General features: G+C 45.8%; 55 protein-coding genes, 1 tRNA gene, 1 pseudogene and 1 riboswitch (2 of these 58 cut by a window edge). Of the genes and pseudogenes, 38 read left to right on the forward strand and 19 right to left on the reverse strand.

Features of this window, described 5'->3' with window-relative positions; all coding sequences use genetic code 11:
* From rnpA to trpC, 12 genes are all read left to right on the forward strand, one after another.
* A protein-coding gene (gene rnpA, locus BRW83_RS01475) for a ribonuclease P protein component (RefSeq protein ID WP_005882217.1) crosses the window boundary here: on the forward strand, positions 1-82 show its final stretch. 296 nt of this gene lie to the left of the window's left edge; the window shows 82 of its 378 coding nt (coding positions 297-378); its start codon lies beyond the left edge, outside the window; the stop codon is at positions 80-82.
* Positions 82-360 carry a membrane protein insertion efficiency factor YidD gene (gene yidD / locus BRW83_RS01480; RefSeq protein ID WP_005882215.1) on the forward strand — a complete coding sequence of 93 codons (279 nt, stop codon included), beginning with the start codon at positions 82-84 and terminating at the stop codon, positions 358-360. Before rnpA ends, yidD begins: the two co-directional genes overlap by 1 nt.
* Before the next feature lie 10 nt (positions 361-370).
* Positions 371-2,050, forward strand: a complete 1,680-nt coding sequence (gene yidC / locus BRW83_RS01485; protein ID WP_005882213.1) for a membrane protein insertase YidC — start codon at positions 371-373, stop codon at positions 2,048-2,050.
* Between the two features lie 71 nt (positions 2,051-2,121).
* Entirely contained in the window at positions 2,122-2,838 is a 717-nt protein-coding gene (locus BRW83_RS01490) for a pyrimidine 5'-nucleotidase (RefSeq protein ID WP_036603276.1), read from the forward strand.
* A gap of 24 nt (positions 2,839-2,862) precedes the next feature.
* Complete coding sequence (gene slmA, locus BRW83_RS01495; RefSeq protein WP_005882209.1) at positions 2,863-3,438, forward strand: nucleoid occlusion factor SlmA; 576 nt, start codon at positions 2,863-2,865, stop codon at positions 3,436-3,438.
* A 147-nt stretch (positions 3,439-3,585) separates the two neighbouring features.
* Positions 3,586-4,380 (forward strand): prepilin peptidase, encoded by a 795-nt coding sequence (locus BRW83_RS01500; RefSeq protein WP_050757750.1) that lies wholly within the window; start codon positions 3,586-3,588, stop codon positions 4,378-4,380.
* Positions 4,381-4,405: 25 nt separating this feature from the next.
* Positions 4,406-5,026, forward strand: a complete 621-nt coding sequence (gene coaE / locus BRW83_RS01505) for a dephospho-CoA kinase (RefSeq protein WP_086131818.1) — start codon at positions 4,406-4,408, stop codon at positions 5,024-5,026.
* Positions 5,027-5,106: 80 nt separating this feature from the next.
* On the forward strand, positions 5,107-5,856 hold the full coding sequence (gene zapD / locus BRW83_RS01510) for a cell division protein ZapD (protein WP_005882203.1): 750 nt from the start codon (positions 5,107-5,109) through the stop codon (positions 5,854-5,856).
* 1 nt (position 5,857) lies between these two features.
* A complete protein-coding gene (gene yacG, locus BRW83_RS01515; RefSeq protein WP_005882200.1) occupies positions 5,858-6,037 on the forward strand; it encodes a DNA gyrase inhibitor YacG in 180 nt (59 codons plus the stop codon).
* Positions 6,038-6,298: 261 nt separating this feature from the next.
* The gene (locus BRW83_RS01520; protein WP_005882199.1) at positions 6,299-6,862 is read left to right on the forward strand and encodes an anthranilate synthase component II; all 564 of its coding nucleotides are present in this window, start codon (positions 6,299-6,301) and stop codon (positions 6,860-6,862) included.
* A gap of 2 nt (positions 6,863-6,864) precedes the next feature.
* Positions 6,865-7,905: an anthranilate phosphoribosyltransferase gene (gene trpD / locus BRW83_RS01525; protein WP_005882198.1), complete on the forward strand. Its 1,041-nt coding sequence runs from the start codon at positions 6,865-6,867 to the stop codon at positions 7,903-7,905.
* Positions 7,906-7,916: 11 nt separating this feature from the next.
* Positions 7,917-8,717, forward strand: a complete 801-nt coding sequence (trpC, locus tag BRW83_RS01530) for an indole-3-glycerol phosphate synthase TrpC (RefSeq protein WP_005882196.1) — start codon at positions 7,917-7,919, stop codon at positions 8,715-8,717.
* A gap of 40 nt (positions 8,718-8,757) precedes the next feature.
* Here the strand turns inward: trpC and BRW83_RS01535 are convergent, their stop codons facing one another.
* Both BRW83_RS01535 and metH read right to left on the reverse strand, forming a co-directional pair.
* Positions 8,758-10,581, reverse strand: a complete 1,824-nt coding sequence (locus tag BRW83_RS01535) for a M61 family metallopeptidase (protein WP_005882194.1) — start codon at positions 10,579-10,581, stop codon at positions 8,758-8,760.
* 30 nt (positions 10,582-10,611) lie between these two features.
* A complete protein-coding gene (gene metH / locus BRW83_RS01540) occupies positions 10,612-14,373 on the reverse strand; it encodes a methionine synthase (RefSeq protein ID WP_005882192.1) in 3,762 nt (1,253 codons plus the stop codon).
* Positions 14,374-14,673: 300 nt separating this feature from the next.
* Between metH and BRW83_RS01545 the strand changes: the two genes are divergently transcribed.
* Positions 14,674-15,594, forward strand: coding sequence for a DMT family transporter (locus BRW83_RS01545; protein ID WP_005882190.1), 921 nt, complete (start codon positions 14,674-14,676; stop codon positions 15,592-15,594).
* Positions 15,595-15,643: 49 nt separating this feature from the next.
* Here the strand turns inward: BRW83_RS01545 and BRW83_RS01550 are convergent, their stop codons facing one another.
* A complete protein-coding gene (locus BRW83_RS01550) occupies positions 15,644-16,378 on the reverse strand; it encodes a DsbC family protein (RefSeq protein ID WP_005882189.1) in 735 nt (244 codons plus the stop codon).
* Positions 16,379-16,847: 469 nt separating this feature from the next.
* Here BRW83_RS01550 and BRW83_RS01555 point away from each other — a divergent pair, with 469 nt between their 5' ends.
* The 3 genes from BRW83_RS01555 to BRW83_RS01565 all read left to right on the forward strand — a co-directional run bounded on the left by BRW83_RS01555 (position 16,848) and on the right by BRW83_RS01565 (position 19,992).
* Positions 16,848-18,299 carry an LTA synthase family protein gene (locus BRW83_RS01555; RefSeq protein WP_005882187.1) on the forward strand — a complete coding sequence of 484 codons (1,452 nt, stop codon included), beginning with the start codon at positions 16,848-16,850 and terminating at the stop codon, positions 18,297-18,299.
* A 149-nt stretch (positions 18,300-18,448) separates the two neighbouring features.
* Positions 18,449-18,524: transfer RNA gene (locus tag BRW83_RS01560), tRNA-Thr, on the forward strand.
* Between the two features lie 184 nt (positions 18,525-18,708).
* Positions 18,709-19,992: a tyrosine-type recombinase/integrase gene (locus tag BRW83_RS01565; protein WP_005882185.1), complete on the forward strand. Its 1,284-nt coding sequence runs from the start codon at positions 18,709-18,711 to the stop codon at positions 19,990-19,992.
* Between the two features lie 9 nt (positions 19,993-20,001).
* On the opposite strand, the gene BRW83_RS01570 is transcribed toward BRW83_RS01565, so the two are convergent.
* Positions 20,002-20,592: a hypothetical protein gene (locus BRW83_RS01570; RefSeq protein WP_005882183.1), complete on the reverse strand. Its 591-nt coding sequence runs from the start codon at positions 20,590-20,592 to the stop codon at positions 20,002-20,004.
* A 252-nt stretch (positions 20,593-20,844) separates the two neighbouring features.
* On the opposite strand from BRW83_RS01570, the gene BRW83_RS12105 reads away from it, so the two are divergent.
* Together BRW83_RS12105 and BRW83_RS01580 are read left to right on the forward strand one after the other, a co-directional pair.
* Complete coding sequence (locus tag BRW83_RS12105; protein ID WP_231284519.1) at positions 20,845-20,997, forward strand: helix-turn-helix transcriptional regulator; 153 nt, start codon at positions 20,845-20,847, stop codon at positions 20,995-20,997.
* Complete coding sequence (locus tag BRW83_RS01580; protein WP_157661007.1) at positions 20,964-21,542, forward strand: rolling circle replication-associated protein; 579 nt, start codon at positions 20,964-20,966, stop codon at positions 21,540-21,542. Before BRW83_RS12105 ends, BRW83_RS01580 begins: the two co-directional genes overlap by 34 nt.
* A 224-nt stretch (positions 21,543-21,766) precedes the next feature.
* On the opposite strand, the gene BRW83_RS01585 is transcribed toward BRW83_RS01580, so the two are convergent.
* From BRW83_RS01585 to BRW83_RS01595, 3 genes are all read right to left on the reverse strand, one after another.
* Positions 21,767-22,240 (reverse strand): HD domain-containing protein, encoded by a 474-nt coding sequence (locus BRW83_RS01585; RefSeq protein ID WP_005882180.1) that lies wholly within the window; start codon positions 22,238-22,240, stop codon positions 21,767-21,769.
* A gap of 94 nt (positions 22,241-22,334) precedes the next feature.
* Positions 22,335-22,763 carry a DUF4878 domain-containing protein gene (locus BRW83_RS01590; RefSeq protein WP_081442207.1) on the reverse strand — a complete coding sequence of 143 codons (429 nt, stop codon included), beginning with the start codon at positions 22,761-22,763 and terminating at the stop codon, positions 22,335-22,337.
* 120 nt (positions 22,764-22,883) lie between these two features.
* Positions 22,884-23,345: a TM2 domain-containing protein gene (locus tag BRW83_RS01595; protein WP_005882177.1), complete on the reverse strand. Its 462-nt coding sequence runs from the start codon at positions 23,343-23,345 to the stop codon at positions 22,884-22,886.
* A 127-nt stretch (positions 23,346-23,472) separates the two neighbouring features.
* Here BRW83_RS01595 and BRW83_RS01600 point away from each other — a divergent pair, with 127 nt between their 5' ends.
* Complete coding sequence (locus BRW83_RS01600; RefSeq protein WP_036604065.1) at positions 23,473-23,835, forward strand: helix-turn-helix domain-containing protein; 363 nt, start codon at positions 23,473-23,475, stop codon at positions 23,833-23,835.
* A gap of 213 nt (positions 23,836-24,048) precedes the next feature.
* Here the strand turns inward: BRW83_RS01600 and BRW83_RS01605 are convergent, their stop codons facing one another.
* From BRW83_RS01605 to hcp, 6 genes are all read right to left on the reverse strand, one after another.
* Positions 24,049-24,924 (reverse strand): tetratricopeptide repeat protein, encoded by an 876-nt coding sequence (locus BRW83_RS01605; protein WP_005882173.1) that lies wholly within the window; start codon positions 24,922-24,924, stop codon positions 24,049-24,051.
* 451 nt (positions 24,925-25,375) lie between these two features.
* Entirely contained in the window at positions 25,376-26,239 is an 864-nt protein-coding gene (locus tag BRW83_RS01610; RefSeq protein WP_005882171.1) for a DNA adenine methylase, read from the reverse strand.
* A gap of 80 nt (positions 26,240-26,319) precedes the next feature.
* On the reverse strand, positions 26,320-27,897 hold the full coding sequence (locus tag BRW83_RS01615) for an AAA family ATPase (RefSeq protein ID WP_086131733.1): 1,578 nt from the start codon (positions 27,895-27,897) through the stop codon (positions 26,320-26,322).
* Positions 27,898-28,451: 554 nt separating this feature from the next.
* Positions 28,452-28,871 (reverse strand): Rrf2 family transcriptional regulator, encoded by a 420-nt coding sequence (locus tag BRW83_RS01620; RefSeq protein WP_005882166.1) that lies wholly within the window; start codon positions 28,869-28,871, stop codon positions 28,452-28,454.
* A 105-nt stretch (positions 28,872-28,976) separates the two neighbouring features.
* Entirely contained in the window at positions 28,977-30,032 is a 1,056-nt protein-coding gene (locus BRW83_RS01625) for a flavin reductase family protein (protein WP_005882164.1), read from the reverse strand.
* 73 nt (positions 30,033-30,105) lie between these two features.
* Complete coding sequence (gene hcp / locus BRW83_RS01630) at positions 30,106-31,764, reverse strand: hydroxylamine reductase (RefSeq protein WP_005882162.1); 1,659 nt, start codon at positions 31,762-31,764, stop codon at positions 30,106-30,108.
* A gap of 397 nt (positions 31,765-32,161) precedes the next feature.
* Between hcp and BRW83_RS11635 the strand changes: the two genes are divergently transcribed.
* The 5 genes from BRW83_RS11635 to BRW83_RS01660 all read left to right on the forward strand — a co-directional run bounded on the left by BRW83_RS11635 (position 32,162) and on the right by BRW83_RS01660 (position 36,290).
* A complete protein-coding gene (locus BRW83_RS11635) occupies positions 32,162-32,659 on the forward strand; it encodes a hypothetical protein (RefSeq protein ID WP_145815012.1) in 498 nt (165 codons plus the stop codon).
* A gap of 147 nt (positions 32,660-32,806) precedes the next feature.
* Positions 32,807-33,598, forward strand: coding sequence for a phosphonate ABC transporter ATP-binding protein (phnC, locus tag BRW83_RS01645; RefSeq protein ID WP_005882160.1), 792 nt, complete (start codon positions 32,807-32,809; stop codon positions 33,596-33,598).
* A gap of 9 nt (positions 33,599-33,607) precedes the next feature.
* Positions 33,608-34,465 carry a phosphate/phosphite/phosphonate ABC transporter substrate-binding protein gene (gene phnD / locus BRW83_RS01650; RefSeq protein WP_005882158.1) on the forward strand — a complete coding sequence of 286 codons (858 nt, stop codon included), beginning with the start codon at positions 33,608-33,610 and terminating at the stop codon, positions 34,463-34,465.
* 12 nt (positions 34,466-34,477) lie between these two features.
* On the forward strand, positions 34,478-35,281 hold the full coding sequence (phnE, locus tag BRW83_RS01655; protein ID WP_005882156.1) for a phosphonate ABC transporter, permease protein PhnE: 804 nt from the start codon (positions 34,478-34,480) through the stop codon (positions 35,279-35,281).
* Positions 35,282-35,294: 13 nt separating this feature from the next.
* Entirely contained in the window at positions 35,295-36,290 is a 996-nt protein-coding gene (locus BRW83_RS01660) for a phosphonate dehydrogenase (protein WP_005882154.1), read from the forward strand.
* A 41-nt stretch (positions 36,291-36,331) separates the two neighbouring features.
* On the opposite strand, the gene BRW83_RS01665 is transcribed toward BRW83_RS01660, so the two are convergent.
* Positions 36,332-36,994, reverse strand: coding sequence for a UPF0149 family protein (locus BRW83_RS01665; RefSeq protein ID WP_005882151.1), 663 nt, complete (start codon positions 36,992-36,994; stop codon positions 36,332-36,334).
* Between the two features lie 223 nt (positions 36,995-37,217).
* Between BRW83_RS01665 and BRW83_RS01670 the strand changes: the two genes are divergently transcribed.
* Complete coding sequence (locus tag BRW83_RS01670; RefSeq protein ID WP_005882149.1) at positions 37,218-37,643, forward strand: OsmC family protein; 426 nt, start codon at positions 37,218-37,220, stop codon at positions 37,641-37,643.
* Between the two features lie 60 nt (positions 37,644-37,703).
* Here the strand turns inward: BRW83_RS01670 and BRW83_RS01675 are convergent, their stop codons facing one another.
* Positions 37,704-38,285 carry a glycine zipper family protein gene (locus tag BRW83_RS01675; RefSeq protein WP_005882147.1) on the reverse strand — a complete coding sequence of 194 codons (582 nt, stop codon included), beginning with the start codon at positions 38,283-38,285 and terminating at the stop codon, positions 37,704-37,706.
* Positions 38,282-38,656 carry a hypothetical protein gene (locus tag BRW83_RS01680; RefSeq protein ID WP_036604057.1) on the reverse strand — a complete coding sequence of 125 codons (375 nt, stop codon included), beginning with the start codon at positions 38,654-38,656 and terminating at the stop codon, positions 38,282-38,284. Before BRW83_RS01680 ends, BRW83_RS01675 begins: the two co-directional genes overlap by 4 nt.
* Before the next feature lie 213 nt (positions 38,657-38,869).
* Between BRW83_RS01680 and BRW83_RS01685 the strand changes: the two genes are divergently transcribed.
* Positions 38,870-40,132, forward strand: a complete 1,263-nt coding sequence (locus BRW83_RS01685) for a cation:proton antiporter (RefSeq protein ID WP_005882145.1) — start codon at positions 38,870-38,872, stop codon at positions 40,130-40,132.
* A 51-nt stretch (positions 40,133-40,183) separates the two neighbouring features.
* On the opposite strand, the gene BRW83_RS01690 is transcribed toward BRW83_RS01685, so the two are convergent.
* A complete protein-coding gene (locus BRW83_RS01690; protein WP_005882143.1) occupies positions 40,184-40,366 on the reverse strand; it encodes a 4-oxalocrotonate tautomerase in 183 nt (60 codons plus the stop codon).
* Positions 40,367-40,670: 304 nt separating this feature from the next.
* Between BRW83_RS01690 and glyA the strand changes: the two genes are divergently transcribed.
* From glyA to BRW83_RS01705, 3 genes are all read left to right on the forward strand, one after another.
* Positions 40,671-41,918, forward strand: a complete 1,248-nt coding sequence (gene glyA / locus BRW83_RS01695) for a serine hydroxymethyltransferase (protein ID WP_005882141.1) — start codon at positions 40,671-40,673, stop codon at positions 41,916-41,918.
* A gap of 98 nt (positions 41,919-42,016) precedes the next feature.
* A complete protein-coding gene (ribD, locus tag BRW83_RS01700) occupies positions 42,017-43,138 on the forward strand; it encodes a bifunctional diaminohydroxyphosphoribosylaminopyrimidine deaminase/5-amino-6-(5-phosphoribosylamino)uracil reductase RibD (RefSeq protein ID WP_050757748.1) in 1,122 nt (373 codons plus the stop codon).
* Between the two features lie 12 nt (positions 43,139-43,150).
* A complete protein-coding gene (locus BRW83_RS01705; protein WP_005882137.1) occupies positions 43,151-43,765 on the forward strand; it encodes a riboflavin synthase in 615 nt (204 codons plus the stop codon).
* A 47-nt stretch (positions 43,766-43,812) separates the two neighbouring features.
* Here the strand turns inward: BRW83_RS01705 and BRW83_RS01710 are convergent, their stop codons facing one another.
* A complete protein-coding gene (locus BRW83_RS01710) occupies positions 43,813-45,348 on the reverse strand; it encodes an SEL1-like repeat protein (protein WP_036603257.1) in 1,536 nt (511 codons plus the stop codon).
* A 613-nt stretch (positions 45,349-45,961) separates the two neighbouring features.
* On the opposite strand from BRW83_RS01710, the gene BRW83_RS01720 reads away from it, so the two are divergent.
* The 5 genes from BRW83_RS01720 (at position 45,962) to BRW83_RS01740 (ending at position 51,691) form a co-directional block, all read left to right on the forward strand.
* Positions 45,962-47,056: a porin gene (locus BRW83_RS01720; RefSeq protein WP_086131734.1), complete on the forward strand. Its 1,095-nt coding sequence runs from the start codon at positions 45,962-45,964 to the stop codon at positions 47,054-47,056.
* A 399-nt stretch (positions 47,057-47,455) separates the two neighbouring features.
* The gene (locus BRW83_RS01725) at positions 47,456-48,550 is read left to right on the forward strand and encodes a porin (RefSeq protein WP_086131734.1); all 1,095 of its coding nucleotides are present in this window, start codon (positions 47,456-47,458) and stop codon (positions 48,548-48,550) included.
* 294 nt (positions 48,551-48,844) lie between these two features.
* Entirely contained in the window at positions 48,845-50,662 is a 1,818-nt protein-coding gene (gene glmS / locus BRW83_RS01730) for a glutamine--fructose-6-phosphate transaminase (isomerizing) (protein ID WP_036603254.1), read from the forward strand.
* Positions 50,663-50,727: 65 nt separating this feature from the next.
* Positions 50,728-50,997, forward strand: coding sequence for a hypothetical protein (locus BRW83_RS01735; RefSeq protein ID WP_005882129.1), 270 nt, complete (start codon positions 50,728-50,730; stop codon positions 50,995-50,997).
* Between the two features lie 70 nt (positions 50,998-51,067).
* On the forward strand, positions 51,068-51,691 hold the full coding sequence (locus tag BRW83_RS01740) for a TatD family nuclease-associated radical SAM protein (RefSeq protein WP_005882127.1): 624 nt from the start codon (positions 51,068-51,070) through the stop codon (positions 51,689-51,691).
* Positions 51,692-51,708: 17 nt separating this feature from the next.
* Here BRW83_RS01740 and BRW83_RS01745 read toward each other — a convergent pair whose 3' ends face one another.
* A complete protein-coding gene (locus tag BRW83_RS01745) occupies positions 51,709-52,524 on the reverse strand; it encodes a glycosyltransferase (protein WP_005882125.1) in 816 nt (271 codons plus the stop codon).
* A gap of 238 nt (positions 52,525-52,762) precedes the next feature.
* Positions 52,763-52,956: riboswitch (cobalamin riboswitch) on the forward strand.
* A 134-nt stretch (positions 52,957-53,090) separates the two neighbouring features.
* Between BRW83_RS01745 and BRW83_RS01750 the strand changes: the two are divergent.
* The 4 genes and pseudogenes from BRW83_RS01750 to BRW83_RS01770 form a co-directional block, all read left to right on the forward strand.
* Positions 53,091-55,334 (forward strand): annotated as a pseudogene (locus BRW83_RS01750) (ribonucleoside triphosphate reductase); the annotation flags it as partial.
* 7 nt (positions 55,335-55,341) lie between these two features.
* Positions 55,342-56,025: an anaerobic ribonucleoside-triphosphate reductase activating protein gene (locus BRW83_RS01760; RefSeq protein WP_005882118.1), complete on the forward strand. Its 684-nt coding sequence runs from the start codon at positions 55,342-55,344 to the stop codon at positions 56,023-56,025.
* Positions 56,026-56,133: 108 nt separating this feature from the next.
* Positions 56,134-57,477, forward strand: a complete 1,344-nt coding sequence (locus tag BRW83_RS01765; RefSeq protein ID WP_036603247.1) for a hemolysin family protein — start codon at positions 56,134-56,136, stop codon at positions 57,475-57,477.
* Positions 57,478-57,589: 112 nt separating this feature from the next.
* A protein-coding gene (locus BRW83_RS01770) for a polyprenyl synthetase family protein (protein WP_005882115.1) crosses the window boundary here: on the forward strand, positions 57,590-57,671 show its 5' end (the start). The gene runs 908 nt beyond the window's last position; the window shows 82 of its 990 coding nt (coding positions 1-82); it begins with the start codon at positions 57,590-57,592; its stop codon lies off the right edge, out of view.

Consider the following 57,671-nt stretch of genomic DNA (forward strand, 5'->3'; position numbering starts at 1 on the left):
CCGGCAGGTAAAACGCATTCTCAGGGCGGAACTGGACCAGTTGATCGCCTCTTCGGGAATGAACCAGAAAAGCAGGCAATGATGCAATCACCATTAAAATGGTTGCTTATCGTTTTAATTCGGGGATATCAGTTGTGCATTAGCCCATTCATAGGGCAAAATTGTCGTTTTTACCCGAGTTGTTCTCAATATGCAATCGAAGCCATTTCGGTTCATGGCTGTTTGAAAGGGTGTTATCTCACTTTTATACGGCTGTGCAAATGTCATCCCTTGCATCCGGGAGGAGTCGATCCCGTCCCCGCGAGAAAATCCGGTTGTGCCTGTAGTTCATCATTGAAAAATGATGACAAAGATATTTGAAAAGTAGATTATGGAAGCCAAAAAACGTACTACGTTGTTGCTGATTCTGGCGGTTTCGCTTTTTTTCCTTTGGGATAACTGGCAGGTGTACAGAGGCGGCAAGTCCCTTATTTTTACACAGGAAAAAGCGAAAAAATCCGAAACCCAGACCGGACTGCCTGAAGTACCTGTCCAGACTGCTTCTGTTACTGCAGAAGAAAATCCTGCCGCAGATGCATCAAATGCAGTTGCCAAAAAAGAAGAACCCAAAAAACAGCCTGTCGAACTGGTATCGATAACGACCGACGTTTTCAAGGTCCAGATCAATCCGGACGGTGGCGTTTTCCAGAATCTGGAATTGCTCAAGTATCCGGATAATGTCGATTCCACCAAGGATATGGTTCTTTTTGAATCGGCGCCCCCAAGAATATATCTGGCACAAACCGGCCTGACCGGTGGTTTGTATCCGAATCATGCGACCCGTTTCCATATCCGTCCCGGTGAAAGAACGCTTGGTGAGAATAGCGATGAAGTCAAACTCGTTATGGATGCCGAACAGGATGGCGTTCGCCTGACCAAGACATATACTTTCAAACGCGGCAGTTATGTCATCGATGTCGACCAGAAAGTCACGAATCTGAGTCATGAGCCGATCAATGCGTCCCTGTATCTGCAATTGCTCCGGGACAGCGAAAGACCGGAAGGCCAGTCGAGATTCATCAGTACCTTTACGGGGCCGGCGGTTTATTCTGAAGAGGACAAATTCCAGAAGATCAAATTCGACAATATCGGCGAAGGAAAAATGGATCATGCGATCAAGACCGACAATGGTTGGGTCGGTATGGTTCAGCATTATTTCGTTTCCGCTTTCATTCCGCAGGATAAAGTTGCCCGCGAAAACTATACGAAAAAAGTGGGTGAGAACCTGTATGCCATCGGTACGGTCATTCCACTGGGTACGATCGCCCCGAATGCCAGCGCTTCCAATGACACGAGACTGTATGTCGGTCCCCAGGAATCCAAACTGCTGGAAAAAACGGCTCCGGGTCTTGAACTGGTCAAGGATTATGGCTGGCTGACGATCATTGCCAAGCCGATTTTCTGGCTGATGACTCACATTCACAATGAAGTGGGCAACTGGGGCTGGACCATTATTCTCCTGACCTGTCTGATCAAGCTGATTTTCGCCCCGCTGTCTGCGGCCAGCTATCGCAGCATGGCGAAAATGAAGCAGTTCACCCCGAGAATCACGGAACTCCGTGAAAGATACAAAGACGACAAACAACGCATGAACAAGGAATTGATGGGCTTGTACAAGGCCGAAAAAATCAATCCTCTGGGCGGGTGTCTGCCGGTTGTGATCCAGATTCCGGTCTTCATTTCCCTGTACTGGGTACTTCTCGCCAGCGTTGAGATCAGAAACGCTCCCTGGCTGGGCTGGATTCAGAATCTGGCAGCGCCTGATCCTTATTACATTTTGCCGATTATCATGGCCGGTTCGATGTTCATCCAGCAAAAGATGAGCCCGCCACCGCCTGATCCGATGCAGGCCAAAATGATGATGTTTTTGCCGATCGCCTTTTCGATTACGTTCTTCTTCTTCCCGTCCGGTCTGGTTCTGTACTGGGTCGTCAACAATCTGTTGTCGATTGCACAGCAGTACTGGATTACGAAGAAATATGACAATACGAAAACGAAGAAACCGGCCTGAAATCTGGTTTCTGACAGTGAAAAAGCCCGTGCATGCATGGGCTTTTTTATGAGCGAACTGCGGATTCATCAATGATTTGGTTATTTGATCTGGACAATACCCTGCATAATGCATCTCTGGCGATTTTTCCAAGAATCAGTCAGAACATGAATGGCTATATTGCAGAGAAATACAGCTCTGTTGGGAAGAAACTGACCCCGGAACAGGCGGATCAGTTACGTATCGCTTTCTGGAAGCGCTTTGGTGCGACATTGCTGGGAATCAGCCGGATTTATAACAGCAAAGCGAGGGATTTTCTGAAAAGTGCGCATCAGTTCGACAATCTGGATTCACTGATTCATGCAGAAAGAGGTTTGTCCGTACTGTTGAAAAATCTGCCGGGCAAAAAAATCCTATTGACGAATTCGGCTTACAGCTATTCGAAAAACGTGCTGGAAATACTCGGGCTGTCATCTGTTTTCGATGAGCATATATCAATTGAATCGATGCGAGTGCATGGAATACTGGAACCCAAGCCATCGAAGAAATTCTTTCGCAAGTTCCTGATGAAGAAAAAAGTGAAGCCAGGTGATTGCATACTGGTTGAAGATAACATCCATATTTTGAAAACAGCCAAATCTTTGGGAATAAAAACCGTTCTGGTGACCCGGTACCTGAATGAGAGCCGACATTCAAATCATGCCTATCCTGTCGTGTACCGGAAACAGCCATTTTCCAGACCGCCTTATGTCGATCTGAAAGTTTCATCCGTTCGTCAGCTGTCCCGACGTTTAAACCGAATTCATTAATTCTTTTCATATATTTTATCCATCATGGGAAATACCAAAACCGGAGAAAGAAAGTTACAAATCCTGCAGGCGCTGGCGCAAATGCTCGAACAACCACGGAGTGAAAAGATAACGACTGCAGCACTTGCAAAGCATCTCTCGCTATCTGAAGCGGCCCTTTACAGGCACTTTGCAAGCAAGGCCCAGATGTTTGAAGGACTGATTGAATTCATTGAATCGAGCATATTCGGGCTGATCAACCAGATCGATGAAAAGGAAGAAAATGGCTTGTTACAGGCCCAGTCTGTAGCCATGCTGATTCTCAATTTTGCCGAAAAAAATCCCGGTATGACCCGGGTCATGATCGGTGATGCGCTGATCAATGAAGATGCACGCCTGCAGTTGAGAATGAACCAGTTTTTTGACCGTATCGAACTGGCGTTGAAACAAAGCATGAAAATTGCGGTGACACAGGGACAATTCAGCGAAGAAAACATCAATTCGAGAAGCAATTTGATGATGAGCTATCTGATCGGCCGTTTGTACCGTTTTGTCAAAACCCAGTTCAAACAGAATCCGACTGAAGACATGATTCCCCAGATCAATTTCATTTTAAGCTGATACCTGTGATATCTGATTGCTGAAACAGACGGCTTCTTGTTATTGTTGTCAAAACAGGACTTTTGCCGTTTTTTTCGCCGTTGTTCTTCTGTCAGGCCTTTTTTCGGGAGTATCTCACGCAGTTTCGATTCAAATGGAGTTGACGGTATGCTGCTAATCCTTATCGCTCTGGTTGCCGGTTTTTTCATTGGTTGCTTACTGGATCGTCTGGTGTCGAGTATCGTCAATTTTATTCATGAAAAAGAAAAAGGTACCGAGATTGGTGCAATCTCCTGTGCTCCTGCAAGGCAGACTTTTTTTGCCAGAGAATTTCCGTTAAAGGGTATTTCCGCTTTACTGGCAGGATATATCCACCCCATCTTTAAAAACGGTCGCAATCTTGAATTTCTGACAGTAAAGACAAGCCTTCTCGTTCTGATATCGTCGGTTTTTTCCGGAATCGTTGCGTGGCACTTCGGGGCGACGTTAAACGGAATGGCGGCATTATTATGTCTTTATTTTCTGATTTCGCTCGGATTCATCGATTCGGGTACAGGGTATCTTCCGGATTGTCTGACTTATCCTTTTTTGTGGGCCGGGCTTCTTGTCAATATAAAGGCTGCGTTCGTCCCGCTTCACATAGCTGTCATAAGTGCCTTGTCCGCTTATCTGATCTGTCGTACGGCCAATGCGGTTTTCAGATTTGTCACAGGAAACGATGGAATGGGTTATGGCGATTTCAAGATGATTGCGGCACTCGGAGCATGGTTCGGCTGGATATGCCTGGTCTTTATCGTTATCATGGCTTCGCTTTTGGCGATCGTTATCGGATTGGTCGGAATATTCTCCGGTCGGACCCGTTTTGAGAAATTTTTTCCATTTGGCCCCTATCTGTCGATAGCCACACTGCCGATTCTTTTATATGGAAGAATACTAATGCAGACCCTGAATGATTTTTCTTAAATTTTTGATGAAGAATTTGCCTAAAATGAGCTATAAGGATTTCTCAATCGGTTTGACCGGCGGAATCGGCAGTGGAAAAACCATGGTTGCCAATTTGTTTGCAGAGCAGGGCGCTACTATCGTGGATACGGATGACGTGGCACGGAATTTGACACTCCCGGGCGGAGAGGCAATCGAGCCGATCCGGAAAGAGTTTGGTGAGGAATTCATACAACCGGACGGGGCGATGAACCGTTCACTGATGCGTGAGCTGGTATTTTCCAGGGCGGATGAACGCCTGAAACTGGAAGCGATATTGCATCCGCTGATCAGGAAAGTATCGATTGAACAGGCAGAGGCGGCTACAGGGACTTACGTCATATTTGTCATTCCGCTATTGGTCGAGTTGCCGATATGGCATGGAATGGGGACGAGGATTCTGGCAGTCGACTGTCCGGAAGAGTTACAGATAGAACGTGTCATGAAACGAAATAACATGAGCCGTGAACAGGTTACCGCCATCATGGCGGCACAGGCGACTCGCCAGCAGCGGCTGGCAATTGCGGACGATGTCATCGTAAATGACAAAAGTGTTGGAGAAGTTTTGAAAGAAGTGGTTATTTTGCATGCAAAATATACTGAAATGGCGCAAAAAACCGGTTTGTGAGCTCGCTTTGTTTGTATTTTTTCAATGCTTCGTTCAGAATCTTATTTAAATGAAACATCGGAATTGAAAGAGGAATCATTTTGATAACTTACGAATACCCTTTCAACGAACGTATCCGCACCCTGTTGCGGCTTGAGGATTTGCATGAAAGATTCAACTTTTTCCTGCATCAGAATCATGCCTTGCAACATCATGTTGCGTTAACTCTCGTCTTCGAAATGCTTGAAGTCGCTTCCCGTTCCGATTTGAAATCGGATCTGCTTCAGGAGCTCGAACGTCAGAAACAGATTCTGGCGGGATACCGGGAACATCCGAATATTCAAAAAGAAGTCCTTGACGATGTATTGAAAGAAATCGATCAGGTCAGTGCCGCGCTCGTCAATACTCTCGGAAAAACGGGGCAGAGCATTCGTGAAAACGAATGGCTGATGAGTGTCCGCGGAAGAACCATGATTCCAGGTGGCGCCTGTGAATTCGACTTGCCGTCCTATTATGCCTGGCAGCACCGGAGTACGGAAGAACGCTACAAGGACATCCAGAACTGGTTTTCTCCGATGGCGTCATTACTGGATGCGGTCGGGCTGGTCTTGCGACTGTTGAGGGCTTCCGGTGTACAATTCAAGGTCATTGCAGAATCGGGAAGCTACCAGCAGATGCTGCAGGGCAAGGTCCATCAGATGCTGCGTATCAAGGTGGAAGAAAAGAGTGGCGCGATTCCCGAAGCGTCGGCAAACAAATACATGTTATGGATACGGTTCACGAAGCAGGATGGCGATCTGAAGCCGAAACTGCTGGAAGAAGACGTATCGTGTGAATTGACTTTGTGCTGATATGGTTACAGTTGTTAAATGTCCCGTTTGCGGTAAAGATGTCGAATGGAAAGAGGCGAATGCCTATCGTCCATTCTGTTCCGAACGTTGCAAGCAAATCGATCTGGGTGCATGGGCGGATGAACAATACAAGGTTCCGGGTGCGGCAGAAGATGAAAATGACCGGGAAGAGCCTGTTTAGGCTTGACCGATATCCGTTATTGTTTTTAAATAAGCACGTTCACTTGATAAGTTAAACAAGTTAAGTAATAATCTGCACCATGTGCAAAAAAGTTCAATCAGCAGTTATCCTCCTTACCTTGCGCTGGCGTAAGCCTGTCGCCTGATATCCTCTTGCGCCTTTCGTGCGCGCAGCAATCCTTTATTTTTGACGGCCATTGTTTTTTGCCATCACTATTGCACGAATCATTTTTCCTTTTTACACAATTGCAAGGTGACGATCATGTTACTGATGATTGATAATTACGATTCGTTTACATATAACCTCGTTCAGTATTTCGGTGAACTGGGGGTCGATGTCCGGACTTTCCGGAACGATGAAATTACGCTCGATCAAATCGAGAAACTCAAACCTGACCATATCTGCATATCTCCGGGACCGAAAACCCCTTATGAAGCCGGCATCTCCCTTGAAGTCCTGACACATTTCGCCGGAAAAATCCCTCTTTTCGGAGTATGTCTGGGTCATCAGTCCATCGGTGCGGCGTTCGGTGGAAAAATCATCCGTGCCAGGCAGGTCATGCATGGAAAAACCTCTCCCGTATTTCATAAAAATGAAGGCGTTTTCCGTGGCTTGCCGAATCCGGTAACGATAACCCGGTACCATTCTCTGGCAATCGAGAGAGAAAGCCTGCCGGATTGCCTCGAAATCACGGCATGGACGGAAGATGGCGAAATCATGGGCGTGCGCCACAAACAATACGCCATTGAAGGGGTGCAATTCCATCCTGAATCCATTTTGTCCGAAGAGGGACATGCCCTGCTCAAAAACTTTATAGCGGAATAATCATGACAGCCAGTATCAAACCTCAGGAAGCGCTTCTAAGATGCATTGAACATCGTGAAATTTTTCATGATGAAATGTTGTCCCTGTTCCGCAGTATCATGAGCGGTGAAATGACCCCGGTCATGATCGCGGCCTTGACTGTCGGTTTTCGTGTAAAGAAAGAAACCGTCGGTGAAATCGCTGCCGCAGCCGAAGTGATGCGAGAGTTTTCCCTCAAGGTCAAAGTCGACGATACGGCAAACCTGCTCGATATTGTCGGAACCGGCGGTGATGGAGCGCATACCTTCAATATCTCGACCGCATCCATGTTTGTTGCAGCAGCCTGTGGCGCCAAGGTTGCAAAACATGGCAGCCGTAGCGTTTCTTCTTCTTCAGGAAGCGCCGATCTGCTGGAAGCCTTAAACGTCAATATCAACCTGTCTCCGGAACAGATAGCCCAGTCTATCGATAATGTCGGTATCGGCTTCATGTATGCGCCTAATCACCATTCGGCGATGAAACATGCCAAGGCTGTGCGTGAAGAGCTTGGCGTCAGGACGATTTTCAATATCCTCGGCCCTTTGACCAATCCGGCTTATGCCGACAATATGATGATGGGGGTATTCCATCCCGATCTGGTCGGCATTCAGGTTCGTGTTTTGCAGAAAATGGGCGTCAAGAGAGCGCTGGTTGTCTGGGGCCGGGACAATCTTGATGAGGTCTCGCTTGGAGCCAGTACGCTGGTCGGCGAGTTGTCCGACGGCAAGGTTCGCGAATACGACATTCATCCGGAAGATTTCGGGCTCAGAATGTATGCCAGCCGCAATTTTCAGGTTGAAAATGCACAGGAATCGAAAAAAATCGTTCTGGATGCACTGAACAATAAAGCGACACCCGCAACCGATATCATCGCATTGAATGCAGGAGCGGCTCTGTACGCGGCAGGTAATGCCACTTCGATTGCCGATGGCCTTGCACAGGCGCAGGCGGCCATCAAATCGGGAGCAGCGAGAATGAAGCTCGACCAGTTCGTCGGGTTTACCCAATCGATCAACGACAAATAACGGGCGGCAACATGTCTGACATACTGAAAAAAATCCTTTCCGTCAAAGAGGTTGAAATCGAATCCGCCAAAAGCCGGGAGTCGTTTTCCGCTTTGCGAAATAGGGTCGATAACGATATTGACCTGGAAGGGATACGCCGGAATTTCGAAGGAGCGCTTCGCCGGAAAATCGCAGCAGGTCATGCCGGAGTCATTGCTGAAGTGAAGAAAGCGTCGCCATCAAAAGGGGTAATTCGTGAAGCCTTTTATCCTGATGAAATCGCAAGAAGCTATGAAAAACATGGCGCGGCGTGTTTGTCAGTACTCACTGACAAGGATTTTTTCCAGGGATCTCCCGATTATCTGCGTCAAGCGAAAGCGGCCTGTTCGCTGCCTGTTTTACGCAAGGATTTCATGATCGATCCCTATCAGGTTTATGAAGCCGGAGCATGGGGTGCCGATTGTATTCTTCTGATCGTCGCCGCTTTGTCTGACAGCCAGATGGCGGAACTCGAAGCCTGCGCGTTCGAATTGGGGATGAATGTGCTGGTCGAGGTTCACAATGCCGAAGAACTGGAAAGGGCGCTTGCCTTGAAAACAAGCCTTTTGGGAATCAACAATCGCGATCTCCGGACGTTCAAGACATCCATACAAAACACGATCGACCTGTTGCCCGGCTTGCCGAAAGACAAACTGGTTGTCACGGAATCGGGCATTTTGCAAAAGGAAGACGTTCAGAAAATGCGTCAGGCCGGTGTCAATGCATTTCTGATTGGCGAAGCGTTCATGCGTGCGAAAGAGCCGGGGGAAGAGCTGGCGAAACTGTTCGCCTGACGAATTTGCCATCAGGCGAACGGGGTGTTGCAAATTCCGGTTATTCTGTTTTCTGAAGCCAGAGTTGTCTGGATTCCTTCATTGAAGGCGTTTCGTCTTTAGACAAGGTCAGAATGAATTTCGGGATGTGTTCATCGGCAAGAATAACGTCAAACTTCATCAACTCATCCCGGCGAAAAACGAAAGCCTCTACCTTTTCGCCGACTGAATAGCGTGAAAGCTGTTTTTCCAGATTCACCGCAGGGTTTTCCGAAGAGACCCTCAAACCATCGATGGCAAGCAGGACATCGCCAGCCGAGATACCTGCACGGTGGGCCGCTCCGCCTTCAAATACGTGAGTCACGACGCAATCGCTTCCGGAACGCTTGACGCGAATATCGAGACCCGGTTTTACATCGATATTGGCATCGTTCATGGAAATGCCGAAAGGAGAAAACAGCTCTGCCAACGGAATTTCAACTGTTCCGTAAATGTATTTCCTGAAGAACTCCTGTAATTCCAGTCCGCTGATTTCTTCAATAATCGCTTCCGCTTCCGTATCGGTAATGCCGCTGTCTTTACCATCGTAAAAATCGCGGCCATACCGGTGCCACAATGCCTGCATGACATCATCAAGCGATTTGTTATTGCCGGTACCGAGCCGGATCGTCAAATCAAGCGCAAGCGCAACAAGCGAACCCTTGGTGTAATAGCTGACCAGCGCATTGGGTGTATTTTCATCCTGTCGGTAATACTTGATCCAGGCATCGAAACTCGCTTCGGCAATGCTCTGTTTGAATCGGCCGCGTCCACGTGACACATTATTGATAGTCTGCGCAATCTGGTGCAAGTAAGTGCTTACATCCGTTATGCCGCTCCGGACAATAGTCAAGTCATCGTAATAACTCGTGAAACCTTCGAACATCCACAAAAGGCGTGTATAGGTTTCCTGTCGCAGATCGTAAGGGGCGAATACGGCCGGCTTGATCCGTTTGACATTCCATGTGTGGAAATACTCGTGACTGCACAGTCCGAGAAATTGCAGATAATCCTCGTCGATTTTCTGTTGTGGATTTTCCGCCCTGTTTTTCGATGGCAACGACGACCTTGAACAGAGCAGGGCGGTAGATGCACGATGTTCAAGACCCCCGTAGCCATTCTTGACGACCATGACAAAAAATACGTATCGTGAAACAGGTGCCTTTCGGGTTTCAGGCTCAAAAAGTGTGATTTCGGTTTCGCAGATTTTCCTGAGATCGTCTTCAATGCGTTTTAGATCCAGATTGGGAACTTTCCCTGTAATGGCGATTTCATGGGGCACGCCGCAAGCCTCGAACTGGCCCAAAATGAAGTTACCCATTTCGACAGGCGAATCGATCAATTCATCGTAATCCTTCGCCATGTACGTTCCGAAACCATAACGGGAAGCCTTGTGTTCCGGAAGTGCCGTTATAACCCGCCATGTATGCGCATCAGGTGAATCCGGTTTTTTGATATCGACGATGTGTGGCCGGTTTTCCAGTCCAACTGCTTCCAGGAAAACACTTGAACCATTGAAAAAAGCATGAGTCTGATCCACATGCGCTGATCGCACAGACAAATCCCAGGCATACACTTCATAGCTGACTGTAACCGGTCCGTCACAAGCTTCGGCCTGCCATGTATGTTTGTCGATTTTGTCCAGTTGAACGGTTTTGTTCTGGCAGGTCGCACGGATCTGGACGATATTTTTGGCAAATTCCCGGATCATATAGCTACCCGGTATCCATGCAGGCAACCTGAACAGTTGGCCGTTTTTGTCAGGATCGCTTACCGTCATCGATACCCTGAACAAATGACCGTTCAGATCGAAAGGTTCAATACAATATTGAATAGCTTGTGTCATGGCAATTCACTTGATAATCAGTCAGTCCATTCAGAGAATCGGAGCCAGCCATTTTGCAAGCTGTTCTTCCGACACGTTCCTTCTTTTAGCCATATCGCTTACCTGATCTTTCCCGATTTTCCCGATGGTGAAGTAATGGGCATCAGGATGGGCGAAATAAAAGCCGGTAATGGATGCCGTCGGCAACATGGCGTATGACTCCGTCAGCTTCATGCCGATTTCCTCACATCTCAATATCCGGAAGAGATCATCTTTCACCGTGTGTTCAGGACAGGAAGGATAACCCGGAGCAGGCCGGATGCCCCTGTATTGTTCCTTGATGAGCTGTTCATTCGTGAAAGTTTCATTGGAAGAATATCCCCACAAATCCTTTCTGACCAGTTCGTGCAGGTACTCGGCCAATGCCTCGACGAGACGGTCGGCAAGCGCCTTGAGCATGATAGCGTCATAGTCATCCAGTTCAGTTTCGAATTGCTCAAGATGTTTTTCGATTCCCAGACCGGCCGTGACGCCGAACATGCCGATGTAGTCCTTTATTCCTGAAGATTTCGGCGCAATGAAATCGGACATGCACTGATTCGGACGTGCAACGCCGTCGACAACCGGTTTTTCGTTTTGTTGACGGACACCGTAATAAGTGAAGGCGACCTTGGAACGCGATTCATCGGTATAGATTTCAATATCGTCATCGTTGACGGAGTTGGCCGGCATCAGCGCCAGCGTGGCGTTTGCCGTCAGCCATTTACCTTTGATCAGCTTCTCCAGCATCTTCTGTCCGTCTGCAAAAACCTTTCTGGCCATTTCACCGTGAACGGCATCGTTCAGGATGGTCGGATAAGAACCGGACAAATCCCATACCCTGAAAAACGGCGACCAGTCGATGTAATCGACCAGCGTGGCCAGATCGATGTTTTTCAGGAAACGCTGGCCGAGATAGGTCGGTCGTTTCGGTGCGTCTTTCCCTTCAAACGACAACTGAGCCTTGTTCTTGCGTGCATCTTCGATAGATAGCAGTTTCTGGGGTTTTTTCTGGGCATGCAATTCCCGGATATGCTCGTAATCGTCCGACAGAACCTTGAGATATTTCTCGCGGATACTGTCCGAAAGGAGCGCCTGAATGACAGTCACTGTTCGGGAGGCATCGGTGACATGGACAACCGGGCCTTCGTAATTCGGCGCAATCTTGACGGCTGTATGGGTTTTGCTGGTGGTAGCACCACCAATGAACAGCGGAATGTTGCGTGAGCGGAAATATTCGTCACGCTGCATTTCCCCGGCAACGTACATCATCTCTTCCAGAGACGGCGTGATCAGGCCGGACAGGCCAATGGCATCGGCGTTGACTTCCTTGGCCTTGGCAAGGATTTCCTCACATGGAACCATGACACCCAGATTGATGACTTCAAAGTTGTTACACTGCAAAACGACAGCGACGATGTTTTTGCCGATATCGTGAACATCGCCCTTGACCGTGGCAATAACGATCTTTCCGTTCGACTGGCTGCTTCCGCTCTGGCGCTTTTCTTCCTCGATGTAAGGGATCAGATGCGCGACGGCCTGTTTCATGACGCGTGCGGACTTGACAACCTGAGGGAGGAACATTTTGCCCTGTCCGAAGAGGTCGCCAACAGCATTCATCCCGTCCATCAAAGGGCCTTCGATGACTTCAATCGGTTTGCCGCCATTTTTGAGCGTATCCTGCAGCGCTTCTTCCGTGTCCTCAATGATGAAATCGGTTACGCCATGTACGAAGGCGTAAGACAGGCGTTTATTGACCGAGTCCTCCCTCCATTGAAGGTTTTCGCCTTCTTTTTTGGCTCCGGACTGGAATTCTCCGGCCACGTCGATCAGGCGTTCAGTCGCATCTTCCCGGCGGTTCAGGACGGCGTCTTCAACCCGTTCACGCAAGGCTTCCGGAATTTCGTCATAAACACCCATCATGCCAGCGTTGACGATACCCATCGTCATTCCGGCTGAAATGGCGTGATAGAGGAAAACGGTATGGATGGCTTCACGGGCAGGATTGTTGCCGCGTAAACTGAAACTGACGTTGGAAACACCACCGCTGATTCTTGCATTCGGCAGGTTATCCCTGATCCAGCGGGTCGCTTCGATAAAATCGACTGCATAATTGTTATGCTCTTCGATACCGGTCGCAATAGCAAAAATATTCGGATCGAAAATAATGTCTTCGGAAGGAAAACCGATCTGGTTGACCAGCAGGTCGTAAGCCCGTTTGCAGATATCGATTTTACGCTGGTACGTGTCGGCCTGCCCCTTTTCATCGAATGCCATCACGATAATGGCTGCACCATAACGGCGGCACAGTTTGGCGTGATGAATGAATTCTTCTTCACCGTTTTTCAGTGAAATGGAATTGACGATCGATTTGCCTTGCAGGCATTTCAACCCGGCTTCGATCACTTCCCATTTGGACGAGTCCAGCATCACCGGAACACGCGAGATTTCCGGTTCGGACGCAATCAGATTCAAAAAACGATGCATGGCGCTGACAGAATCCAGCATCGCCTCATCCATATTGATATCGATGATCTGGGCGCCGTTTTCAACCTGCTGACGGGCGACTGCGAGCGCGTTGTCGTATTCCTCGTTCAAAATCATCCGTGCGAATGCTTTGGAGCCTGTTACGTTAGTCCGTTCGCCGACATTGACGAATAATGAACTGTCGTCGATAGTAAATGGTTCCAGTCCGGACAGGCGCATGGCAGGTGGAATGGTCGGGACTTTTCTAGGAGGCAAAGGTGTGACCGCTTTTGCGATAGCGCGAATATGATCGGGCGTCGTACCGCAACATCCGCCGACAACATTGATAAATCCGCTTTCGGCGAATTCCTTCAGGAAGGCCGACGTATCTTCAGGCAGCTCGTCAAAGCCTGTTTCACTCATCGGGTTGGGTAAGCCTGCATTTGGATAAATACAGATATGTGTATCGGCAATCCGGGAGATTTCCTCAACATAAGGTCTCATCAGCGCAGCCCCCAGCGCGCAGTTCAGCCCGACCGTCAGGGGACGGGCATGGCGGATGGAATACCAGAAAGCCGTCACTGTCTGTCCCGACAGGATACGTCCGGACGCGTCTGTCACAGTACCGGAAATCATGATGGGCAATTTTTTGCCGGACTCTTCGAAGAACGTATCGATTGCGAAAAGAGCTGCTTTGCAGTTCAAGGTATCGAAAACCGTTTCGACCAGCAGCAGATCGGCGCCTCCTTCAACCAGTCCCCTTATCTGTTCCAGATAGGCCTCGACCAGTTGGTCGAAAGTCACATTGCGGGCACCCGGGTCGCTCACGTCTGGAGAGATCGAAGCGGTTCGGGGAGTCGGCCCGATAGAACCTGCCACGAAACGGGGGTGATCAGGCGTTGAATACTTGTCGCAAATTTCCCGGGCGATTTTCGCCGATTGCACATTCATCTCATAAACGAGATGTGACATGTGATAATCGCTCTGGGCAATCGATGTCGCGCCAAACGTATTCGTCTCGATCACGTCGGCACCAGCTTTCAGGTATTCTTCATGAATGGCTGAAATGATATGCGGCTGGGTCAGTGACAACAGTTCATTGTTGCCCTTGACGAACAGTTCCCGTTCGCTTTCGGACGCAGGAGGGGCGAAATTCGCAAACCGGCCTTCCGGGCCGCCCCGATAATCCTCTTCGGTCAGTCCGTAGCGCTGGATCATTGTACCCATTGCACCGTCCAGAACCAGAATGCGTTTGGACATGATTTCGCGAAGACGGGCTTCAGTAGAGGTTTTTTCTGTCGAGGTCATTTTTATTGATGAAAACTGTTTAATTATTTCCGGATTCCGATTGTGTCAAAAAGGGAGCAACAAGGTGAAAATTATACTGTAATCAAGCAGACCAGACGAACGGCCCGGTTGATATGGATTGTCCAAACCCAACATCGTCTCATTTGTCATATATAAAATGGAAAAACGGATTTACTTTTATATTTGATAAACGATATAAAGATTGATGAACGAAGAATGAAAAAATAGATGTTTCCATGTAGGAACTCGGTATGATGAGGCTTTTTTACAGTCTTTTTCCGCAATACAGTCAGAAATACTATGAATAAAGTCAAAGGTTACCTTTATGGCTGTATTTCTTCCGCGACTTACGGGCTGGTTCCCTTGTTTACTCTGCCTCTGATGTCCCGTGGAATGCACTACGATAGCATCCTTTTCTATCGTTATTTTTTTGCGACCCTGTTTTTGGGGGGCGTTCTGAAATTGACCGGCAAATCATTCAGGCTCGAGCGTGCCGATATCCTGCCTCTAATGGGACTGGGAAGTCTTTTCGCGCTGTCGTCGCTGTTTCTTTTCATGAGCTATCTCTACATGGAATCGGGTATTGCCTCGACCATCCTATTTTTCTATCCGATTCTGGTGACGCTGATCATGGCGATTTTTTTCAAGGAGAAAATTACCTGGGCGACGATCACCTCCATCATGCTCGCATTCGTCGGTATTGGCCTGCTCTACAAAGGAGACAAGGGAATGCCTTTAAGTATGTTCGGCATTTTCATCGTTTTCCTGTCGGCACTGGCTTATGCGCTTTATATCGTCGGCGTCAATAAAACACGCGTCAATACTATGGATGGGGACAAACTGACTTTTTATGCACTGCTCGTCGGAAGCGGCATTTTCTTCATCAAACTCAAATTCGGAACGAATCTGGAAATGATCTCGGGTTTCGATTCATGGTTTGATGTCGTCATGCTGGCGCTGGTTCCAACCGTCGTATCGTGTGTTGCAATGGTGTGGGCTGTTCACAATGTCGGATCGACCGTCACCGCCATTCTCGGAGCACTCGAACCTTTAACTGCTGTTTTTGTAGGTATTGTCGTGTTTCACGAACCGCTGACCGTCAATATGGCCGTCGGCATATTCATGATCATATTGGCGGTGATCGTCATTATTCTGGGCAAGTCTCTCAATATGTCTCTGGCCGCCATCAAGGCGTTTGCCCATAAAATCACGCAAAAATAAATCCTGTCCGTTTTGCTGATGGACAGGATTATTTATTATCCGGGTCAAATCACTTCAGCGATTTCAATTTTTTCTCGAGCGATTCCGCATCGATAGCACCCGCTACACGAGTATTGTCAGTAAAGAAAATAGTCGGAGTTCCACTGACTTTGAGTTTTTGTCCCAGCTCGCGAATTTTTTCGTTAGGGAAGTTGCAATCGGATTTTGCCTTTTCCGGTACATTTCCATTCAGCATCCAGTCCTCCCATGCTTTTGCCGGATTGGAGGAGCACCAGGCATTTTTTGAAATCTCAACCGAACTTGCCGAAAGGATATTGTAGGGATAAAGATAAATCGTCACATTGTCGATTTGTTTCAGGTTGTTTTCAAACCTTTTGCAATAGCCACAATTCGGATCGGAAAAAACGGTAATTTCCCGTTTCCCGTTTCCTTTCACGATTTTGATAGCCAGATCTTTTGGCAGATCGGCAAATCGGGTAACCATCTTTTTAAGCTTTTCCTCAGTGTAATTCTCTCTCGTTTCCAGATTCATGATTTCGCCGAGAAACAGATATTGCGCCTGTTTATCCGTGTAAACGAGATTATTTCCAAGCCTGACTTCATACAAACCCAGATAAGGTGTTTTGACAATGGCACTCTTCTGGACATCCACGCCAAGATAATTTTGCAGGCGTTGCTGTATACGGGTTTCCGGTGAAGTGGCCGCCGCATGCGCAAAACATCCTGTCAGCAGCAGGGCAGCGAGTGAAAAACGTCTCAGAAAAGTTGCGAGGAAATATTTCATTATTGATCCTTAAAAAAACATGGCGAATTGTTCAGACAGTTTACCGAAAATTTTGCATTTGGATTTATGTTCTAATTTTGGGTTCTAAAATTTATTACAAGCTACTGATTATAAAGATAATTATTTAAAAAATTCGTTAGCATGCCTGATTGTAATCAAAAGTGCCTGTCCTGTTTAAAACACGGGCGGCAAACAGATCATGTCAATAAAAAAGGCAAGAAGTTCATTCAACGGTATTTTTGATTTTCCCGATCATTCCTTTTCCTTCCAGTCCAGAGCCAGGACAACAGTATTTTCATTTTTTACGATTTTTGCCTTCCTTCTATTATTCCTTGTCATAGTAAGGTGGTGCCAGCAAAGCATCTTCATCAATAATGTCATTGCGCCTGATCTGATTCAGCACGATGATTTGCAGAGAATGTGGATAATGTGACTTCGTTTTGATGGACGGACCATTTCAATATGCCTGTTGCCTGCATTCCTTATCTCCATCCTTGCCATCATCCTGATCTATACCCTGATCAGGGGAAGTATGACTTCACGCTATCCGCTCAGAAGAAACAATGCACAGGTATCTGTTATCGAGATGCTTAACAAGACAGTTCCGAATGGGTCTATCGCATTTGCATGGGCTTTAAGCGATTTCCATAAAAACAAGGAATTGGAAAAGGTTCCAGGCAATGAGTTACATGAGCTTTTAAAACAGGCGAACCTGGATTCACTTTACGGTAAAACACCCAAAAACGACTGGCTAGCTGAAAATAAACCCAATGTCATTTTCTGTCTCATGGAAAGTATGGGTCAAAACATGCTGACCTACGATCATTTACCGGAAACGGATTTGTTGGGAAGCTTGCGAAAACATTTTCAAAAAGACTTTGTTTTTCGCCGGTTCATATCCGAAGATATTCACACGATTCAATCTTTCTCGGCACTCTTCTTTATCAGTCCCATACCAAACCTCAGTACGTCGATGTTGAGCCATGAAAAATTGCCCGATACGCCATTTGAAAATTACAAAAAGGCTGGTTATAAAACCATATTTGTCACTCCGGGTACCAAAACATGGGAAAAAATGGGGGATTATCTTAAGGTTCAGGGGATTGACGAGATATACGACCAGACTGACTTGATGGATCGTTATAAGCTGACGGACGTATCGGAATGGGGTGTTCCTGATGAGTATGCCTTCAGGTTTGCGAATGAATGGCTCGAAAAGAAAAGTGAACAACCCCTTTTTATCGTGATTCTGTCCGTCACCAATCATCCACCTTTTGCCGTTCCGGATGGATACAAACCTCTTCCAGTCAAGCCGACACCCGCTTTGAAAGCGAGAGGAGACTTTGGAGCCCAGGGTGAAACGATTGTGATGCAGACCTATCAATATGCCACCAACGCGTTAGGCAATTTCATCGACAGAGTTATATCTTCAAAAGAAGGGGACAAAACGATCATTGCCGCTACCGGTGATCACAAAATGCAGAGGATGAAGGAATTCTTGCTGCGTGAGCAGTTCAATGAATATGCGGTGCCTTTCTATCTGCACATTCCTGAAACGGTAAAAGACAATGTACGATTCAAATATGATCCGAGGCGCATTGGATCTCATAAAGATATCATGCCCACCCTTTATCACTTCAGCCTTTCCGATAAAGAATATCTTGCCGTCGGTGGCCGTAACATCATGGCGACCGTTGACGATCAGACGCGTGCTTTCGGGTATAACGTTGAATTATGGGCAGATGAAAAATGCGTTTATTCCATGCGCAATCTGCAAGCATGTTTCGAGTTCGATCCTGACGATCCCTACATGACACTGGAGACACATAAAAAAGTGAAGTCAGGCCATGAGCAGAAAATGGAAGCATATCGGAAACTCCTGCAGTGGCAGATACGTGCCAGAGTAAAAGGAGTCTATTGAATATGGAGGATTTTCCTGGAGATTTTCGGTTGAATTAGCCGTAAAGGCAGAGCTAAAAATGAATAATTGTGTTGCTGGTTTGAATAACATCATTCTTATATAATGAATAGCGACAAGATGTGCATTTTTTTTGCTACAATGCACGCTTCGCTGATGTAGCTCAGTTGGTAGAGCAACTGATTCGTAATCAGTAGGTCGGAGGTTCGACTCCTCTCATCAGCACCACAGAATTATTTCAAGCCGTCCCAAGAAGTATATTAACCCGCATAAATTCAACAAGTTATGCGGGTTTTTTTGTATGTATTGTCAATTAAATTCCAATTTTCTCCTTTTGACATTGACAATTTTAGGGGCAAGAATAGGGGCAAGTTTATTGCGAATACCCTTAAAAATTTAACTTGCCCCAAAAATGGCGAAGATCATTAAACCTTTATCCCCGATTCAAATTAAAAATACCAAACCTAAAGAAAAAGCTTACAAATTATTTGATGGAGGTGGTTTGTATCTGGAGGTACTCCCATCGGGTTCTAAACTCTGGCGTTTAAAGTTTCAGAAACCAAGTGGTAAGGAAAGCCGACTTTCTTTAGGTGCTTATCCTGATGTCTCATTAGAGCAGGTAAGAAAAAAACGCGAAGAAGCACGTCGTTTGCTGGCTCAAGGTATAGATCCATCAGAGGATCGTAAAGAGCAAAAAGAAGCGAAACAGGAACAAGACGTAATCAGAGCATTCAAAGATGACAGAATGTTCGAACGAATTGCCATGCGTTTATATGCCAGCAAGAAGGGGAGGACAACAGACGACTATCGAAATACGATGCTCCGTCAGTTTGAATTACATCTTTTTCCGGCTATAGGAAAGAAGAATATTGCTGAAATTGAAGGACGGGAACTCTTTACGTTGTTCAAAGCCGTATCAGAAAAATTGAACAGTAAAGGCAAGCCAATGACATACATGGCAAGAAAACTATGTCAGTGGGCAGCGGAAGTTTACGACTTAGCGAATGTCGAGAATAGCAGTTTTGCCCTGAATAATCCTTGTCGCTCTGTCATCAAGTTTTTGCCTAAACATCAAACTGAGCATATGGCACGAATTGGATTTACTGAATTACCTCAGTTCATACAAGCGCTGGAAGCATATGGTGGACATATTCTGACCAAATCAGCCATTTGGATGTTGCTCTATACCGGAATGCGGCAAACCAGTATCCGGCGAGCGCAGTGGAGTGACTTTGACTTAAACAAAGGTATCTGGAATCGGAAACCTGAAAAAGTTGATAAAAATATTCATATCATTCCTTTGCCAGAACAGGCAATTAGCTTACTGAAAGACATTCAATTATTAGCAACGGGTAACTCTGAAAATCTCGTTTTTCCAAGTGTTTTTGCTGGGCAGTTAAAGATGAGCGAAGCAGCAATAGGGCAGGCTATTGAAAGAATGGGTTTTCAAATGACAGGACATGGATTGCGTAGTGTCGTCAGCACGGGATTAAATGAACTGGGGTTCACGCCACGTTTGGTAGAGGTACAATTAGGTCATAAAAAAGGTGATGCCATTGAGGCTGCTTATAATAACGCACAGCACCTTGAAGAGCGTAAGAAGATGATGCAGAGATGGGCAAATTATTTGAATTCTTTTAAAGAACCAAAAAATGAAAAATTGACCTATCTGGTAAAAAAGAAAGTAGTTTTGTAAGTGTCACTTTTATTTTGATGTTTTCATAATCGTATCAAACAAAACCTGGTATTCCTCCCTAACCTCAGCAGGCGTCTTTTCATACTTCGGACAGGCATCTCTGTCTCTTACTGAACGCAGCCCTGCCCGATATGAAGCATATATCTGATTTCGCGTTTCCGTATCAAAAAATGCGGCTCTTAATTTTGTCACCAGATCCTGAATGATCGGTTTGCATCGTTGATGGTCATATTCATCTATGGCTGGATTCCAGAAGTAATAATGAAACAACGGGCTGATTGTTCTGGTGTCAGGGAGTCGCCCTTTCAGGGCACGTCTGGTTATCCAGTCTGCCAGTGTGTCATATTCATCTTCCATGTCTTCAACTGAATTGCAATATGTCTGGTGGGGATCGAACCACCAGAGGAGTTCTGCGATTCTGTTTTTGAACGCGACAGGCATGACGCCGAATTTCATGTCGTCTGTCAGGCGTGTCACTATCATTTCATCTGTAACATCCACCATCGGCTGTGCATCAGGCTCTCTGTTTTTCTGGGCAAGCCGGTTTCTGACACGGGCATCTGTTCTGCATTGGAGGTGTGGAATGGTTCTCTTTTTCATGAGGGGGTTCTTTTTTGAACTAATGACAGCACAAAATAAATGGTTTTTTCGTTCAAGCAGAATGTTTCTAGAGGTGGTTATTAGGATAGGTATTTTTAGACAATCAAGAAATTCTTTTAAAAAAATTATCTGTTTTTATAAATACATATGAAACCCAAAGGATCTTATTGGGTTTTCTAAAACAAAATCGCACTTTAAAAATTTATAGAACAGATAACAATGATAAAAAAACTATTAAAAATCAGAGATGTAATGGAAAGAACAGCATGCTCCCGAAGCGCCATTTACGAAAAGATGAAACACGGGGCATTTCCAAAACAGTTCAAGTTAGGAGAACGAGCCGTCGCTTGGCTGGAGAGTGACATCGATGCATGGATAGAACAGCAACAAAGGGCATCGGTATGAACTGGTATAACGAAGCGTACGAAATTGAAGGTAGCCTTTATGAAGTTTGGGTTGAGCATATTCATGACACTCTACATTCTTACAAAAATACGGACTGGTGCGATGTGACTTTATCGTTGAAACCCTATATTTTCCAAGAATGGGGTGACTATGAAAGATTGAGTCACGATGAAGCAAGCAAATTTATCAAAGAACTGCTCAAACGACTCAACATAAAAGTTTACGGAAAAGCATATAGACGGCATGGTAAGAAATTGCTTTGTATTCCTGTGATTGAAGCGAACAAAATGGGAAGGCTTCATATACACATGTTCTTGAGTATTCCCGACTATATGCAATACGATCTCGATGAATTTTGTGTTCTGGTTCTTGATACCGCTAAAGAGTTGAGATGGTGTGAAAGCGACAAACATGCTCAAAACTTGGTGAGGCATCATAAAGGGATACAAGACGTTGATGGATGGATCAGTTACATCCTCAAGGATATCGAAAGAAAACCAGACATTCTGGACGTAACGAATATGCACTTGCCTGCATTGGCATAAACGTTTAAAAACGCGATCAAACCTTCAAAAGGTTCATGTTATGACAAGCACTAGGTACGAAAAAAGTCTTACCGGCACATGTCAGTTGTCTTTGACTTGGTGGGATGGAACATCAGAAACAAGCTGTTTCACCCCACATTTCTTCTCAAATCGGCATTTGAATATGCCTTTAATGGATTAGTATTACCTAAATATATTAAATGGATTAGTATTACCTAAATATATTAATAAATCTTCCTACTCAATTTATAAGCATCATCAATCATTCTGGAAGCAATATCAGAAAGAAATTGAGCTGACGGTCTCGTTCCCACTCTTCCCAAATCTAATCTGTCAGCATCCCAACAAGTTTGAATCGTCGGATTGGTAGAAATTTCACCACCTGGATGGTGACGAATAGCAAAACACAAATCATCCAGTTGGGAATCATCTAGACAGAATAATTTGCCATTCAAGCCATAAGCAAATTCAGCCCCTCTTTCCCCATGCCTTGAGTCGTAACCATCACTCCACCGGCAACTATCATGCAAGAGAGCAAACAAGGTCACGACATCAAGATCAGCATTTCTTTTCTTGGCAATTCTGATGCCATGACCTAGAACCCTGTTCCAGTGATGAATCCCATGCAATCCATTCCAGTCTGTTTTGAACTCATTTTGGATGGTTGTGAGGAGGGGTTCTAGGCTGATTTCGATCATTTCATCAATTTATAAATGAAACTGTAATACGGTAATTAAACTTTTTAATGGTTCGTATGGCAAGAAACAGAACTCACTCGAAAAATATCGTCAATTAAGATTTGGCTGTTAGAACTTTCCATTGACCTGTTTTTTTAGTTTTTATTAGTATCAAATGATGCTCTTTCATACTACCGGAACCAAATATGGCGCGGACATTTACCGATGCTTCCGTACTGTTTCGCTCATTAGTTGAGTCATACTTTATAGATGTGGCAGTAACTGTTCTGACGCCGCCAAGCATGTCAGCTTTTTGTTTGCTTGAAATTGCTGTTGTGCTGAGTATTTGTATCATCATTGCTTTGGTCGCTTGGTCATAATTCTCCATATTAAATAGTTGTATCACACCAGCTGCATCTCCAGAATACATTTTTTTAGTAAGGTCGATAGCGACAGATTCTGGTGTACTAGCTGCTATAGCTTGGTTAGAAAAGCACAAACATAAAGACAAAAGACAGAATATGGTTGTTAGATATTTTTTCATTTTTGATCTCTTATAAAATAAGTTAGGTCTAAGAAGTCCAAATAACGAATTTAGAACGATTAGGTACAGCCAATTCGTTGTTAGTAGGAAGTGCAAAAATTTGATTGCACGATAAATGGTTTAAATAACGATATTGCCCTCAGCGTCACTTGATTTAAACAGAGCGAATAGGAACTCAAAAAAAGCTATAAGGGCAGGAATACATGTCCAGCAAAATATGAGATAAACAAATCCTGCTCCTGCTTGACCTGAGTAGAATTTATGGGCTCCAAACCAACCAAAGAAAAAAGCAAGGAGGCAGTAGACCACTTTATTGACGACTCTCCCTCTATGTATGGGGGCGGAATTGTCTTCATTTTTGTTTTCATTCACGATATTGATGTGAATTTTGTCATCTATCGACTCAACAGGTTTAGCTGATTCAATTTTGGTAACAATCACCTTAGAACCATTGGTGAACACATTGACACAGTCTCCAGCATTTGGCGTGAAGTTGCAGTCAGTTAGTCGCACCTCTTGAAAACTGCCATCTTCATTTCCTATGTAAACAACCTCATTGCTTATATCTATTATTTTTTTCATACACTTATCCTTGCGTAGTTGATGTTTTTAAAAGACGCAGTTTTTGCAAGAAATATTATAACTAAATGGTTGTAGATATCAACCGTACGGTTATAAAATGGATAAAGCAAGATCGGATAATGTGTTCATGCATACAGAGTCCGACAAAGTCGAGTTTAGTAAGAGGCTAAATTTGGCATTGAAATCATTGCCAAATCAACCGCTAAACGCGGCACAAATTGCCACACAATTTAATTTGCGTTACAGCAAAGAGCCCATCTCGCCTCAAGCTGTCCACAAGTGGTTAACAGGACAGTCATTTCCGACTGTTGACAAGGTTCGTACCTTATCCGAATGGTTAAATGTATCTTACGAATGGCTAAGATATGGTGTGAAGCAAGAACTTCGGATGAGCGATATTGATAAGCTCATGCTGGAGTATTTTCAGAAACTGAATCCGACTCAAAAACAAGCTTTTTTGAATTTGATAATCGAAGTCACAAAAAAATGATTATTTAAAAGGATCAGACAGAGTACGCTCGCTTGAGCCAGTCTCAGCAATTTCTTAGAAATCTAGGTGGAAGTGTTCATAATATATTCTGCCCTGATATGTTCAATTGTTTTTGACTCGGGCTTCAAAGGCACTTTTCCTTCGCAAACAATCACACAATATTCAGGACAGATGCATTCTGAAAGTTGAATCTTACTTAACTGAATGCCAATACTATTTCAGGTAATCCTGTTCTTCGTTGCCGGGAGGAGCAGATTTCATCTTTGCAGAATTCTGCTTCAGTTTGTCAAAGATATTTTTTAAAGGTGATAAATTTCTTTCATTTGAAGGTGATGCTTTGGGAAGTGGCTGATGAGATGATGCCTGGGGAGGTGATTGTTGTACCGTATTTAAATTATAGTTACTCATTTCTTTACTTTTTTCTTGAATCATCTTTAAACTTTTTTGCGCTTGTATGTCACCTTGATTTGCCGCTTTTTGATACCAATAAGTTGCTGTAGCGTCATCTTGCGGAACACCCTTTCCATTGAGATACATAAACGCTAAATTCCTCTGCCCTCCTGCGAATCCCTGCTCAGCGGCTTTTTGATACCAAGAAGCTGCTTTGGCGTCATCTTGCTGTACACCTTCTCCGATCATATACATAAACCCTAGAATATTCTGTCCTCTAGGATTTCCATGTTCAGCAGCCTTCTGAGCCCAGTAAATAACCTTCGCATTATCACGTGGGACAACTAATGAATTTCTATATAGGGCGGCTAGGTTAGCCTGTGCTTCAGCGTTTTCTAATTCAGCTGCTTTTTGGAACCTGTCAGCAGCCAAGTTCTCGTTTCTCGGGATGCCTTTGCCATCGGCATATATAACCCCAAGTCTATTCTGGGCATTCGCATCATTTTGCTCGGCTGCTTCTTGCAATCGTTTTAAAGCATCGAGATCGCCTTGCCTTGCTTTGAAAGCTAATTCATTGATAGAGAGTTCAGGTTGCTTCTTAAAGAAATTAAGTTTTTCCAAAAAGGCTGGCTTTTTACATGCAGTAAGCGTAATGCACAGTAGTAAACATACAGAGGTAGTGGCTATTGTTTTAAGCACAATTGCTCCTTTGGCAAATATTTTTAATCATATAGCCCATTGTTTTTTATGGATAAATATAGGATTGCCAAGGTTTTAATGTTATCAACAATGGACTGAGCGCAATTTCTTAAGCTTTAGAGAAGTAAGATGCTTCAATGTTAAACCAATTGGTTTGCGATATCAATTATTCAGTTGATATCGCAAAGGAAGTCTTGACCCTAATCTATGTATGCGGAAGCAGAAGAAATGAAGGTGGCGGGAAGAATGACACTGAAATTGCTAAATAATCTGTGTTGAAAAGGAAATAGTTGGCGTGATAGTAAGATTTATTCAGGTAAGCCACCCCATCGTAATTGCTGACAGGGAGAAAAGTAAAAAGTTTTAAAGATTGTAAAGAAATAAATTTAGATCAGCAAAGAGTTTGCGACAACAAATTAAATGTTATGAATAATAATTGGCAGTAAAATTATTAAGAGGCAGCCGGAAATATTGATACTTCATTAGACGGAGGTATTATATTATTTGAGAAAAACATGACTTCAGAACCAATATAACTTTTCTGTGCTGTGTAATTGAGTTTATAACTAAGTTGCTTAGTTAATCCATATATTTCTTGAATTTCAGAAACATTGTCATATGAAACAACCCAAGAAATATCAAAAGTAATATGAAAAAGTTGTTGAGCTATTTGTTTATGGTCATCATGTTCATAGAAGTTGCGATATAGTCCTTTACCTTTAATATAATAAGGCGGATCTAAATAAATAAGCGACTTCTCTTTTAAAAATGTTGGGCAATTTTTTAATAGTTGAAGAGCATCTTCGTTATATACAGAAATTTTGTGAGAGAGTTTTGCAATTTCTTCGATTCGCTTTTTTAGAACGTCTTTTTTATATCGTGCATCAATCGCGTAATTTCCGTTTTGCTTTTGACCACCGATAACACCACCTTTGAGAATACCTGAGCGATTTGTTCGGTTCATAAAAAGTGTTGCAAAACCTCTTTCAACTTGAGATGTTTTGATTTCTCCTCTAAGAATATTACGCCAGTAGTACCATTGCTCCATGTTTACAGGAGTGTCGTGTATTAGTCTCAGAAGCTCATCTGGATACTGTGTTACACACATCCAAAAGTCATAGATGGCAGGATCGAAGTCATTAATGTGTATGTGGGGAACGATATCGTTGAAGAGAAGATAAAGGGCTACGCCTGCACCGCCTGCATAAGGTTCCAAATAGTCTCCAGATAACTCATTACTCTCCATTATGGAAGCAATGAAGGGCGCGAATTTTGCTTTACCACCAGGGTATCTGAGAGGAGTGTAGAATTTCATAGAAAAATTTTAACATCTATTTAGCTGATCTGTCAGCTGTGGCAATCAATGTATGAAATATCTATTTTATAAATACAAGATTATAGAGTATCTATGCCTAGTTCAAATGCAAATTTATTATACATTTCTGTAAATTCAGATATAAAATTACGAAATTCATCCGGGTATTCTTTTTTCCAGCGTTTAATTGTCTTCGTGCACCACCTATCCTTCAGTTGACTTTTTTGTTGTATAAACCATTTTTTTGCATCGTATCGGTCTCTACAAATTCTTTCATATTTATATTCTGAGAAGCATAATTGTTTTGAATAGTCTCGATGTATATCTTTCCATAGTTCATCAGCTTCACTAAGATTATATAATAATTCGGCAATAGCTCTTTCTGGCGATTTGATGCCGGGTAATAATAAAATGTTTTTTGTTTTTTTTATTTTATTTTTATTTTGATTATCGTTACGTACATCTCCATCAATAATAATAAGAGATTCTGGAAATGAAAAAGATGGGACTTTTCTATAGGAAAGATCTATTAAAGAGGAACAAGGCATTGTTATGTTTATAAATTTCAGTTTATTCGATTTTGTGCCTAGTAATTTTTTTGTAAAGAGAATGGCTTCTTTGTCTTCAGTAAACACATTCAATTTAATATTTCTCTCTTCTCGTAAAGAAACATTAAGCCGATTTTTGATTGTTTCGTATGATGTATTGCTATTAATTATAATATTCTTGTCTATTTTCTCTAAAAAAAGAACATTGACTTGATTTTTTGTGGCTTCATTTATTGATAGCTCTTTTTGTAAATTACAAGCTTTTTCAAGTAGAGAAAGAGAGTGTGTTGTAAAAACTATTTGTATAGATAATCTTGACGCATATTTTCTCAAAACTACTAGAAGTTTGTTTTGAGAAGCCGGATACATAGTAGCATCAATTTCATCTATTACAAGTAATCCACCTTTATAATAATCTTTATATTCTTCTTTAAGTCGTTTAAAAGAAAGAAGAGCAAGGATAATTTTGCCAGCATTATCTTGACCTGCAGAGTTCTGCATCCAGTCATAATAATCTGTATTAACACCTAAAGTAGCTTTATCTGGACTTTCAAGATAATCAGCATGATCAATTTTGTCTAATGAAATTAGGATTTCGTTATGTAATTCTTGATATAATTTTTTCTCGTCAAGAGTTAATTGTACATTTTCACTTTCTTGAAGTTTGGTATCTTCTCCAATAGGTACAAGTCTTTTTAGACTAAGATAAATTACGGGTAAATGTATATACCCTGAACCCTGCCTTCTATCTCCCTTTTTCCAAAATCTTATTTGTCCTGTCGATCTATCTCTTGCAATACTTTCGAGAACGAAAGGTTCTGACTCATCGTGTAAGTAAAGAGACCATTCGTGGCTGTTAGGTGTATCATAATTCGTTGAAAGTTTAAATTTCTCGGCAAAACTTGATCTGTAATTACCACCACATAAAGGTTTTGCATCCTTCATTTTTTCATGATTTGTCAAACTAAAGGGCTGGCTCAGTAAACCAAGTAGAGTTGTTTTTTGAGTTCCATTTTGCCCAGCTATTACTGTTATTTGATTTCCCATCTCAAATTCAGCATTTGAGAACCCCCGAAATTTTGAAATAACAACTTTTTGTATTATTGCCATGATCTTTTTCGTAAGAAAATATTATTAAGTGGAATGCGATACAAAAAACAGTAAAAAGCACATCAAGAGTGTTACTTAGCTTACAATTTTGATTCAACTGAGAGCTTGCTCCCATGAGAATTTCATAAGGATTCGTTGCTGAGTTGTCCTTTTTTCAATATTTTGGCAATATTGCTAAAAGTTATTAGAACATTGTAACAATATTTTTTTCTGTAATTAAGAACACACTCATAAAATTGTTAACTAAAAAAATTTGAGGCTCATCTATCTTTTGAAAAAATATATCCATTCTTATTCTTGTGTGCTATAGAGATTTTTAGGGGCAAGAATAGGGGCAAGTTTATTGCGAAGTCATTTAAACTGTTGTTTTATTTGCACAATTCGACTCCTCTCATCAGCACCAAAAGATTATTTCAAGCCGTCCCAAGAAGTACATTAACCCGCATAAATTCAATGAGTTATGCGGGTTTTTTGTATCTATCGTCCGGGTAAGTCCGAGTCCGTCCGTTGATGTCAGATGTCGAAATGTTGTCTGACAGGAAATTAATTAGCTGTTAAGGATTCAGCTGCCGGATGAGCGTAGGGTTGAGCATGTCGGCGAGGGTATATTGATCGAAGGTTTTCAGGAAGGCGTCGGTTGCTTCGAAGAAAACGTGTTTCAGTTTGCAGTTGGGGGTAATGACGCAGCTTCTGGTTTTTGACATGCAATCGACTATGGCCAATGGTTCGAAACGGCGGATGATTTCTCCAATGTTGATTTCGCTGGCTGGTTTGTTGAGCCGGATTCCGCCTTTGTTACCGCGGATGCTTTCAAGGTATTGGCTACTGGCGAGGTTGGCGACGATTTTTGTCAGATGGCTTCTGGAAATGCCATACAACTCGGCTATTTCGGTGATGTTGACCAGCCGCTCAGGGTGTGCCGCCGCATACATTAAGATGCGTAACGCGTAATCGGTTTGTTGGGTTAATTGCATATGTCGATCGGATAGCGTGCACTTTTGGAATTTTGTTCGATTATACCGTTATTGGTGCCCTCCATAATATTGCTTAAGTTTGCCGGAATTTTTTCAGGCAAGACATCATTTGAGTGTGACAGTGATGTCGTCGATAATCCTGCTCGAACACGCCAATGTGTAACCTTCTTCAATTTCTTCCAAGGTAAGTGTGCCGTTGGCAATGGCATCGACTGTCAGTTCTATTTTTCCGGTTTCGACCTTGCATTTGCATGAGCTGCAAATGCCGGCGCGGCATGCAGCGACAACAGGGATGCTGTTTTCCTGCAATATATCCAGCAGAATAGTTCCGTCAGGTACTTCTTTTTCAAAAGCGAAATCAAGTACGGATACCTTGTGGTTTTTCCCTTCATGACCGGAAGCATTATATGTTTCAGGGATTTCACACGAAATGGCGAAGCTTTCCATGTGGAAGTGATTCATCTCGAAACTGGACGCTTCGAGTTCCGTTTTGACCATGTCCATAAATTCGTCTGGGCCGCACAGGTAAATCGAGCTGTCGTTGAAGCAGTCCTTCATGTGTATCATGAGCGAATCCATATTCAATCTGTCTTTGTGGATCAGGCTGTCAGATTTTTTTGTGGAGCGGCTGCAATAAAAGGCAAGCTTGAATTTATTGTATTCATTGCTTAATTTGCAGAGTTCCTTGAAATAGATAATGTTGTCTTCGTCTCGGGCGCAGTGAATGAACTGAATGGATTTGATGCGCTCGTCAGAGAGTGAAAGAAGATGGCGCGCCATGGACATGACGGGTGTGATGCCACATCCGGCGCTGATCAGAACGATATTTTCCCTGTAAGGAGAATCGATGATATTGAACGTGCCGGCAATACCATGCAGCCTGAGCTGCTCGCCGATGTTCAGGTGATCAATCATCCAGTTCGATACGGTTCCTCCCGGTACGCGCTTGATTGTCAGCTGGATCAGCTTATCAGATGGGAGAGAGCTGATGGAATAAGCGCGATAGTACGTTGTGCCATCGATTGTCACGCCGATATTGATGAATTGTCCGGGTTTGAAATCCGGTGTTCCGGTTGGGTGGTGGAGAAAAAAGCTTTTCGTGTCGGTCGTTTCAAATGCCGATTCAACCAGAGTCAATAAGCCGTTTTCGTTATTAGTCATATGATTGTTCCCCGATTTTTGAACGTCCCGTAGCGTTCACGGAACGTTTTGATGAGCCGGATTGATGAATCCTTCAGGCGTTCAGCATGTTTTTCAAGTCCGTATCGGGATCTGAAATCGGGTGGATATCAAAGCTATCAACCAGCACCTTGACCAGATTCGGTGTCAGAAAAACCGGTATTGATGGGCCGAGATAGATTCCCTTGACCCCCAGTGAGAGCAAAGTCAGGAGAACGGCAATGGCTTTTTGTTCAAACCAGGATACAACCAGCGTGAGGGGCAAATCGTTGACGCCGCAATTGAATTCTTTTGCCAGTGATAATGCCAGCTGGATGGCAGAGTAGGAATCATTGCATTGACCGACGTCGAGCAAGCGGGGAATGCCATTGATGTCGCCGAAATCAAGACTGTTGAAACGGTATTTACCGCATGCCAGTGTCAGCATCAGGGTATCTGCCGGTGTTTTCTGTGCAAATTCGGTGAAGTAGTTTCTTTCTTTTTTGTCACCATCGCATCCGCCTACCAGAAAGACATGTTTGATGTTGCCTGACTTGATTTCCTGTATGACAGCGGGTGCAGCATTTGCCAGAGCGGCCCTGCCGAATCCAACGGTAATATTATGCGGCTCATCTGTTTCAGTAAATCCAGCTTGTGACAGGGCGCAATTAACGACTTCGCTGAAGTCATTCCCGATAATGTGTTTTGCACCGGGCCAGCCGACAATACTGCGTGTGAAGATGCGGTCTTTATATCGGCCGATGTCGGGATTGATGATGCAGTTTGAGGTCATCACGATGGCACCCGGAAATTGGGCAAATTCTTTCTGCTGGTTTTGCCATGCTGTACCGTAGTTGCCGATCAGATGGCTGAACGCTTTCAGTTTGGGATATCCATGCGCAGGCAACATCTCGCCATGGGTATAGACATTGATTCCCTTGCCTTCCGTTTGTACGAGAATATCGTACAGGTCTTCCAGGTCATGACCGGAAACCAGAATGCATTTTCCTTTGGTTTTGGCAATATTGACCGTTGTCGGTACAGGATCTCCGAACCGGCTTGTTTCACCATGATCGAGCATGGTCATGACGCGGTAGTTCAATTCGCCGATTTTGAGGGCAGTGCCAAGAAGTTCTTCCAAATCGTCCGGCTTGTCGCCCAGAAAACTCATGATTTCGTGAAAGGTTTTATAGACGACATCGTCTGTCTGTCCCAGCACGGCGGCGTGTTCCATATAGGCAGCCACACCTTTCAATCCGTAGAGGCAAAGCAAATAAGCGCCCAGAACGTCGTCGACTTTTTCCTTATTGTGATTCAATGCAATGCTTGGCGCGAACTGAATGACCGCTTCGGTACCGGTCGGGATGGCAAGGGAAGCCGCTACAGTTAATGGGGGTATGGCTCCCTGCTTTTGGGCCACAATGTCCCTGACTTGTTTTTCAAGCGAGTCCTTGTTCCTTTTTGCCTCGTTGATGAATTCATAAATCCGTGCAGGGTCGAAATTCACATTGGTTAATGTTGAAAAGAAGGCCTGTGCACACCAGCGGTTGATTTCATTATCGTTATAGCCGTAATCTGCGCCAAGTTTTGCCCAGAATGAAACACCTTGAAGATATCTGACAAGGATGTCCTGCAAGTCTGAGACTTCTGCCGTTTTTCCGCACATTCCCTGTGCAAAGACGCAGCCCTTGACAGCAGGGGTAGATATGGTTTGTTCACATTGCATGCAAAACATAATGTATTCCTCAACGAGTATTAATCACAATCATAAACATTCATTTGATATGAATGTTTATGATTGTGATTAATCTCCAGTTTGTTGTCAAGCAGTACCCGAGCGAATTTTTAAAAGATCAGCTTGAGCCGGATAAAGGGCACTTTGGCAGGATTGTCGGGATATTCAGGAAGAGTTCTCCGGTAAAAACAGATTCTCGAAAAATCTTTTGCCGGGAAAGATGCATGAAATTATTTTTGCGTTTATGGCGATTATTTTTGAAAACAGATGCCCGAATCTCCTGTTTGCCATTTGGTTGCCGCATTTCAAAGTATAATTTGTACTTTGGCCGTTCTATTTCCTCTTTATTGTCAGAAGTAGTTGCTGCCGATCTTAACTATCAATTATCGAGTTTCGTATGGCGAAAGAGTCACAAGAAAAAGTATGCCTTGATTGTGGAGATGCCTTTACTGGGAATCCGCGAGCACGGTATTGTCCAAGATGTCGCGAACTGAGAAAGGCGGGAACGACTTTTCATGAGGCGAAGACTACAAGACCTGGCCCATTCAAGCGTCTGGGCGCCAAAATCGAACCGATTAAAAAATATCTCTCGTTCTGGCGTCTTGTCACGATTAATATCATTCTTCTGGTAGTCGGTTTCATATGCGTATGGTATTTGAAAAACGAGCCTTACAGTTATGAAACACAGCAAAGGCTGGAAGCATTTGCACCATCCAATCTGGCCTTGACGGTTATGTTGGTTTGGGGAACGCTGATGCGTGTCTTTTACTGGTGGAGAGAGAACAAGTCGGATAATTCGACTTTCTGGAAAGAAGGTTACTGGAAACAACTGGCAGCGTGGCTTTTCGGCATTATTTTCACTGAATTCTGGGGTTTGTTCTTTTTATTGACCTGATCACGTATTCAACAAAAAAATGGCTGACAAATACTGTCAGCCATTTTTTTATTCTTTTCGTCACGGAAACGTCATACAGTTTTTCTAACATGGTTTTATCGACTGGATTCGCTTATATAGCGAATCGGAAAAAGGAGAGGTCAAACCATGATTCAATTGGAAAATATTTCAGTCAAGTATGGAAAAACAGTTGCGCTGCATCCGGTTTCACTTGATATCAAGGATAGCCAGTTCACTGTTTTACTGGGCTCGTCCGGTGCAGGAAAATCCACTTTTTTAAGATGCCTTAATCTGATGAATCCGCTTGAAAGCGGAAATATCCGTGTAAGTGGATTCGAGGGAAGCTGGGAGAAAAGAGCCTTGCAAATACTTCGGCGTGAAACGGGCATGATTTTTCAGCAGCATCAGCTTATTGAGCGGCAAACAGCACTTCAGAATGTCTTGATGGGTAGGCTCGGATATCACTCGTTTTTCCGGACGCTTTTTCCATTGTCCAAAGCTGAGCAGGAATTGGGGCTTCAATGTCTGAAGCGGGTTGGTCTGCTCGACAAGGCTTTGTGCCGGGTCGATGAATTAAGCGGTGGACAGCAACAACGTGTCGGGATTGCCCGGGTATTGGCACAGAAGCCCAAAACGATTCTGGCGGATGAACCAGTAGCCAGCCTTGATCCGGCAACGGCAGACAAAGTCCTGAATCTGATTCATACCATTTGCAAGGAAGATGGCATTTCTGCCGTCGTCAGTCTTCATCAGGTCGATTTGGCCAAGAAATATGGTGATCGCATTATCGGTCTTGCTGCTGGGCGCGTTGTTTTCGATGGCCAACCGGATGAGTTGAGCGAAAGACAGGTCGAGGCGCTCTATCAGAACCGTCTTGTTGATTCCGAATTTGCAAGGTCTGGTCAATTAATGAATATTCCCGTTCCATTTGTCAGTTAAGGAGTTGTTGTGAAAAAATTGTTTTCGATATGCTGTATAGCTGTTATCGCCTTGTTGTCTGCATTTGCAAATGCTGCTAATCCCGATCCTTCAACATTGAAAGTCGCTTTGCTGCCTGATGAAAATGCGGCAACGATCATCAAGAAAAACAAAGCGCTTCAGGACTATCTTGAAAAGAAACTGGGCAAGAAAGTCCAGTTGATCGTCACGACGGATTACTCATCCATGATTGAAGCGATGCGTCATGGCCGTCTCGATCTGGCTTATTTCGGGCCTCTTTCTTATGTATTGGCCAGGCAAAAAAGTGATATTGAACCTTTTGCTGCGGTAAAACAGAAGGGAAAAACGACGTATCAGGCCGTCCTGATCGCCAATACGTCTTCCGGTATCAACAAGATTGGCGATATTGCCGGAAAGAACGTCGCTTTTGGTGACAAGGCATCCACTTCCAGTCACCTGATTCCAAAGTCGATGCTGGCTGAAAAGAATTTGTATGCCGGTAAAAATTACAAGGAACATTTCGTTGGCGCGCACGATGCTGTTGCGATGTCTGTCCAGAATGGCCATGCACAAGCCGGTGGCCTCTCCAAGCCTATTTATGAAACGCTTGTTCAGCGTGGGATGATCAAACCTCAAAAGGTCAAGGTAATCGCCACTTCTAAGCCATTTCCACAATATCCGTGGACGATGCGATCTGATTTGAATCCGCAGCTGAAACAGAAAATCAGAACAGCTTTTCTTGAAATCAACGATCCTGCCGTGCTGAAACCATTCAAGGCGGAAGGTTTTGGTGCCGTAACAGACAAGGACTATAACGTCGTCCGGAATCTGGGCAGTTTGCTGAAACTGGATCTGTCGAAATTCTGATCGGGTACCGTCATGTCTTTATCTGCTGAATTTTCTCCCTTTTTACGTGCACGTCGGCTCGCATGGAACAAGGCCTTGGTAACGATTGTAATCCTTGCGGTCGTTGTTGCCGGATGCTGTTATTACGCAGGATTGTTCGATGTGGAACGTTTGACCGAAGGGTTCCCGAGTCTGGTCAGCCTGATCGGGGAAATGTTCCCGCCGGATTTTGAACAATGGAAATCCTGGGTCAAACCGCTTGTCGATACACTGGCGATGAGTGTGGGCGGAACAGCCATTGCCGTCATCGTCTCCATTCCACTGGCTGTTCTGGCAGCAAGGAACACCAGCCCGCACCCACTGGTTTTTTATGTTTTCAGAGGTTTGCTGAATGGCCTGCGTTCCATTCCCGAGCTGATTATGGGCATTGTATTTGTGGCAGCAGTCGGTTTCGGCGCATTGCCGGGGGTTCTTGCTCTGGCTTTCCATTCGATCGGCATGGTCGCCAAGTTTTTTGCCGAGTCCATTGAACATGTCGATCCTGCGCCGGTTGAAGCGGCGCGGGCCTCGGGCTGTAGTTCATTACAGGTTATTGTTCACGGAATTTTCCCGCAGGTTTTTTCGCAAATGGCCGATACCGCTATTTATCGCTGGGAATATAACTTCCGCGCTTCAACCGTTATGGGAATGGTCGGTGCCGGTGGCATCGGATTTGAATTGATCGGTTCGTTACGGATCATGCAGTATCAGGAAGTGTCTGCCATTCTGATCGTGATTCTGGCGATGGTGACGCTGGTCGATGCCTTCAGTTCGTATTTGCGTAAAAAAACACAATAGTATTGAGTTCGAAATGAATAAACAGAAAGTCGTGCTGACCCATTGGGTTCATCCTGAGATTGTTGAAATGCTTCAGGAAAAAACGGATGTTGTCGCCAATTTATCCAGAAAAACCTTTACAAGGGATGAGCTGCTCGAACGAGCAGCTGCTGCGGATGCATTGATGGCGTTTATGCCGGATTGTATCGATGAGGATTTTCTAAAGGCTTGCCCGAAGCTGAAAGTGATCGGAGCTGCGTTGAAAGGCTACGACAATTTCGATGTGAAAGCCTGTACCGAACGTGGCGTATGGCTGACAATAGCGCCGGATCTGTTGACGATCCCGACAGCTGAACTGACAGTAGGTCTTGTTCTGGCAATAACGCGCAATATGCTTGAAGGGGATCGCCATATCCGCAGTGGGCAGTTCAATGGATGGCGGCCTGAACTTTATGGCTTGGGGCTTCACAAACGAACTGCGGGTATTATCGGAATGGGTTTTGTCGGGAAAGCCGTTGCCGAGCGGTTAAAAGGTTTCGGTATGGATATCCTTTATGCGGATCAATCCCCTTTATCGCAGGAAGAAGAGAGGGAACTGGGCCTGACCCGAACAGGTTTGCCGCAGCTGATGCACTCGAGCGACGTTGTCATTCCTTTATTGCCGCTGACTGAACAGACCTTTCATTTGTTCGATAAGGATATTCTGGGGCAAATGAAACAGGGCAGTTATCTGGTCAACGCCTGCAGGGGGTCGGTTGTTGACGAGAAAGCAGTTGTACATTCTCTTAAAACAGGCCAACTGGCAGGATATGCCGCCGATGTTTTTGAAATGGAAGACTGGATACGCTCCGATCGTCCGAGGGAAATCCCACAAGAATTGCTGGATAATACGGCGCAAACTTTCTTTACTCCTCATCTCGGTTCCGCTGTTGATGAAATCAGGATCGAAATCGAACGATATTGTGCCACAAGCATTTTGCAGGCACTTGCCGGAGACATTCCGGATGGGCGGGTGAACGATATTCGTTGAAACAGAAATAAAAAAGGACAGCTTTGCTGTCCTTTTTTTGATTAATGCAGAGGAGAGGATTTCCTGTTTTTTTCGCGCTGTTCCTCAAAGTGGTCATAAATTTTGGGAAGGTTCGAAACGATCGTTGTAACGATTTCTTCCCGCTCTTCTGCCGGGATTTGCTGGCATCCGGACACTTCGGGAATGTATTCGGAATACAGTTTCAGAATCGGGGTCAATAACCCTTCTTGTTTGCTTGTTTCGACCATTTCCTTCCAGGCATCCCGACGCAGATCCATACCCAGAATGAAGCCGTATGCCCATTCATTGGCGCTGCATTTTCCATCAGGATCGGCATAAAGGAACGGGTAATATTCATTATTGCGTTTCAGAACAGATTCAATGTATTCCCAATGCTGTTTTAACGCCCCCATGATCTCATCAGCCTCTTCCTGATTTTTGAATTCCGGCATTTTGCCGCCGAAGATATATGGCAGATATTCTTCAGGAGAGACAGGGGATGGGCTTGTGATCAACGCGCAGAGAAAACCATCCAGCACTTCCAGATGCATGGCATTTTGAGCGGCATGGGCATCAAGATAGCGTTCCAGTGCATCCATCTGTTTGTCTGTCAGTTTGGCAGACTGGTCGTTGAAATTCAAAAAATCGTCGAGATCGCTCAGGATCGACTCATTATCTTTTTCGTTTTGATTGTTTTCAGACATAAGCAGGCCGTGGTGGTGGGATTAAAGGAAAAGAGTTCAGGAAATAGTATAACAATAGTTTTTGGACACTTGAACAATTCCACATGACGATTGTTATCTGTTTTAATTAAATAGCCGTCCTCTGCTATAAATCAAAAAGATTTCGGTAGCTGCCCATATTATTTTCCTTAATGAAACGATTTTTCATTTGTATTACCTAAATTGAATATTACCGGGAGAAATTATGAATCGCACAGGAACAGCCCGCTGGTATGGCGGTATCAAAGATGGCAAAGGCACACTCACGACGGAGAGCAATACGCTGTCAAATACACCTTATTCCTTTTCGGCACGTTTTAAAGATGGAAGCGGAACCAATCCGGAAGAACTGATTGCAGCCGCTCATGCAGGATGTTTTACCATGGATCTTTCCGGAAGGTTAGGTGCGGCCAATATGGTGGCAGATGAAATCGACACAACGGCAACGCTGACGATGGAAAAAACGGACAAGGGCTTTACCATTACGAAAATCCATCTGGACGTTAAAGCGAAAATTCCTGGAGGGGATGTCTACGAATTCCAGACTGCTGTGGGAAGGGCAAAGGAAGGATGCCCGGTGTCAAGATTGCTGAATGCCGAGATAACGGTTGATGCACAGCTGGTCAGCTGAACAGGTCAGACTGAAAGCAAATAAAAAGACGGCTGAAAAACAGCCGTCTTTTTTGTCGTATTATTGGCCCGGAACGATATATCGGGCTGGGGGTGGTGTCTGCGTATTGGGAGGTGGTCCATAATCCGGCTGTCGCTGGGGAGCATTCTGTGTATTTCCGCTTGAGTAATTCGTCGTAACGGGAATGCTGTTGCCCCTTGAATACATACATTGCTGGTAGGCATTGTCGTAGCGTAGCTGTGCCTGATAACTGCTGGTCGTACCGGAACCGGCGCCCGTCAATCCCCCGAATACCAGACCCACTCCGGCTCCGACTGCCGCGCCATGACCACCGTCGATCAGTGCGCCTCCTGCAGCGCCCAGAGCCGTTCCTACCGCCGCGCTTTTGACACCGCTGTTGATGGCCGCGTCATTTGAATTGGTGCCTGTCTGGGATGCTGCGTATTGGCGGCACAATAAATCATCAGCACGGAACTGTTCGAAACTGACCCCTTTCCCCGGAAGTACCATAACGTTCGGGCCGGAAGGCATTGACGAACAGGCTGCCAGTGCAAGCGGGAGGAGAAACAGAAAATATCGGGATTGACGTGGCTTTTTCAACTCTCCCGGATTGCAGAGTTTGGATTTTGTCGGTGTCATCATTGGGTTCCTTCTGGGAATGGAATGACTCGTTGCCAATTGGCGTTGCATTTCAGGACATACGGATAATATCCCTTCGGGTCAGAACAGTAGTACCAGTAATGTTGGGTATTGTTTTCAGGCGCTTTTTCGATGTAAGTGGTGGGCGTCGACTGGATAACGACCGTTTGCGGATAAGGGTAATAGGGCGCATAAGGATAGTACGGATAATAGGGAGCATATGCCGGAGAAGGCCAGATCGGGCCGCCGAACATGATTCCGATGGACGTCCTTGAACGTCCATGATAATGGCCGTGATACCTGTCTGCGAATGCGTTACTGGAAACGAGACTCCCGGAAAGAATAAAAACCAGAAAAAACAGGGTACGTTTCATCTTTGTGCCTTTGTACAAAAAAATAAAACGGTTGTTCGTCAATTTGAAACAGGACTAGAATTCACATCATTATCCATGTCTGGACCGAGTTTTTTTATAACTGAAAAACTTTGTAACAATAAGAGATGAATATTTGATCGCAAATCATGTTCTCAAGTTCCTTCCTCTTTTACAATTGATCTGTGCAATATCTTTTATTAAATTCATCCAACCATGGATAACGCTCACTGGTTTGTCCTGACAGGTGGTCTTTTACTGTTTATCGGTGTCACCTCATCGGTACTGCGTCGCTTGCCTGTCACGACAGCCATTCTCTATCTGGCTATCGGTATTCTTGTCGGACCGACCGGCCTGAATCTGTTTCATTTCAATCCATTGAAACAATCCCAGTTTCTGGAGGCGCTGACGGAAGTGGCTGTGCTGATTTCCCTGTTTTCGGCGGGGGTCAAAATGCCTGTTCCGGTCAAAATCTGGCGATGGCGTGCACCGATTCTGCTGGCTTCCGGTTCCATGGTGGTAAGCGTCGGCCTGATGACAGCGTTTGGCTGGTTTGTGCTTGGCTTGCCGATAGGCGCAGCCATTCTGCTTGCCGCGCTTCTCGCTCCGACCGATCCGGTTCTGGCGACAGATGTCCAGAGCCGTCATCCCGGAGATTCCGATAAATTGCGGTTTACCCTGACATGCGAAGCAGGCATGAATGACGGGAGTGCTTTTCCTTTTGTCGTATTGGGCATGGGTCTATTGGGTTTGCACAAAATAGGTTTTATGGGATGGAGATGGCTGTTTCTGGATGTTGTCTGGGCAACCGCAGCCGGTGTCGTCATCGGCTGGCTGGCAGGATATGGGCTGGGGCGTGTGATCAGCAAGGTTCATCAGAAATACCGGCATGGATTGCTGGATGATTTTCTGGGGCTTGGCCTGATCGGGGTGGTGTATGGTGTTTCCGAGATGTGCAATGCATGGGGATTTCTGGCCGTTTTCTTTGCAGCGGTTGCCTTGCGACAGGCTGAATATCGTGCAGCTGTAGCATCCGGAGAGCGCATTGAAGTGAAAGACACGACATCAGCAGAGACGGAACCCGCTCCATTTGTCAGTTCCAGTTCGCTGGTCTTCAACGAATACCTTGAACGTCTTTCCGAGCTGGTTCTGATCTTGCTGGTGGGGGGAACACTTTTTGTCAATTCATGGAGCTGGCGTGCGGTAGGGCTGGCGCTCTTCCTTTTCTTTGTGGCCCGTCCGGTCAGTGTTTATATCGGATTGTTGCCGTTAAGAGGACTGAAACGGGTAAAGGGATTGTCCGCATGGTTCGGCGTTCGCGGAATCGGTTCGCTTTATTATCTGATGTATGCAATCGACAAAGGGTTGTCGGAATCGCTGGCTCTGGAGCTTATTCATTTGACGCTGATCGTCATTACGCTATCCATTCTGTTTCATGGCGTCACCGTCAGGCCTTTACTACACCGTTTCTGGAAATAAACCTGTAAAAGGTTTCATGGCCTGACTGCCATGAAACCGCATAAGACATAATCAGTCACTCCAGAGCTTGCCGCCGGTGGCCCAGTTTTCCTTCTTGACGTCCTGAATAATGATGTCGACCGCACCTTCACTGCATTGCAGGGTTTTGACAGTCGCTTCGGTAATGGCTTTGACGAGTTCACGCTTTTGTTCGACAGTACGGCCTTCGAAAATTTGAATGTTGATGGTTGGCATATCATTCCTTTTCAATAATAAATCATACAAAATTGACCGGACAGATTATACGATGAGCGTCCTGAAATGAGTGAGCACTTGCAAAACGAAGCTTTACAGGCAAAGATGATTGAAGATCATTGCCTTGCTGAAACCGGGGGCATCTTGTAAAATTCTTCTCTATTTTTGTTGCGCTTTATCTTTCGGCTCTTTTCAGTTTTTTCAAGTGAAAAGGCTCATTGTGTGAACCTTTTCAGGCCGTTTATCAGATTCCATCTTTTCCTTTTAATGTGGAAAAGGTCACTTTCAATCATTGGAGTAGGACATGTTTGCTAAAGATTATTCCCTCGCTCAGGTGGATTCCGAGTTGTGGGACGCTATTTTGCGTGAGAATACCCGTCAGGAAGAACATATTGAACTGATCGCTTCCGAAAACTATTGCTCACCTGCCGTCATGCAGGCTCAGGGTTCTCAGCTGACCAATAAATATGCGGAAGGTTATCCCGGCAAACGTTATTACGGTGGTTGTGAGTACGTCGACATTGCCGAACAACTGGCTCTGGATCGTGTAAAAAAACTGTTCGGTGCCGAAGCGGCCAACGTTCAGCCCAATTCCGGTTCGCAGGCCAATCAGGCTATTTTCCTGGCAATGTTGAATCCCGGTGATACCATCATGGGGATGTCCCTTGCCGAAGGTGGTCATCTGACCCACGGTATGGCCCTGAACATGTCCGGCAAATGGTTCAACGTCGTTTCCTATGGTCTGAATGAAAAGGAAGAGATTGATTACGACAGGATGGAACAGCTGGCTCACGAACACAAGCCGAAGCTGATCATTGCCGGTGCATCCGCTTATTCCCTGCGTATTGATTTCGAACGCTTTGCCAAAGTCGCCAGGGATGTCGGCGCTTTCTTCATGGTCGATATGGCACACTATGCCGGTCTGATCGCGGCAGGAGTGTATCCAAGCCCGGTTCCTTACGCTGACTTTGTGACGTCCACCACTCACAAATCCCTGCGTGGCCCACGTGGCGGTTTCATTCTGATGAAACCGGAATTCGAACGCAAGATCAATTCCGCTGTTTTCCCTGGCTTGCAGGGCGGTCCATTGATGCACGTCATCGCTGGCAAGGCAGTGGCTTTCAAGGAAGCCTTGCAGCCTGAATTCAAAACGTATCAGGAACAGGTTCTCAAAAATGCAAGCGTACTGGCCAAAACGTTGGTTGACCGTGGTTTCCGCATTATTTCCGGACGTACCGAATCCCACGTCATGCTGGTCGATCTGCAAAGCAAGAATATCACTGGCCGTCAGGCAGAAACGATTTTGAACAGCGGTCATATCACCTGTAACAAGAATGCGATTCCAAACGATCCGCAAACGCCATTTGTCACTTCCGGCGTCCGTCTGGGCAGCCCTGCCATGACGACTCGCGGGTTCAAGGAAACCGAATCGGCAATCGTCGGTAACCTGCTGGCTGATGTGATCGAAAATCCAAACGATCAGGCTACAATTGAACGGGTACGCGCCGAAGTCAAGAAACTGACGACGGCTTTCCCGGTTTATCAGCACTGATCCGGTTTTTTCTCAAAAAGCCACCTGAATACAGGTGGCTTTTTTTATAGGGTAAAATTCCGGTTTGTCTTCGATACATTTTTTTCTTCAAAGCGAATATGGGCGAACTGAAAAAAGCTAATGATTCACTGGCCGATCATGAAAAATTCATGCGACGTGCGCTGGAACTGGCCAGGAAGTGTTCTGTCCTGACATCCCCCAATCCAAGGGTGGGGTGTGTGATCGTCAGGGATGGGGAAATTATCGGGGAAGGATTTACTCAACCCGTCGGGGGCAATCATGCCGAAGTCGAGGCATTGAACGATGTGGCGAAACGCGGACAAGATTGCCGGGGAGCAACGGTTTACGTCACTCTGGAACCATGCAGCCATCGGGGGCGTACACCTCCCTGTGCAGATGCATTGATCAGGGCAAACGTGAAACGGGTTGTTGCCGCAATTGAAGATCCAAACGTGCAGGTTGCGGGAAAAGGTCTGGCAAAGCTTAAGGCTGCTGGTATCGAGGTGCTCTGCGGCGTATTGCCAGATGAAGCAAGGGAATTGAACCGCGGATTTTTGTCCCGTTTCGAGCATGGGCGCCCCTGGGTGAGGATGAAAGTCGCTGCCAGTCTGGATGGAAAGACTGCCCTCACCAATGGCGAAAGCCAGTGGATAACGTCTGAAGCGGCCAGAAGAGATGGTCACGAATGGAGAATGCGTGCCGATGCCATCATGACCGGCATCGGGACCGTAATCAAGGATAACCCCCGGTTAAATGTACGTTTGCCGGATACGATCAGACAGCCGAAACGAATAGTGGTCGATAGCCAGCTGAAAACACCGATAGATGCACGTGTTCTGGAAAACGGGGGGGATACATGGATTTTTTCAGCCAATGCCTCGCCTTATAAAATTGAAGCGATGCAGGAAAAGGGTGTGCAAGTATTTTCTGCCATCAATGATACCGGCCGTGTCGATCTGGCTGACATGATGAAAGTCCTTGCGGAAAAGGAAATCAATGAAGTCCATGTCGAAGCCGGTGCTACTTTGAATGGCGCGCTGATTCAGGCCGGTTTTGTTGATGAAATGCTGATATATCTGGCGCCGTGTTTTCTGGGAAGCGGCAAGAACATGGTGAGCCTGAACGATATTGCCAATCTGGCCGATAAAATATCGTTCGAATTTCATGAAATCCGTACGATAGAAAACGATATAAGAATCATAGCGAGATTAACCAAATAATCGGGGAAACACATGTTTACGGGAATTATTCAGGCAGTGGGGAAAATTGAATCGGTAACACCGCAGGGTAAGGATGAAAATGCCGGTGTCCGTTTGCAAATCGATGCAGGGACGTTGCCCATGGACGATGTCAAAACGGGCGATTCGATTGCCTTGAACGGAGCCTGTATGACCGTTGTTGAAAAAACGGAAAATGGTTTCAAGATAGATGTGTCTCATGAAAGTCTGGATAAAACAACCGGATTGGACGGCACGAATGAAGTCAATCTGGAAAAGGCGATGGCATTGGGCGATATGCTGGGCGGCCATCTGGTTTCCGGTCATGTGGATGGGGTCGGTATCGTTCGCCAGTTTTCGCCTGTCGCTGAATCATGGGAGCTGGTCATTGAAGCGCCTCTTCATCTTGCAAAATTTCTCGCCTACAAGGGATCGGTGGCTGTAAACGGCGTTTCCCTGACGATCAACAACGTGACTGATATCGAAACGGGGTGCCTGTTTTCGATCAATCTGATTCCCCATACCATTGAGGTAACGACACTGAAGAATCTGAAGGCAGGTTCCCGAGTCAATCTGGAAATCGACCTGATTGCCCGTTATGTGGAACGCATGCTCACCGTCAGTAAGTAATGCGAAAAATACAGATGTTATCGATGTTCTGGGAAATCAGGAATAAACTAGGCTTCGGCTGTTTCCCGATATTCTTCATCATCTGAATTTTCCTGATAAGCGGCCGGGAGCATCGTTTTGAGGCGATATTGACGTTGTCTGTAATTACCCTCGGGACCATTCAGGCCGCAATCCACTTTTTCAAAAAGACGTCCGATTCGGGAGAGAATCTGGCGTTCCTGGCCAGTTTGAATCAGGATGAGCTTGCGCTTGCTGCGTCTGTAAAATTCACGAATATCGACCAGAAGGCAATGGCCTTTGTCGGCATTGTGGATATCGAGCAAGAGCGCTTCCGGACGTGTCAGTCCGAATACGGCAGCCAGTTCGATACGGGCGGCCAGAAATGGATGGCTGCTGAAAATTTCGTGAGTCAGGCATTCCCGTGCGCTTACCGCCCATGATGCAGGATTCGCCTTGAAAGCAATTTTATCAAGGACAGCTGCCGCGTCCGCTTTTCCGTTTCCGTTTGCTTTCTGCAGCCAGTAAACAGCCTGAATGTCATTTGATTCATCATCCCGGCGTGCCCGCCACGCATGCATGCCTCTTTCATACTGGGCTGTTGCATGTCCAAGATCTGCTGCCAATTCCAGATAACGTTGGGCATCATTCATATTTCTCTGTGAGAATTCCGCCTTCTGGTAAATAAGTGAAAGTGCGTACCATGCTTTGGCCAGACCCTGTTCACCGGCCTGAGTCAGCCATCGAATCGCTTTTTTGAAACTGGTCGCGGCCGCGCCAATACTGACGCGGATACCGTCTTCATTCATGCGCGCGTACCACAGGCCTAATGAAAAAGCGGCTTCGGCATTTTTCTGTCTGGCGGCCAATTCCCACATGGACTGAATCTCTTCTGATGCATGACCGTCCTGTTTCAGGAGCAGTTGCCCGCACCGAAACAGTAAACGGGAAGATTGTTCGTCAATATTAATGACATCACCCTGCTGGACTGCCTGAGTAATCGATCGGGCAATCGGCAAGGCATGCTGCAGAAAAACGGGGTAGTCCCTGTTTTCCCAGGCATGTTCAATCAGGGCGATCTGTGCATCGACAATGCCGGCATCGGCGGCTCTCGCTGTCCATTTAAGGGCATTGTTAATAATGGATGGCCGGGCATTCGGATCTTTGGCCAATTCAGCCAGTAACCATTGTGCTTCGGCAATATCATGATCTGCAATTGTTTCGAGAATGCGAATCGCTTCGGCATACTTTTTGTCATCGATCTGATTGGGATCTGAAAGAATCAGCCGGGCCAATACCAGACCAGCCTCATAATGCCCTTCTGTCAGGGCTGTTCTGTACCAGGACTGGATCGCCACCTGATCCGGAAAATTTCTGGCAATTTCATAAGGAATATGGTCGCCAATCAGAAGGCACGCTTCCTTATTGGATTGTGTCGCCGCACGGCTTAACCAGTGCAGGGCGGTCGTCAGACTTTGCGGCAGGCTTTTTGTTCCGAACAAATACAGTTTGCCCAACTGGAGCTGGGCTTCGTGATGGTTGGATCGTGCTTCACGCAACAGTTGTAATTCTTCTCGATTAGCCATTTAACGATGAGAAACCAAATCGACCGGTTCCATTCCTCTCAAACAAGGTTTATGGGCGATAAATTTTTTCTCCGGTTTTGGAAAGAGAAATTTTCAAATTAACAAATTTGTGTTTGTCAGACAGATATATAACCCTATTTCGTATATTAGGAAACTTTTTTGCGACATAAACGCAACATTTTGGAAGGCTGAATGTTACGGGTTGAGTCTTGAATAAAAATGTATGGATAGTGTGATCGCCGCCTTTTTATAAAGGAAATGTCAGGAAGATGACATGACGGAATGGTTTGGTAACAGAAATAGTCTTTTGCCTGGTATTGTCTGATTGCATACTTCAATAAAATTTCCTGAAAAAAGAAATAATGTTGAATTACAGCAAGTTGAATGATTCTCTTCATTTTATTTATTTGTCGCGGATAAAATGCTTTGAGTGTGATGAAAATACAACATTTTTGATTTTGAACGGTCGTAAGAACAACATCTCTGCCGTTTTTGTAACGAAATTGTGGCATTGATTTTCATCAAACGGTATCTTTCACATATCCGAGTGCTTAATTGAGCTTGGCATCAATTGAATCGACAGATTTAAGAAACCTCTAAAAGGGAAGGCAAAATGAAAAAAACTCTAATCGCATTGGCTGTGTTGGGTGCTGCTGCAGGCGTAGCCCATGCACAATCCAACGTAACCATCTACGGTATCGTTGACACCGGTTTCATCAAGGAATCCGGTTCCGACATCAAGATGGGTGAAAACGTCAACAACCGTATCGGATTCCGTGGTGTAGAAGACTTGGGTTCTGGTCAGAAAGCCACTTTCGAACTGGAAAAACGTTTCGAACTGGCTGACGGTACGCTGAAAGAAAGCAATGGTTACAAGGCTGATGGCAAGACCACTGACTGGGATGGTGCAGCCAACGTTGGTTTGAAAGGCGACAACTGGGGTGCTGTTCGTTTGGGTCGTGTTAACGAACTGACCACCGAATCCATCCGTAAATTCGATCCATTCTATCAGTACGGTGTTGCTTCCATGTTCCTGAGCAAACAGCGTTCTGCCCGTATTTCGAATACCGTTCGTTACGACAGCCTGAACTGGAGCGGTTTCCACTTTGGCGCATCTTATTCGCTGGGTGGCAACACCAATAAAGACAGCATTAAAGGCGCAATGATAGCGGTAGATCAGGCAGGTGCTGATAACGACGGTTATGCAATTTCCCTGGGTTACGACAATGGCCCTCTGTCTTTGGCAGGTAACTGGAGCCGTCTGGCAGATTCCAACAAGTCCTACACCTGGAACCTGGGTGCAGCGTACAAATTCGGCCCAGCCCGTGTTTCTCTGGCTTATGAAAATACCAAAAACAAAGGCTGGAAACTGGGTGATGAAAGCGCCGCAAATGCCGCTGCTGGCATGGCTCTGGGTGAACAATCCAAACAGCAGAACTGGTTGCTGGGTCTGGAATGGACTCTTGGCCCAGGCCGTCTGAATGCTTCCGTCAACTACAACCAGATTAAAGACGTTGCTAGCTGGAATGACAATAAAGACAACCTGAAATACGCTATTGGCTATACCTACAACCTGTCCAAACGTACATCGATTTACGGTAACGTTGCTTATACCGATTACGATGATGAACAGGCTGCTGGATATTACGGTTACAAAGGCCGTGACAGCGTCACCGGTGTACAGGTCGGTATCACCCACAAGTTCTAATTGTTTGGGATGTGATTCCAATCTGATTGGAATGGCAGCCTGATAAGAAAGAACGGAAGGCACACATGCGAGCATGTGTGCCTTTTTTTGTGTCGTAATGATCGGGAAATTTGGACAACATACCGCAAAAGGATTTGAAAAGATTAAGGGAAAACCTTTATTCGGGGTATGGAAAATTTGATATGTGGATTAATTAAAAAATATCGAAACAAGCTTATGTGTGTTTTGTAAATACAACATTTTATTGGCTAATTTAAAAAAATCAGCCATAAAAAAGTATGCCAGATACTAATTTCCCAGCTTTTTCCATCAGAACATAGTATTTTTACCCTGTCTGGATAAATCAGGTGGGATTGATTTTCACAGATTTTACACATACCTATTAAAAGGGAAGGCAAAATGAAAAAAACTCTAATCGCATTGGCTGTGTTGGGTGCTGCTGCAGGCGTAGCCCATGCACAATCCAACGTAACCATCTACGGTATCGTTGACACCGGTTTCATCAAGGAATCCGGTTCCGACATCAAGATGGGTGAAAACGTCAACAACCGTATCGGATTCCGTGGTGTAGAAGACTTGGGTTCTGGTCAGAAAGCCACTTTCGAACTGGAAAAACGTTTCGAACTGGCTGACGGTACGCTGAAAGAAAGCAATGGTTACAAGGCTGATGGCAAGACCACTGACTGGGATGGTGCAGCCAACGTTGGTTTGAAAGGCGACAACTGGGGTGCTGTTCGTTTGGGTCGTGTTAACGAACTGACCACCGAATCCATCCGTAAATTCGATCCGTTCTATCAGTACGGTGTTGCTTCCATGTTCCTGAGCAAACAGCGTTCTGCCCGTATTTCGAACACCGTTCGTTACGACAGCCTGAACTGGAGCGGTTTCCACTTTGGCGCATCTTATTCGCTGGGTGGCAACACCAATAAAGACAGCATTAAAGGCGCAATGATAGCGGTAGATCAGGCAGGTGCTGATAACGACGGTTATGCAATTTCCTTGGGTTACGACAATGGCCCTCTGTCTTTGGCAGGTAACTGGAGCCGTCTGGCAGATTCCAACAAGTCCTACACCTGGAACCTGGGTGCAGCGTACAAATTCGGCCCAGCCCGTGTTTCTCTGGCTTATGAAAATACCAAAAACAAAGGCTGGAAACTGGGTGATGAAAGCGCCGCAAATGCCGCTGCTGGCATGGCTCTGGGTGAACAATCCAAACAGCAGAACTGGTTGCTGGGTCTGGAATGGACTCTTGGCCCAGGCCGTCTGAATGCTTCCGTCAACTACAACCAGATTAAAGACGTTGCTAGCTGGAATGACAATAAAGACAACCTGAAATACGCTATTGGCTATACCTACAACCTGTCCAAACGTACATCGATTTACGGTAACGTTGCTTATACCGATTACGATGATGAACAGGCTGCTGGATATTACGGTTACAAAGGCCGTGACAGCGTCACCGGTGTACAGGTCGGTATCACCCACAAGTTCTAATTGTTTGGGATGTGATTCCAATCTGATTGGAATGGCAGCCTGATAAGAAAGAACGAAAGGCACACATGCTCGCATGTGTGCCTTTTTTATTATTTCTTTTCCGGGAAAATATTTTGCCTGTAGGATCAGGTGGATTTTTAGCTGTTGATTTTGAAATGTGAATTTTGAGCATATAAGGCAAGCTTGTGATAGTCTATTGAACCGTGAATCGGGTGTTTGTCGCTTCTCAAACGATAGAGCGCGATATAATCAATCTTTTGTATTTGTGTATGAATTCTGAATGAGGTTTTTTACATGTGTGGGATTGTAGGGGTTGTTGCCAGACGAAATGTGGTTCCGGTCATGCTGGAAGGGTTGAAGAGGCTGGAATACAGGGGATACGATTCCTGTGGCATTGCCTTGTTTACGAACGGACATCTTGAACGCTCACGCAGTACGTCACGTGTCGCGGAACTGGAAAAGCAGGTCGATCACCAGAACCTTTCGGGTTTTCTGGGAATCGCCCATACCCGCTGGGCGACGCATGGCGCTCCTACGACGGATAATGCCCATCCCCATTTTTCACGCAAACGGATTGCACTGGTTCATAACGGGATTATTGAAAATCATGCAGAGCTGCGCGAAGAACTGTCTTCACAAGGTTATGTTTTTTCAAGCCAGACCGATACGGAAGTGATTGCCCATTTGATCGATCGGCTGTATCAGGGCGATCTTTTAAAGGCAGTACAGGGAGCAGTCAGACGTTTGCGAGGAGCTTTTGCGATTGCCGTTATCTGCAAGGACGAACCGGACAGGCTGGTCGGTGCAAGAAAAGGATCACCGCTGGTTGTCGGTGTCGGTGAAAATGAGCATTTTCTGGCGTCGGATGCGATGGCGCTGGCCGGGACGACGGATAGGATCGTTTATCTTGAAGAAGGCGATATCGTCGATATCCATTTGAATAATTGCCAGATCTATTCTGAAAATGGTGAGGCAGTATCGCGTGAAGTACGGACTGTCAGCATTTTTTCAGGCGCTGCTGAATTGGGACCTTATCGCCATTTCATGCAGAAAGAAATTTTCGAGCAGCCACGCGCGATTGCGGATACCTTGCAAGGGGTTGAAGGAATCAGTTCGGAACTGTTTGGAGAAGAAGCAGCTTCCGTTCTCGGTAAAATCGATTCTTTACTGATTCTGGCGTGCGGGACCAGTTACTATGCCGGATTGACAGCCAAGTACTGGCTCGAGTCGATAGCGAAAATTCAGGTTGAAGTCGAGATCGCCAGCGAATACCGGTATCGCGATAGCGTTCCGGATGAAAACAAGCTGGTTGTAACGATCAGCCAGAGTGGGGAAACGGCGGATACGCTGGCGGGATTACGCCATGCCAACGAACTGGGTATGTTGAATTCATTGACCATTTGCAATGTGTCGACGAGTGCCATGGTGCGCGAATGCATGCTTTCTTATATTACGCGAGCCGGTGTTGAAATCGGGGTGGCATCGACCAAGGCGTTTACTACCCAGTTGACGGCGCTTTTCCTTCTGTCGTTAACGATTGCCAAAATTCGTGGAAAACTTTCTGAAAAACAGGAAGCGGCACATCTGAAATCCTTGCGCCATTTGCCAGTGGCTATTTCTGCCGTGCTGGCTTTGGAGCCGCAGATCATTGCCTGGGCCGAAGAGTTTTCCAAATATGACAATGCGCTTTTCCTCGGGCGTGGTATTCATTATCCGATTGCTCTTGAAGGAGCCTTGAAGCTGAAGGAAATTTCCTATATTCATGCGGAAGCCTATCCGGCCGGTGAATTGAAGCATGGTCCTCTGGCTTTGGTGACCGACAAGATGCCGGTGGTGACGATTGCTCCGAAAGATGATTTGCTGGAAAAACTGAAGTCCAATATGCAGGAGGTTCGTGCTCGTGGCGGCCAGCTTTATGTTTTTGCCGATTCGGACACGCAGATGATTTCGGAAGAAGGTATTCACGTTATACGCATGCCGGAGAATTATGGTTTGCTTTCGCCGATCCTGCATGTGATTCCATTGCAGTTACTGGCTTACCATACGGCACTTGTTCGCGGAACGGATGTCGACAAGCCCCGTAATCTGGCAAAATCTGTTACGGTAGAATAAAAACAGGTAGCTGATCGGCGCCAGTCTGGCCGGTTCGCTTGCCTGAATTGAAGCAAGGAGTATCTATGGATGCTTTTTGGGAATTTGTGAACAAGAGAAGTGTCCGTTTTGTCCTGGCGGCATTTTGTATCTTGCTGGCGATACAGGGCGTTTACGGTATTGTCATCGCCCGGAACGGATGGGATCTCTTCAGGGGAGCGGGAGAAATCGTGTTATGGGGGGCATGGGGACTGGTCAATCTCCTTCGGGCCCGGGGCAGGGTCATGCCAAAACTGAATATTGTCGTCAATATCGGTATTGTCATGTTATTGATCAGCTGGTTTGCCGCCCGTTGAGTTATCATGGAAATACCGGGATGTCCCCCGGCTCACTTTCTTTGAATAGACAGAATCGAGGTTATTTCTTATGGCAGAAGAAAAAAGCCAATTCGAGGATACGATAGGTTATACCCTGCACGGCAGCCGGTATCTGAACGTGACGAACCGTTGTGGGATTTTGCGGTGCGCATTTTGTCCGAAATTCAATGGTGCATGGTCTGTCAAGGAATACGATATGCGGCTTCACCATAATCCATCTGTCGAGGAACTGGTGGAGGCGGCCGGTAATCCTGCGGATTATAAAGAAATCGTTTTCTGCGGTATGGGTGAATCCACAATGCGTCTCGACGTCATGCTGGAAGTGGGCAGAAAGCTGAAGGAAAAGGGGGCGAAGTTGCGCTTAAATACCAATGGAACAGGCAGCATGCTCAATGGTCGGGATATCGCTGCGGAACTGGTCGCTGTCATACCGACGCTTTCCGTTTCATTGAATGCGCAGGATGAAGAAACCTACGATCGTCATTGCCGTCCAAAAAATGCCGGAACTTATGCGGCTGTGATTGATTTTATCAAAAGCGCGAAAAAGGCCGGTGGCGATGTAACGGTGACGGCTATCGACGGTTTACCGGGTGTCGACATTGCGAAATGTGAGGCGATTGCCAACGATCTGGGCGTCAAGTTCAGGCGCCGTGTTCTGGATGATCTGGTTTGACATTGACCGGACATGGCCTAACTTTTGAGTATTCCATGATCAGTATATTTGCTGAACATTGATTTTGTCTCATTCTGGATAAGGCGCGTTGCTTCGGTTATGACGCTATCGTCAAATCCAAATATATGGGACAAATGTACGCAGACCGCAGAATAGCGTATTCGTTTTACCCTGACACCTGAATTTTTCAGGCGATCTCCTATTTCCTTATCCTCGCCGCCGTCCAGAATCCGCTCGTCAAAACCGTTCACGCTGATAATGTCACTTTTCCAGCCCGAGGCATTGTGTCCATTCCATCTGTTTTCGGTTGGGATAAGATTGAGCAGTGCGTTGAATGGCCAGCGTGCGATCAGCCGAAGTTTTTTGGCATAGGTAGGATATCCGTGTGACTGGAGCCACATAATGTCGAATGCATCATTTGACAGAATTTCTTCCTGACCTATCTGCAAGCTGCAACACATCGGCAATTTGCTGTGGCCACCTGACAGAAAATGATTCGGGGTCGCCTTGTTTTTGTGGTTCTTCACAAAATCAAATCGTGGAATGCAATTGTCTTCCGTAAAAATAAGATAATCACCTTCGGCATGCATGACAGCCCGATTGAGCATGCGACTTTTCTGGCAGCCATTTTGAGGATGCCATAAATGCTCAACTTCCATGCCTGAGGTTTTGCGAAAGTTGTCAATCAGGGTCCTGGTCTGGTGAGTCGAGCCGTCGTCTGCAATGATCAGCTGGAATTGTTTATAGTTCTGGTTTTCATAACCCCACAATACCTTCTCAAGCCATTCGGGTGAGTTACGAGTGCTGATAATCACGGAGATGGGGTGTGTCATTAAATGCCTTGTCGGAAAAAGAAAATGGAGAGCGTCTGCTAAATAGTACCCTAATAAGTTATTGAAAAATATTTTTTTCAGGATTATTACAATTTAGATCCTTGTGAGGTTTGAACATATGTGGCATATCCATTTATGACGAAATCCGGCCAACTGAATTAATGAAAAAGAAGGGTGAAAAAGTGAAAATTAAACTCATCGCTTGACCTTTGCCAACAGCACGATCTTTAAAGTTAAGCTATACTTCATCCGTAATGGTTCCCCAAAAAAGGGGATAAAAGGGAATTCGGTTCCGTCCACACGGGCTATTCCGAAGCTGCCCCCGCAACTGTATGCGGTAGTGATGCATCTGTAAACCACTGGGAAACCGGGAAGGAAGATGTAGTGCGTTAATCCGCAAGCCAGGAGACCTGCCATTGCATGAATTTCCCGAAACCAGGGCGGGGTGCCCTGAAGGAAAACTGTCTTTGCCGGAATGTTTGTACACTTTTTTTGTGGTCGAATTCTGTGGCTCTCCGGATCTGTTTTCTTTGCGTGCCCTGTCCAGAACGAACAGAGGTTATTGAATGAAAGCGGAAGAAAGCGCCGTTATCGACAGGGATCCCGTATCGCCCACACCATCCGTATTGCCGCCCTTGCCGCAACGTATTATCAAACGTGACGGGGCCGATGTTCCTTTCGATGCCAACCGGATTACTGTCGCGCTGACCAAAGCCGGAAGAGCTACCGGAGATTTTGGTGAAGATGAAGCCCAGTTGCTCACGCAAAGAACGCTTAAGGTTTTGCGCCATCGGTTTGTCGGAGCACCCCCGACAGTTGAACAGGTTCAGGATGTCGTCGAGCAGATGCTTGTCGATGCCAATCACACCAAGACTTTCCGTGCCTATGCCACGTATCGTGACCAGCGCCATCGTTTGCGTCAGGACAGAAGGACGCTGGTCGATGTCGCTTCTTCGGTTGAAGAATATGTCGATCGTGCCGACTGGCGCGTACAGGCCAATGCCAATCAGGGATATTCGCTTGGTGGCCTGATTCTGAATGTTTCCGGCAAGGTAACAGCCAATTACTGGCTGAGCCACGTTTACTCCCCTGAAATAGGACAGGCTCACCGGGATGCCGATTATCATATTCACGATCTGGACATGCTGTGCGGTTATTGTGCCGGGTGGTCTTTGAGACAGCTTCTGTATGAAGGCTTTAATGGCATTGCCGGTAAACCTGAAGCGGACCCTCCCAAACACTTCTCGACCGCGTTGGGCCAGATGGTCAATTTTCTGGGTACGCTTCAAAACGAATGGGCCGGTGCACAGGCATTCAGTTCCTTTGATACGTATCTGGCTCCTTATGTCAGAAATGACAAGCTCTCCTATGACAATGTTCGCCAGAGCATGCAGGAATTCATTTACAACCTGAATGTGCCATCACGCTGGGGAACGCAGACACCGTTTACCAACCTGACTTTCGACTGGGTTTGCCCGGAAGATTTGCGCGAACAGGTGCCGGTGATTGCCGGTCAGGAGATGCCGTTCAGGTATGGTGAATTGCAGGAAGAAATGGATATGTTGAACCGTGCCTACATCGAGGTGATGACGGCAGGTGACCGGCGTGGCAGGGTATTCACTTTCCCGATCCCGACATACAACATCACGTCCGATTTTCCCTGGGAATCTGAAAATGCCGAGCGCCTGTTTGCGATGACGGCGAAATACGGTTTGCCGTATTTCCAGAATTTTCTGAATTCGGACCTTTCACCGAATATGGTCCGTTCTATGTGCTGTCGTTTGCAGCTGGATTTGAGGGAACTGCTAAAACGCGGTAACGGCCTGTTCGGTTCAGCGGAACAGACTGGCTCGATTGGTGTGGTGACGATCAATTGTGCGCGTCTCGGCTATCTGTTCAAAGGGAATGAAAAAGGACTTCTGGCCCGTCTGGATTATCTGGCGGACATGGCAAAGGACAGTCTGGAAATCAAACGGAAAGTGGTGCAGCGTTTGATGGATGATGGGCTTTTCCCTTATACACGCCGTTATCTGGGCAAGCTGCGCAATCACTTTTCGACAATTGGCGTTAACGGTATCAATGAAATGGTCCGTAATTTCACCGATGACAAAGACGATATTACGACCGAGTTCGGTCATGCGCTGGCCTTGCGCCTGCTGGATCATTTGCGTGAACGGATGAAGGGATATCAGGAAGAAACGGGCAGTCTTTACAATCTGGAAGCCACACCGGCTGAAGGAACGACATACCGGTTCGCCCGAGAAGACAAGAAACGGTATCCGGGTATTTTGCAGGCTGGTACAAAAGAGCATCCTTATTACACCAATTCTTCCCAGTTGCCTGTCGGTTATACCGATGATCCGTTTGAAGCCCTGAATTGTCAGGATGATTTGCAGATCCGTTATACCGGCGGTACGGTGCTTCACCTGTATATGCAGGAACAGATTTCGTCGCCGGAAGCCTGCAGGAAACTGGTGAAAACGGCATTGACGAATTATCGCCTGCCTTATCTGACAGTGACCCCAACGTTCTCGATTTGTCCGAAGCATGGTTATCTGGCAGGAGAACACGAATTTTGTCCGGTTTGCGACGAAGAGCTTATGGCTGAAATGTCGAAAACCCCGCAATGATTTTTAATGAAAGGAATGAAAATGGATAAATCACAATTGCCACAGGAAAAAAGACAGCGCTGTGAAGTCTGGACACGCGTAATGGGTTATCACAGACCAGTTTCCGAATTCAATCCGGGAAAGCAAAGCGAACATCACGACCGTGTTCATTTTGCTGAAACCCCCGTTGCCGAGCTGGATAAGATTTGTGGTTGCGGTCGATAATATCGATATTCACGTGGGGGGAATCACGCCGTTTACGACGATCGATTTCCCCGGCAGACTGGCAGCCGTTATTTTCTGTCAGGGTTGTCCCTGGCGTTGTCGTTACTGCCATAACCGGCATTTGCTCGAGTCAGGAGAAGCCGGACAGTATTCCTGGAACGATACCTTCCGATGGCTTGAAACCCGACGGGGGCTGCTTGATGGAGTGGTTTTCAGTGGTGGTGAGCCTTTGTTGCAAAAGCAATTGCCTGAAGCGATCGGGCAAATTCATCAAAACGGTTTTGAGGTTGCCTTGCATACTTCAGGAGTTTATCCGGAAAGATTGTCAAAGGTCCTTCCTTTGATTGAATGGGTCGGACTGGATATCAAGGCTCCTTTCGATGAGTATGAACTCATTACCGGCGGTGGTAATGGACAGCGTGCAAAAGACTCCCTTATCCGGATTCTGGATTCGGGAAAGGATTTTGAATTGCGCTGTACCGTCGATCCTCTTTTCTTCAATCCCGACAATGCCGGAAAAATGGCGAGACAATTGATGGAGTTGGGTGTCAGCCATCTGGTTTTGCAACCATACCGGGATCTTGTCAACAGACGCACTCAGGCCGTCTCGAAAGAAATCATCGCATCCATAGAGCAATTTCTTCCGGTCGTGAAACAACGCCATTGAATATTTCTCAGCATATGGCTTAAGTTTTATCAAACAAATCAATATCCTGAACATGCCGGATGATTGACTGCGTTACCATGATTTTGTTGGTTTTGACTGGTGACGGATATGGACGGTTTTCTGACGGATGTGTTGCTGCTGGTCGCATTGACCTTGGTAAATGGCCTTTTCGCCATGTCGGAAATCGCGCTCGTTTCTTCCAGAAAGGTTCGTTTGCAGAACCTGTCGGATAAAGGTAACTCAGGCGCCAGAAAAGCGCTTGAACTGGTTCGTTTTCCTTCCCGTTTTCTGTCGACCATTCAGGTCGGGATTACATCCATCGGCATATTGAGCGGTGCTATCGGTGAAAAGGTTTTGTCTGCGCCATTGGCCAAATGGATTGCGGAAGTTCCGTTTTTTCAGCCATATGCACACGGTATCGCTTTGACCTTGACCGTCATTGCATTGACGTATTTTACAGTGGTTATCGGTGAACTCGTCCCCAAAAGTCTGGCGCTGCTGGCGCCGGAAAGGTGGGCTTCGCTGATGGCAAGACCTTTGAGCTGGGTTGCTTTTGTTTCCCGTCCTCTGGTGCTGTTACTGGCGAGATCGAGTGAGTGGCTCCTGGAAGCATTTGGAGTGAAGAAGGACAATGAGCCTCCTGTCAGCGATAACGAGATCAAAGCATTGATGGTACAGGGAACCCGGGCCGGAGTTTTTCATGAGAGCGAAGAGGAGATTGTTTCCAATGTCCTCAGGCTGGACCAGCAACCGGTTATGGAAATCATGACGCCCAGACACGATATGGCGATAATCGATTTGAACGATTCGATCGAGAAAGTCAGGAACCGGATTGTCGAATCGGATCATACGCGCCTGGTGGTCTGCAAAAACGGTCTTCAACATGTTCTCGGAATTCTCCGGACAGGGGATTTATTGAAAAAGACGGTGAACGGAAATGCCGTTACTTTTGAAGATATCCGGCATGTCTTGCGTAGTCCGGCCTATGTTCCCGAGGCCGTCAGTACGATCCAGTTGATGGAAAACTTCCGCCGCTCGAACAATTCGTTTGCCCTGATTGTCGACGAGTATGGTGAAGTACAAGGGATGGTAACCCTGACGGATGTCCTTGCGGCGATTGTCGGGGACTATTCCAGTCCGGAAATCACGGCTGAAAACGATCTTGTCCGGCGTGGCGACGGTTCCTGGCTGGCGGATGGTGAAATGAGTATGGAGCGGCTGACGGACGAGTTGGGCATAAAAGGAACTTTGCCGGGGGAGGAGACCCATCGTTTTCACACAGTTGGCGGATTCGTCATGTATATGCTGGGCAAAATTCCTGCACCGGCGGATAGTTTTGAAATCGATGGCTGGCGGTTTGAAGTGATGGATATGGATAAGAACCGGGTCGATAAAGTGCTGGTTTCCAAAGTCAAGGTTCCGGAAGATGGTTTTGAGGATGAGTTGTCATGATACTGCGCTGTTGCATGATGCCTGATCTTTTGCAAAGATGAGTTAGCCTCACCAGACATCTCATCGTATAATCGCAGCGAGTCCATAAAAACAAAACTGAACGGATTTTCCCTTGAATCAACATCAAAGCACCGATTCCCACGATTCGTTTTTGAGTACGATTGCGCCCGACATGGAAGGCGTCAACCGGATTA

The organism is Oxalobacter formigenes, assembly GCF_002127965.1.
Taxonomy (GTDB): domain Bacteria; phylum Pseudomonadota; class Gammaproteobacteria; order Burkholderiales; family Burkholderiaceae_D; genus Oxalobacter; species Oxalobacter formigenes.

Coding starts and splice junctions, on each gene's coding strand:
- phnC (WP_005882160.1), top strand. CDS start 32,807: ATGATTCAATTGGAAAATATTTCAGTCAAGTATGGAAAAACAGTTGCG.
- hcp (WP_005882162.1), bottom strand. CDS start 31,764: ATGTTTTGCATGCAATGTGAACAAACCATATCTACCCCTGCTGTCAAG.
- BRW83_RS01675 (WP_005882147.1), bottom strand. CDS start 38,285: ATGATGACACCGACAAAATCCAAACTCTGCAATCCGGGAGAGTTGAAA.
- yidD (WP_005882215.1), top strand. CDS start 82: ATGCAATCACCATTAAAATGGTTGCTTATCGTTTTAATTCGGGGATAT.
- BRW83_RS01660 (WP_005882154.1), top strand. CDS start 35,295: ATGAATAAACAGAAAGTCGTGCTGACCCATTGGGTTCATCCTGAGATT.
- BRW83_RS01570 (WP_005882183.1), bottom strand. CDS start 20,592: ATGAAAAAGAGAACCATTCCACACCTCCAATGCAGAACAGATGCCCGT.
- BRW83_RS01725 (WP_086131734.1), top strand. CDS start 47,456: ATGAAAAAAACTCTAATCGCATTGGCTGTGTTGGGTGCTGCTGCAGGC.
- BRW83_RS01590 (WP_081442207.1), bottom strand. CDS start 22,763: ATGAAAAAATATCTAACAACCATATTCTGTCTTTTGTCTTTATGTTTG.
- BRW83_RS01670 (WP_005882149.1), top strand. CDS start 37,218: ATGAATCGCACAGGAACAGCCCGCTGGTATGGCGGTATCAAAGATGGC.
- glmS (WP_036603254.1), top strand. CDS start 48,845: ATGTGTGGGATTGTAGGGGTTGTTGCCAGACGAAATGTGGTTCCGGTC.
- BRW83_RS01610 (WP_005882171.1), bottom strand. CDS start 26,239: ATGAAATTCTACACTCCTCTCAGATACCCTGGTGGTAAAGCAAAATTC.
- BRW83_RS01550 (WP_005882189.1), bottom strand. CDS start 16,378: ATGAAATATTTCCTCGCAACTTTTCTGAGACGTTTTTCACTCGCTGCC.
- phnE (WP_005882156.1), top strand. CDS start 34,478: ATGTCTTTATCTGCTGAATTTTCTCCCTTTTTACGTGCACGTCGGCTC.
- BRW83_RS01500 (WP_050757750.1), top strand. CDS start 3,586: ATGCTGCTAATCCTTATCGCTCTGGTTGCCGGTTTTTTCATTGGTTGC.
- BRW83_RS01520 (WP_005882199.1), top strand. CDS start 6,299: ATGTTACTGATGATTGATAATTACGATTCGTTTACATATAACCTCGTT.
- BRW83_RS01600 (WP_036604065.1), top strand. CDS start 23,473: ATGCATACAGAGTCCGACAAAGTCGAGTTTAGTAAGAGGCTAAATTTG.
- BRW83_RS01735 (WP_005882129.1), top strand. CDS start 50,728: ATGGATGCTTTTTGGGAATTTGTGAACAAGAGAAGTGTCCGTTTTGTC.
- BRW83_RS01580 (WP_157661007.1), top strand. CDS start 20,964: ATGGATAGAACAGCAACAAAGGGCATCGGTATGAACTGGTATAACGAA.
- BRW83_RS01765 (WP_036603247.1), top strand. CDS start 56,134: ATGGACGGTTTTCTGACGGATGTGTTGCTGCTGGTCGCATTGACCTTG.
- slmA (WP_005882209.1), top strand. CDS start 2,863: ATGGGAAATACCAAAACCGGAGAAAGAAAGTTACAAATCCTGCAGGCG.
- BRW83_RS01625 (WP_005882164.1), bottom strand. CDS start 30,032: ATGACTAATAACGAAAACGGCTTATTGACTCTGGTTGAATCGGCATTT.
- BRW83_RS01690 (WP_005882143.1), bottom strand. CDS start 40,366: ATGCCAACCATCAACATTCAAATTTTCGAAGGCCGTACTGTCGAACAA.
- yacG (WP_005882200.1), top strand. CDS start 5,858: ATGGTTACAGTTGTTAAATGTCCCGTTTGCGGTAAAGATGTCGAATGG.
- BRW83_RS01665 (WP_005882151.1), bottom strand. CDS start 36,994: ATGTCTGAAAACAATCAAAACGAAAAAGATAATGAGTCGATCCTGAGC.
- BRW83_RS01745 (WP_005882125.1), bottom strand. CDS start 52,524: ATGACACACCCCATCTCCGTGATTATCAGCACTCGTAACTCACCCGAA.
- yidC (WP_005882213.1), top strand. CDS start 371: ATGGAAGCCAAAAAACGTACTACGTTGTTGCTGATTCTGGCGGTTTCG.
- coaE (WP_086131818.1), top strand. CDS start 4,406: ATGAGCTATAAGGATTTCTCAATCGGTTTGACCGGCGGAATCGGCAGT.
- BRW83_RS01595 (WP_005882177.1), bottom strand. CDS start 23,345: ATGAAAAAAATAATAGATATAAGCAATGAGGTTGTTTACATAGGAAAT.
- metH (WP_005882192.1), bottom strand. CDS start 14,373: ATGACCTCGACAGAAAAAACCTCTACTGAAGCCCGTCTTCGCGAAATC.
- BRW83_RS01545 (WP_005882190.1), top strand. CDS start 14,674: ATGAATAAAGTCAAAGGTTACCTTTATGGCTGTATTTCTTCCGCGACT.
- trpC (WP_005882196.1), top strand. CDS start 7,917: ATGTCTGACATACTGAAAAAAATCCTTTCCGTCAAAGAGGTTGAAATC.
- BRW83_RS01490 (WP_036603276.1), top strand. CDS start 2,122: ATGATTTGGTTATTTGATCTGGACAATACCCTGCATAATGCATCTCTG.
- BRW83_RS01740 (WP_005882127.1), top strand. CDS start 51,068: ATGGCAGAAGAAAAAAGCCAATTCGAGGATACGATAGGTTATACCCTG.
- BRW83_RS01585 (WP_005882180.1), bottom strand. CDS start 22,240: ATGATCGAAATCAGCCTAGAACCCCTCCTCACAACCATCCAAAATGAG.
- BRW83_RS01705 (WP_005882137.1), top strand. CDS start 43,151: ATGTTTACGGGAATTATTCAGGCAGTGGGGAAAATTGAATCGGTAACA.
- BRW83_RS11635 (WP_145815012.1), top strand. CDS start 32,162: ATGGCGAAAGAGTCACAAGAAAAAGTATGCCTTGATTGTGGAGATGCC.
- trpD (WP_005882198.1), top strand. CDS start 6,865: ATGACAGCCAGTATCAAACCTCAGGAAGCGCTTCTAAGATGCATTGAA.
- BRW83_RS01535 (WP_005882194.1), bottom strand. CDS start 10,581: ATGACACAAGCTATTCAATATTGTATTGAACCTTTCGATCTGAACGGT.
- BRW83_RS01615 (WP_086131733.1), bottom strand. CDS start 27,897: ATGGCAATAATACAAAAAGTTGTTATTTCAAAATTTCGGGGGTTCTCA.
- BRW83_RS01680 (WP_036604057.1), bottom strand. CDS start 38,656: ATGAAACGTACCCTGTTTTTTCTGGTTTTTATTCTTTCCGGGAGTCTC.
- BRW83_RS01720 (WP_086131734.1), top strand. CDS start 45,962: ATGAAAAAAACTCTAATCGCATTGGCTGTGTTGGGTGCTGCTGCAGGC.
- BRW83_RS01565 (WP_005882185.1), top strand. CDS start 18,709: ATGGCGAAGATCATTAAACCTTTATCCCCGATTCAAATTAAAAATACC.
- BRW83_RS01685 (WP_005882145.1), top strand. CDS start 38,870: ATGGATAACGCTCACTGGTTTGTCCTGACAGGTGGTCTTTTACTGTTT.
- ribD (WP_050757748.1), top strand. CDS start 42,017: ATGGGCGAACTGAAAAAAGCTAATGATTCACTGGCCGATCATGAAAAA.
- BRW83_RS01710 (WP_036603257.1), bottom strand. CDS start 45,348: ATGGCTAATCGAGAAGAATTACAACTGTTGCGTGAAGCACGATCCAAC.
- BRW83_RS01620 (WP_005882166.1), bottom strand. CDS start 28,871: ATGCAATTAACCCAACAAACCGATTACGCGTTACGCATCTTAATGTAT.
- glyA (WP_005882141.1), top strand. CDS start 40,671: ATGTTTGCTAAAGATTATTCCCTCGCTCAGGTGGATTCCGAGTTGTGG.
- BRW83_RS12105 (WP_231284519.1), top strand. CDS start 20,845: ATGGAAAGAACAGCATGCTCCCGAAGCGCCATTTACGAAAAGATGAAA.